This is a genomic window from Rothia similimucilaginosa (assembly GCF_029850985.2).
GTDB lineage: Bacteria > Actinomycetota > Actinomycetes > Actinomycetales > Micrococcaceae > Rothia.
In genome coordinates, this window is record NZ_CM138149.1 from 346,029 (window position 1) to 403,268 (window position 57,240).

Sequence of the window (57,240 nt, forward strand, 5' to 3'; positions counted from 1 at the left end):
ATGCCGCCGACCTCACCGAGTCGGCTGATGTTGAGGTCTTCCTGCGCGATGAGTTTAGTGCGCAGACCCATTTTGCGGCCGATAGCCAGCGCGAGTAGGGAGGTGATGGTCAGCGTGCCCAGGCCACCCACTTGGCAGGCGAGAAGAATTATTGCCTGACCGAAGGTTGACCACTGATCTGCTGTGGAGACCGTGGTCAGACCGGTCACGGTGACCGCGCTGGTTGAGGTGAAGACTGCGTGGTGTAGCGCGATGCGCTGCCCGTCTGCCGAAGAAATTGGCAGGGACAGCATGATGGTGAAGAAGCTGATGACCAGGATGAAGGCGCTGATTGCGGTGCGCGAGGGGGACGCCAGAACAGAGGAGTCGATGAAGTCGCGGAAGCGTTCGAGGGTTTTCCGGTCGAGCTCTAGCAGGTTGCGTTTGTGCTGAGCATCGGGACTCTCGTGGGTGTGGTCGCGCAGGGCGGGCATGCGGTCGAGCTTAATGCCGGGTACGCTGTTGAGGATACTGAGGTTTTCAGCTTCGAGACGGTCGCGGCGGCTTTGGCGAGTCTGCTGCTTTTGGGGCTCGGAGGTGGTGCCGCTGAGGGTATCCCAGCGGCGGTTGAGCTGGCCCTGGGGGTGGTGGTGTCGGCGCCGGGTGCGGCGGATGATGCGTCCCATGCGCCTCCTTCAGCGGTGTCTGGGTATTGGTACGTTGGGTGGCGGTTTGAGCCTGTGTTTAACGCCTTCTAGTGTATCGCGCTGGGTGCCTGCTGAGGGGGTTGAGGCTTTGGTGGTTTGGGGCTAAATATGTGAGCTTGGAGAAGGCGTGTGACTGGTTTTGTGGGTGGAACCACGAAAACTATATATTCTGCATTAGCTATATAAGTATTGAGAGGCTGGTTGGTTCGCATATGCCTGGGATGAGATACAGGAAATCAACATTAGATGTGATAGGCACTTCATGCTTTTCTCCCTTTCAGAACTTCATGTTGGGCTAGTGCTCAGGGGCTATTCAGAATTTTTGAAGGTAATTTCTGTATCAGCCTCATTCTAAGCTTGAGACGCCACTTTATATGTCATAATCGCTATATGCATTCTGATGTTTTTTCTGTCATCGCAGATTCGACTCGCCGCCGAATTGTGCGTATTCTCGCTGAGCAAACCCACACAGTGGGTGCAGTGGTTGAAAAGCTGGGTATGAGCCAGCCGACCATTTCGAAGCACCTGAAAGTCCTTCGTGATGCAGATGTGGTCTCCGTGACCGTGGAAGGGCAGCGTCGCCTCTACTCCCTGAACCCGGATGTATTCGCCACCGTGACCGAGTGGATTAATGAGACCGTTCAGATTGCGCGCCAGTCCAATGAGGCGCACGTACCCGTGGCACTGCCCGGTGGCGTAACTGCGTCTGCCTCCGATAAGGCGACGGCTGAGAACGCAGGCGAGAAGCCGGTCGAGAATACCTCTGAAAAGAATGCTCCGAAGCCCGAAGTTGAAGAACCCACTCAGAAGCTTGCACCCGCCGCAACTGTACCAGCTACAACTGCACCTGCTGCATCCGAGAAGAACGCAACCGCGGAGACCGACTCTGAGACTTTCGCTGTTGAGGCACCCACCCCCGAGGAAATCGAGCAGGCTCATATTCAGCGCGTCCGCGCACAGCACCTGACCCCCAGTGCGCGTATCTACTCGCGCCCTGCGGAGCAGACTGCTGATAGTGCCGCTTCCGAACCTGTCGTTGAGAAGGCAGGAGCTGCTGAGCCCACCTCGCAGGAAGAGGTAGTGGATAGCACCCCGATGCGCCCCTTCACTCCCGCATCCTACGGGTATGACGCTGGGGTGACCCCCGCGGCGCCTGCTGAGACTAAGCCCGTGGTAGCGGAGAATCCGGTGGTAATCGCTCAGTCTGCGGCTGCGGTGTCCTATGGTGTCGACCCCTCCACGGTTGTGGGTGGTTCGATTCAGCCTATTGCTGCCACCCCCGAGGCTGCTGCGTCTGAAAAGGTCGCCGACGAAAAGGTTGCTGCTGAGAAGCCTGTTGCACCCGCTGAATCCGTCAGGGAAGAGACAACACGCAAGGAATGTGCAGCTGAGGAATCTGCAATTAAGGATTCTGCAACTGAAAAGTCTGTGATTGAGAAGAACGTAGTGGATGAAGCCGCGGCAGAAGAGCCCATGAATGCTGAACCTGTGAAGGCTGAATCTGCTGAGGAAGTAGCTTGGCCGGTAGAAGCTAATGAGAAGGCTGAGCTCGGTAAGGTCGAGCCTGCCAATGATGAGTCTGTCGAGGGTGAGCCTGCTAAGGCTGAAACCTCTGCTGAGGAGCCCGAGTATCAGACCATGCCCTCCTATGATTCTGTGTACCGCCCCAACACTGAGGCGAACAGTGCTGAGGCGAAGGACAACCAACGCGGTGGCCTGTTCGGCTTCCTGCGTGGCCGCCGCCGCTAAGACAGGCGGCTGGGGACTGCCCCGCCAATCACTTCCGATATTAACTCTCTGTAAAACGCACACACTTTCACTCACTTTTTGACCGAAAGATGCATTCACGTGGCTATTCATCGTAAAATTCTGCGCTGGCTCGAGAACGAACTGTTCGAGGGCAACATTCAGCTGGGCCAGGACCTGCCTAGTGATAGTGAAATTGCGCGCGCTATTGGTGTGAATCGTTCCCGTACCCGCGAGGCTCTACGCACCTTGGAAGATATGGATTTGGTGCAGCTGTACAACGGTCGCGGTAAGGAAATTCTTGTGCATTTGAGTGAGGAGCCGGCTTCCGCGGCGAGTGCTGCTCTACGCCTGCACATGTCCAGCTCGCGTTACCCGACTCGCGATCTGGTGCAGACCCGTATTTTGCTGGAAAGCTGGGCGATTGCGCGTATTGACCCGAAGACCGCCTCCTTCGCGGAGATGGACGAGGTCCTGGCGCAGATGGAAGATTTCGACCTGTCGATTCGTGATTTCCTGGAGCTTCTGCTGACTTTCCACCACCAGGTGATGCGTTGTGCGGGGAATGAACTGCTGGTGGGTATGCTCGCGTCGGTGCGTCAACCGAGCTTTGAGTCGATGCTATCGCTGGTGGGTCGCATGCCGCTGTGGAGTAGTGCTGTGGAACGTCTGCGTGCTGAGAGCCGCGCTATTGCGGAGGCTATGAAGGCTGGCGATTCGGCGACGGCTCGTGCCATGGTGATTGCTCAGTTGCGCGGCATGTATTCCGATGCCGGTATTGATTTGGAGCAGGAGGCGACCTCTGCGAACGGTCTGCCGGGTGAGCCGGTTGCTTCTGAATTTGCGCCGGTTGATGTGGATGAGTTTACCACCGATGACTTTGATGATTTGATGCAGGACGATGTGTCCTTCGCCGATGTGGGGGCATTGCCTGCCCCGCATGCTCCTGTTGCGGCATCTGCTGAGCCGACTCAGGTTTCTGCTGCGGTGTCTGAGCAGTCTGAACACGAGGTTGCCCATGGCGATGAGGCGGTGTCTGAGGTTCCCTCCGAGCCGACTGATACTACAACTGGTGCGGATATTTATACTTTTGACAAGGTGGAACGCTCCAGTCCCGCTGCGTCTCAGGCCGCACCTGCTGCGGCTTCTGCAGCCCCCGCACCGCCTGCCGCTCATTCGGTGAGCCCGGATGTGCCGCTGAGCTTTGGCACCCCGCGCCGTAGCACCGCCCCCGTTGCTTCTGCAGCTTCGGTATCTGGTGCCCAGACACCCGCCGCCCAGGCTCCTGTCTCGCGGACTCTCAGCTCGCGGACTCTCAACGGTCAGTTGCCGAGCGTCTCTGCCGCGTACGCGCAGGAAGAGGCTGAGGGCCCCGCAAAGGTTCTGCGTGCTTCTACGGCGGCTCCGCGTCGTCGTAGCGGCCAGATCATTTCTCCGGTGCGTGCGACCATCATTAAGCCGGTGGATCGTAGCAAGATGCTGACTGCGCCTGCCCGTACCGCGCGTCCTGCGGCTGTTGTGACTGCCGCGGCTCCTGCGGAGACTGAGCCGGAGAATGTTATGCGTGCTCCGGCGCGCCAGGAGGCGCCCGCCGTTCAGCCTGCTGAGCCTACCCGTCTTGAGGCGGCAGCGACCATCCACGACACCTATGAGAAGCTTCCGCATGATGAGCCGGTGCAGGAGTACCGCGGCATCTTCTCCAAGATGAAGCGTTTCTTCGGTGTGGATGTCTACGAGCCTGAGGTTGAGGATAGTACTGAGAAGGCTCAACCCGAGGCTAACACCGAGGCGAAGCCTGAGAAGTCCGCTGTGGGTGTGGGGGCGTTGGCTCGTGCCGAGGCTGAGCGCGTTGAGCGTTTGAAGGCGTTGCACGTGGCGGCTGAGGAAGAAGCCGCAGCGGAAAGCTCTGCTGAGGAGGGTTCTGTAGAAGAGCCGGTTGAAGAACCTGCTGAGGAATATAACCCCGCGCAGGAATCGGCTGAGGAGCCGGTAGAGGTCGACTCCCAGACTGAGGAGAGCATATCTGAGGGCACTGCTGTAGCTTCTTCCGGTTCGGTGCTGTCTCATGGCCGCGCTAAGGGCTCGAAGAAGTCTAAGAAGAAGCGTCGTTAGGGCTGCCGAATCCCCAATTTGACCCGCATATACCCTCGACATACCCGTGGGAAAAGCGGAAATTCAGGGAAAAACTCCTGAAAAGCCGCTCTCGAATGGTGAAAATGGGGGTAAACCTAGTACTCTAGGTAGGTAGCGCTCTAAAACGCAAGGGTATTTCTGTGCCTAAAATGCGTTTTGGATCGGTTATACCGGTATAAATATCCCCGGGTAGCTACCGAGTCGAATGGCTCGGCCGGGTACGAGTAAAGTGAGGAAATCCTATGGGTTCCGTTATCAAGAAGCGCCGCAAGCGTATGTCCAAGAAGAAGCACCGCAAGCTGCTTCGCAAGACCCGCCACCAGCGCCGCAACAAGAAGTAAAAAGACTTCTTTTGCCCCGCCCTCCGTATGGAGAGGCGGGGTTTTTATGTTCCTGCGGTTTTGCGGGCTGGGTTTTATGTCGTGTTTTTGTATTTGTAGAGCGTATGTGCGGGTCACCTGTTTGGGGTGGGGCGCGCTATTTGAGAGACTGGGATTATGACTGAAACTTCCACCATTAAAGTTCACCTCATGCGTCACGGCGAGGTGCACAACCCCGAGCGTATCGTGTACGGCCGTTTGCCCGGCTACCGTCTGTCCGATAAGGGCCAGCAGATGGTGCGTCTGAGCGCTGAGGAGTTTGCGGCTCGTGCTGAGCGCGGCACCCGTTTCGTGCATCTAGTCTGCTCGCCGTTGCAGCGTACCCGTGAGTCTGCTGCCCCGGTTGAAAAGCTGCTGGGCCTGACTGCGCAGCCGGATGAGCGCGTCATTGAGGCGGATAACTACTTTGAGGGTCTGCACGTGAACTCGCAGGAGCTGCTGAGGAACCCGCGTCACTGGACTAAGCTGTACAACCCGGCGCGCCCCTCCTGGGGTGAGTCGTACATGGACCAGATTCGCCGTATGGCTGCGGCTGTTCAGGATGCGGCACGTACCGCCTATGAGCGTGGCGGTGAGGGTGCGGAGGCGATTATTGTGTCGCACCAGCTGCCGATTTGGATTACTCGCCTGGGTGTTGAGGGTCGCATGCTTCAACATGACCCGCGTGCCCGTGAATGTAACCTGGCGTCGATTACGACTTTGGCGTTTAGCACCACTGATTTTGAGCATGAGATGCCGCATTTTGTGGAGTATTCGGAGCCTGCTGCGCCTCTGTACGGTGGTGTGATTCAGCTGCCCGGCAGCTAACAAACCCGGTAGCTAGTTCCTGAAGCTGTTTTTGAGCGTAGTAAGAGGCTGTGAGCATATCCGTTACGGATATGCTCACAGCCTCTTACTGTAAACCTTGAGGGGCACAGGAGCTACAAATCTAGCTGTCTTAACTAGTTCTGCCCGTTACCCTGAGTCGGGGTGCCGTCCCCAGGATCTCTAAGCTCAGGATCCTTAAGCTCGGGGTCATTAGGTTCGGAATCCTTATAATCAGAACCCTGCTTGTTGTTCGATTCTGCTTGGCGGCTGCGGCGTTCGCGTTCTGCTTTTGCCTTGAGCCAGCGCAGGTACTCTTCATCGTCGTCGGGGGAAGATACCGGGGGCACCGGGGTGTTGCGTCGCTGACTGAAGCTGGGGCGAGGAGCGCCTGCTGCGGGCTGTGCCTTGGGGCGGCCCAGGATGAGCCACATGATCGGGCCCACCATGGGGAAGAACAGGGTGACGAGAATCCACAGCCACTTGGGCAGGGTTCGCGCCTCGTGTGCGGGGGTGCGGACGGCATCCAAGAAGGTGTATAGGGTCAGCCCCACGATGAGGGCGGCGCCGCCAATAATCAGCATGGCTCGAATCATAAGCACTACTATGACATACCGCCGCGTTATTGCGGAACTATGAACCGGGTGCCCGCTAGCGGCGTAACAGCGCGGTAATCCGGTGCAGATTCGTGCGTCGGCTTAGTATCCGGTGAACACCTGAATTTCGTGGCTAATAATATCCAGCGAACCCAGCCATACGGCGAGGGCAAGAATCACGGAGTACACGAGCGCCACAATACCCGCCTGTTTGAGGACCGGAATCAGCTCGCGGCCGCCGCGTGTCCACACGGTCAAGCAGGAGTGGATGGTCGGGCCGACCAGCAGGAAAATTAGCAGGAACCAGGGGTTCTCATCGAGCAGAAGCACTACCAGACCCAGTGCCAGGGCCATCTCCACAATGTAGGTGATGCGCGACCAGCGTTCGCCCAGGCGGACCGCCAAGGTCAGCTTGCCCGCCTCAATGTCGGTGGGAATGTCACGCACATTATTAGCCATCAGCAAGGCACAAGAAATCAGACCAACGCCGATAGCGCCAACCCAGCCGAGCAGGGTCAGGGTGTGCGCCTGAGTGTAGAGAGTGCCCAGGGTGGCGACTAGACCAAAGTAGACGAAGACGAACACGTCGCCCAGGCCCATGTAGCCGTAGGGGTGCTTGCCGCCGGTGTAGCCCCACGCCGCAAAGACGCTGGAGGCGCCAATCGCCAGGAACCACCACTGGTTCGCCAGTGCCACCAGGGCAAGACCCGCAAGCATCGCTAGACCGAAGCAGGCGAAGGCGGCGAACTTGACGGAGCGGGGGCTTGCCGCGCCGGAACCGACGAGGCGTAGCGGACCCACGCGGTCTTCGTCGGTGCCCTTGATGCCGTCGGAGTAGTCGTTGGCGTAGTTCACGCCGACCTGCAGGAAGAACGCTACGAGGAATGCCAAGAACGCGTAGAGTGGCTTGAACTCTTTGATCTCGTAGGCGGCAGCTGAGCCGGCAATAATGGGGGCGACGGCGAGCGGCAGGGTGCGCAGGCGAGCGCCTTCAATCCATTGGGCGGCAGTTGCCACGGGGGTTCCTTCCGGGTCTAAGTGCGTATGATGCGTGGGTGTTGTGACGGTGACGGTTAGGGCGTGCGGGCGGTTGCGTGTACGGGGTGAAAACCCGCGGATGAGCCTGCTTTAGCCCTGACGATAGTCTCTGTCCAGGATACTGTATATTTTTGCGCGATCCGGCTTGCCGGTGCTGGTAAGAGGGAAATCCGGCAGGATGCTCAGCTGCTTGGGTGCGGCGGGGGCGCCGAGCTTTTCAGTGCAGCGGGCACGTAGCAGGGTGCAGAGTTCTTCGTTTAGGGCGGGGCTATTCTCGGTAGAGGCAGCTACGGTATCGATAGAGGGTACCAGCGTGACCGCGGCGGCAATGGCGGTACCCCAGCGGGCATCGGGTAGGCCGACTACGCAGGCTTCGCGTACGGCAGGATGCTCTTCGAGGACGGTTGCCACGGCGCGGGCGGAGATTTTTATGCCTCCGCTGATGAGCACGTCGTCGCTACGGCCGAGCACCTGCAGGCGCTGCTCGCTACAGTTCTTGTTGCTGTCGGGAGCCAACCGACCGTAGTCGTCGGTGCGGTACCAGCGGGTGCCGTTAGCGGCGGTGAAGAAGTGCTCGGCGGTGCGGGCGGCATCGCCAATGTAGCCGCTGGCGAGGTGCGTGCCGCTGATCCAAATACGACCAACCTGTGCGGGCTTCCCCTCAATATCCGGCACGGCGGGCATACCTTCTTCGGGCACGAGCTCCACCCGCATACCGGGCAGAACAGAGCCGGAATAGACACAACCGCCGGCGGTTTCGGCACTACCGTAGGTGGTCACCGTGGTCAGACCCAGCGTGGTGGAGACGGCGAGCAGGTCAGCGCTGGCGGGGGCGCCTCCGAGCAGGATTCCGGTGAAGGAGCCGAGTGCCTCGTGAATCTCAGAGCCCAGGTGCGGGTCGGCGTCCGCGCTTTCAAGGAGCTTATGGAGCTGGGTGGGCACCAGGGAGATAAACCGGCGTGCTGAGTTCATCTGCTGAACCGCCTGCAGGAAAACTTCGGGGCTAAAGTGCACCGATTCGGTCACGGAGCGGGCAATGACTGGGGCGGTACCGGCAAGTACGGAGCGGGCGAGCACCTGTGCACCGGCAATATAGTGCGCCGGAAGGGCCAGGAGCCATTGCGAGGCAGCATCGGAGTTTGAGCCGAAGAAGTTCTCGGTGGCTGCCGCACTGGCGGCAAGAGCTCGCGCGGTCAGTGCGGTGCGTTTGGGGGTTCCGGTGGATCCGGAGGTGCCCACCACCAGGGCAATAGGGTCCACAGCCTCTACGCCCTCGGAGCCCGCGCTTTCCGCCTCTGCACTCTCCGTACCAGCACCCGCCGCGTACCCACCCAGCAGCTGCTCAAAGGCTCCTAGCATGGCGTGAGGGTCGGCGGGCTGATTGGCACGCACCTGTACCGCCTGCGGGTGCAGGGTAGCCTCCTGCGGGGCGGGGGAAGGCACGAGCCCGGGTACGGGGGTGTTCATCATAAGAGATCCTTGAGTGGTTGTGTGCGCCGGGGGGCTATGCCGGGTTGGGGAGGCATCAAATGCGCCGGAGCCGGATTCTTAGCTGAAGGTATCAGGGGTTGAATCCGGCTCCGAGCCTATGCATCTGAAATTACTTCTGCGGAAAGGGGCTGCCTCTTAGAAGTAGTAGGGGTAGTTGGACCAGTCCGGGTCACGCTTCTGCAAGAACGCGTCGCGACCCTCCACAGCCTCGTCGGTCATGTACGCCATGCGGGTTGCCTCACCGGCGAAGACCTGCTGGCCGAGCATGCCGTCATCAGGCAGGTTGAAGGCGTACTTGAGCATGCGAATTGCCTGCGGGGACTGGCGGGCAATGTGCGCCGCGTATTCCAGGCCCTTATTCTCAAGCTCTGCGTGGGGGACTACGTCGTTGACTGCGCCCATTTCGTACATGCGCTGTGCGTCGTATTCCTTGGCGAGGAAGAAGATTTCGCGGGCGAACTTCTGACCCACCTGGCGTGCAAGCAGCGCCGAACCGTAGCCTGCGTCGAAGGAGCCGACGGTTGCGTCGGTCTGCTTGAACTTGCCGTACTCTTCGGAAGCGATGGTCAGGTCGGCTACCACGTGCAGGGAGTGGCCGCCGCCTGCAGCCCAGCCGGAGACGAGGGCGATAACGACCTTGGGCATGGTGCGGATGAGGCGCTGCACTTCTAGGATGTGCAGTCGACCTGCGCGTGCCGGGTCGATGCTTTCTGCGGTGTCGCCGCTGGCGTAGTGGTAGCCGTCGCGGCCGCGGATGCGCTGGTCGCCGCCGGAGCAGAATGCCCAGCCGCCGTCCTTGGCGGAGGGGCCGTTGCCGGTGAGTAGTACGGTGCCTACGTTGGAGGTCATGCGGGCATGGTCGAGGGCGCGGTAGAGTTCGTCCACGGTGTGCGGGCGGAATGCGTTGCGGACCTCGGGGCGGTCGAATGCGATGCGCACGGTGGGCAGATCGCGGAGGATTTCTCCGTTTTCGTCGCGCTCAACCTGGCGGTGGTAGGTGATGTCGGTGAAGTCTTCGAAGCCTTCGACGATGCGCCAGTTGGCGGGGTTGAAGATGTCCGAGACCTTTTCGGGAAGTTGTGCAGTCATAGACCCTATTTTACGTTGCCCGGGCATTGCCTGAGGTTGTGGCATGGGGTGCCCGCATATAAGAAGGCCCGGACCGCGTGTGTGCGGCCCGGGCCTTAGAAGTTGGGTAAGGAACCTTACCCTGCCTCAGTTATTTGTAGGTTACTCGACCTTTGCGAGCTCTACTGCGCGGTCGAACTCTTCCTCAATGACCTGGTTCTTCTTGTAGGTGATCAGGGAGACAATGATTGCGACCAGCATCGCCGAAGCAAAGCCGGGAACCATTTCGTAGAGTACGGACTTCATCGGGCTCTGACCCCATGCGAACGCCACAACGGCACCGGTAATCATGGAGGCAAGTGCGCCCTGGGTGGTTAGCTTACGCCAGTAGAGGGAAAGCAGAACGGTCGGGCCGAATGCCGAACCGAAGCCAGCCCAAGCGAATGCGACCAGCTGCAGAATGGAGCTGTTGGGGTTCCATGCCAGGGCACCGGCGACCAGTGCCACGATTGCCACGCCTGCACGGCCGAGCCACAGGGACTTGGCGGCGCTGAGCTTCTTTGAGGAGAAGATACCGTAGAGGTCCTCCACCAGAGCGGAGGAGCACACGATCAGCTGTGAGGAGAGGGTGGACATAATTGCCGCCAGAACCGCAGCCAAGATGAGACCTGCAATAAAGGGGTGGAAGAGAATCTGCGAGAGGTCCAGGAAGACCGACTCCGCGGTTTCGGGGTTGGTGAGGGATGCCTCGGGGTGGCGTGCAAAGTAGGCGATACCCATGAATGCACCGCTGAGCGCACCGAACACGGTCAGGACCATCCAGCTGATGCCGATGCGGCGGCCGGACTTTGCGTCTTCGGGGGTGCGCATTGCCATGAAGCGCACGATAATGTGAGGCTGGCCGAAGTATCCCAAACCCCATGCGAGGGATGAAACAATGCCGGCGAAAGTGGTGCCTGCGAAGATGCTGAGTGCGTCGGGGCGAACCTGGCTGATGGATTCAACCACCGGGTCCACACCGCCAAGATCGATGATGGTGATAATCGGCACGGCAATGAGTGCTGCAAGCATGAGCAGACCCTGAACCATGTCGGTGTAGGAGGCGCCCATGAAGCCGCCGAAAAGGGTGTAGAACACGGTAATGCCTGCCAGCAGGAGCATGCCGGTGTGGTATTCCTGGCCGAAGGAGGACTTGAAGAACAGACCACCGGACACCATACCGGAGGAGACGTAGAAGGTGAAGAACACCAGAATCACGATGCCGGAGACGATGCGCAGCACGCGCTTGGTGTCATGGAGGCGGTTGCTCAGGAAGACGGGGACGGTCACGGCGTCGCCTGCTACTTCGGTGTAGCTACGCAGTCTCGGTGCCACGAACTTCCAGTTGCACCATGCGCCAATGGTCAGACCGACGGCGAGCCATGCCTGGGAGAGACCGCTGAGGTAGACGGCGCCGGGCAGACCCATGAGGAGCCAACCGGACATATCGGAGGCGCCTGCTGAGAGAGCGGCGACCGTGGGGGAGAGCTGCCGCCCGCCCAGCACGTAGTCGTCGAGGCTGTTGTTTTTGCTATTTGCCCATAGGCCGATTGCGATCATGGCAACAAAATAAATCGCCAGCGCGATGACCTGGTATGTACTCGCGGCCATAATGTTCCTTCTCTCCTGGTGATAATACGTGTCTGTGTGTATTTATGCACTACGCCATAACTTTATGAGTGGCATAGGATACAGTCTAGGCTTTGAAAGGCTGAAAATAAAGTCTATTTGACGGTTAGAGATGAGAAGTTGTGGAATAAATATGTATTTGCTGTGTAAATTTTATGGTCGTACAGGTGGGGGCTGTGGGAGCATGTGCGAAAAAGTGCCCTAAAAATCCCTGAATTTCAGGGTTTCGGGCACTTGAGTCAAAGATATGTACTTGAAAAGCAACGCAAACGCTCAATGGCATATGCATATAAAACGGATTAAACGAAAAATTTAAAAGCCGTTCAGAGTGTTGAACTGTCGTAAAACAATGTCACAGAAGCTTAGAAATCCTTCACGACCCACGGCTCAGAAGCCATACGAGCCGGGTCAAAACGCTCCAAAATTGCCGCGGCATTGGGCACCGGAGCATCCGCCGAATGGACAGAGCCATCGACGTTATATACCGGAATAGAAGCGGCAATCCACCCCAAAATCGTCGGGATTTCAATGCCCGCCTCACGTAGCTGCGGCAGGGTCACCGCACCATCACGCTTTGCCAGACGCTTACCTTCCTCGTTGAGTGCCAGTGGTACGTGAGCGTAACGCGGCTGTGCCAAACCCAAAAGCTGCGCCAAATACGACTGGCGAGGCGCAGAAGGGAGTAGATCATCACCGCGCACAATCTGCTCAACCCCCACAAAGGCATCATCCACCACGGAAGTCAGGTTATAGGCGTAGGTGCCGTCATTGCGTACCAGCACAAAATCATCCACCAGCCCCGTGTAGGCACCGTAAAAATCATCCTGCACCGTGTAGCTCGTGTGCTCAGCGCGCAGGCGCAGAGCTGGCGGACGCTGAACGCCACGCTCCTTCCGTTGTGCTTCTGTCAGCCCACGGCAGGTACCCGGGTATGCGCCCGGCGCGCCGTGCGGGGCACTTGAGGCCTCCTGAATTTCGCGGCGAGTACAGAAACACTCATAGACGAGTCCCGCCTCGCGTAGCAGTTGAACCGCCTGCGCGTAGGCGGCAATGCGCGTGCTCTGGTACAGTACGCCTGCTTCCTTGCCCTCGGTGCTTTCGCTGCCCTCAATACGCCCTGTCGGGGCGCCGGGGCTCGCATCCCAATCCAAACCCAGAGCCGCCAAATCAGCAATCTGACGCTCCGCAGCACCCGGGTGCACGCGATCCAAATCCTCCACACGCAGATAGAAGGGCTTGCCACCGCGGCGCGCCATCGCCCACGCTAAAATAGCGGTACGCAAATTACCCAGATGCAAATCCCCCGAAGGGGAAGGAGCGTAGCGTCCGGTGCCGCTGGGGAAAGGCTGAGCTGAGGGGTTAGAAAATAGGGTAGGGGAAGAAGTCATACTCCTATCCTATAGGGGTGTTAGATGCGGGTTTAACCGTACGCACAACTCTAGATTGAGTGGCATCGTGGCATAAATATTGCGTCTATGGATGCACGCCGGACTCTTTGAGGAGCTCCTTTGGCGATGCTGCGCTGTTGAAACAATCCGGAGAGGTTGATAATGCTCACCACGTTCCTGTTGCTAAAGATAAGTTTGTGCAAAATAATGCACTTTCATTGCTTTGAATCGTTAACGAACAGTAAATTTCTGTTCTCTGAAGCCTGAATAACCCCTCAGACGCTAAAAATTCCAGTAGGGTTGTATTTATGGCTCGTACTATTGAACTCGCAGACGGTGTGTACCGCATTGCGACCGATAACTACCGACTGAACACCGGATTGGTCCTCGGGCTGGAACGTGCACTAGTCGTAGATACCGGCGCTGGTCCCCGTCAGGCAACCGAAATTTATGATGAGGTTCGCCGTCTCACGCGCCTTCCTATTACCGTCGTAAACACTCACGGTCACTATGAGCGTTTCTTCGGCAACGATGTTTTCGCGGCAATGGGTGCCGAAGAATTCTGGGCGCATCCTCGCACCGCGCGTGCAATCCGTAAATACGGTGAGGCACAGCGTCCCTATGTCGAGACGCTGGAACCGGAAATGGCACATAACCAGGGTGCCGCCACTAATATTGTTATTCCCAACCGCTTGGTCGCCAATAGGGGCGACGGCATCACTTTCACCCCCATCGACCTGGGTGAGCGTAGCGCGACCCTGATGTACATGGGACCCGGTCACACCGATGGTGACATTATGGTCGGTGTTGAAGATGTGCTGTTCATGGGTGGTCTGATTGAAGAGGGTACCGACCCCTACTTTGAGGATTCTTTCCCCGATCGTTGGATTGATACTCTCGGTGCGGTGCTCGAATTTGATCGCTACCGCGTGTTTGTGCCCGGTAACGGTGAGCCGGTGGACCGCACCTTCGTGGAGCGTGAACGGAACACCATGGTGACCGCTATTGAGTCGATTCGTTCCTCCACTTTAGATCGTGATGACGAGGCGACGACCGCAGCAATGTATAAGCTGCCGTATGCGCCGGGTGCTACTCGCTTCCTGCTGGATCGTTTGGCTCAGCTTGAAGACGCACCGGTAGCGGCGTACCTCGAAGCGGATCACCCGGATACCAGTGGCTTCACCGGTCCGATTACTCTGGGTCAGGCTTTGCACTAAACCTCTATATGCAATATGCATAATGGAGCATAAATACAGGTGAAGACTGGTTTCTATGACGGAAACCAGTCCTCACCTTTTATATGCCCATAACCTTAGGGTACGTATTTAGCGCTGAACGTACTGGGTGCGCATTGCCTCGCAATCAGTCGCCAAGGAAGCGGGGATATCGCCCATTGCCTTGCAGAGCTGCATAAAACGGTGACGCCAATCTAGATGCTGCAGAGCCTGACGAATCTGATGTTCACCCTGCGCGGGGGTCCAGCGGGAGGTGGCTTCGACAACCTGCGTAAGGCCGGCGCGTGCATCCGCGTGATCAATGTCGATGGTCGCGCCGTCCCAAAGGATTTCACGTACGGTGGTGGTGTTCGGGACCTTGCCGACAACGGTCACGCCCGAAGCCAGAGCATCGGTCCAACGGCCGGTGATGTACTCCTTGGTCGGGTGAGTGTAGGATGCCGGGCTGACCGAAGTGGAGAATGCCAGCAGGAACTTCGCACGGTTTAGAGAATCCTGCAGGTGCTGAGCCGATTCGCGGTCGTTTGCACCGAAGGGCGGGCGGCCCTCAAAACTCAGACTCAGCTCCGTGGCGAGGGCGGCAGTTGCCTTGTCATCTTCGTATGCGGCGGGCTGACGACCCACACGCAACAGATCGGTGCTCTTCGACTCCAGCGAAGCCAGACGGTCACTGAACTTGCTCCAAACATCCGCGCCCCAGGGCAGAACGCCGGGAGTCTTCACACCCGCAGCGGTCCAGGGCTGAACGTCATCAACGTCGGCAACGAAAATACGGTCGTAGGTGGAGGACTTAGCCACCGCGGGAATACGGTCATCCCAGAAGCTATCAATCACCCAGCCGTAGATAGCGCCGTAGCGGCGGAAAACGAAGGAACGCTGCGAAATGGCGTACAGCTGACCGGGATCAGAAGCAATCACCACGCATCGATTGGAACCGCCCTTGAGGCGGGGCAGACGTGCCAGAAGCTTCGTTTCCTTGCTGAGGGATGCGCCCACATCCACGGTGTGTACAGTACCGCCGGTGTAGCGAGCGAGAAGCTCCGCCATAGCGTGTACGGGAACCCAACCGGCTCCGGAGGGGACAGCGACAATAATATCGAGTGAGCTCATGAGAATCCTTGGGAGCAACGCCCGCCGCATACACCGGGCTCACCGGGGTAAAACCTCGGGTTGTGTGCGGTGTGCATCAGCGGCGAGAGCGTGAATGTCAATAAAAGATAGATAAGGTGCCTTGCATCAGCAGGCGCGCAGAAAAACGCGAATGTAGCGGCGAGTGAAACCGCTACGACCGGCTAGATTCAGCCACGGAAGGCTACGGCACAGGTAGTTTTCAGTATATCGGTCAACTCTGCGGATGGGGCTTACCTGCAACCTTTAGAAACGGCTTTAGGGTGTGTGAATGCACACCTCAATGCCTGATTCGGTACCAAAACCGGCAGCCATGCGCGCCAGATCAGTATTCGGGGCGGCAGCCACCGTAAAGAAACGATCCACAGCGGCGGTGAACTGCTTCTGACGAGCTATATCGCCGTGTTCAAGGGTCGTGAAAATACCGCCGCCGGCATCGTCAAAGACCTCAACGCGTAGTTCGGGCAGAAGCTCAGTATTTGGCAGGTTCAGCGAGGACACATCGTGCTGGAAGGTTAGGTCACCGCACAGCAGAGTCACCGGCAGCGCGGCGCCGCCAATGACCGGGCGGGAATTCTCATCCATGCCGGCAGGGTAATAGCCCGACAGGGACACGCCAATAGCGGTCGCAATGGTGCCGTCAATACCGGCAAGACCGCGATTAGCAAATACGCGCGTGGGGGCGGGCTCGCCCAGGGCGGGGGCTGCCGCATCCAAATCACGCACCAGGTTTGAGGATCCCAGAACCATGAGGCGGCGCTGAGTCACCGCATCCTGCCAGACACGGCGGGCGTAGGAGCGGCCAGCTGTGCGGTTGCGGTAATTAGTGTAGTCAACCGAACTTTTAGCATCGGGGTGTTCGTAGGCGGCAATGGCGCGCAGGCATTTCTCCTGTAGCTTGCGTGCCGGGGTAACCCACTGCTCCAGCCAGCTCAGCTCGTCAACCTGCTCATTAGCGGCAACAGAGGATGCGCACGCAAACTCAGCAAGCTCGTGCGGGGTCGACAACTCCACGAAGGAGCGAACCCCCGGCTCGTACCAGCTGGCGCGGCGCGGGGCGTAGAACGCGCACTGAATATCTTCGCGTTCCAATAGCGCCGTAATCGGGCGCGAGAGCGTAGGGTGTCCGAAGAGCACCACATGCTCAATCTGCGCGGCGGGGGCGAACGAACCATCAGCGAGTAGCTGCGGGTAGTGAGGAATGGAGGTCACGCCGTGGCGTGCCTCGGAGGAAGGCTCCGCAAATAGCGGCAGGTTCAGCACGCGCGCGAACTCCGCCGCAAACTCGCCGGCACCGTCAGCGGCAACCACCACGGTGCGATGCGTCGGAGTTAACTCCGCCAGGTCCGCCTGAGACTCCAAAGAATCCAGAAGCCAACGCTGCTCAGCGCTGGAGAGCCCGGGACTCTCAGCGCGGGCGGCGCGGGCGCGGCCCTCAGCCTGCGGGTCGTAATCCTCCAGTAGGCTCAGCGCCCACTGCGGAAGCATCTGCGCAAAACGACCCGAGGGGGTCAGCGGCGTATCGAAACAAATATTCAGGTGCACAGGGCCAATCGGCTCCGTCGAGTGCTTGCGCCAGTGCTCGGCGCTACGACCGGTCAGCGCATTCAGACAGGCGGCAAAAGCCTGAGTCTGCTCACCCTCCACCTGCTCGGGGTAGGAAGTCAAATCAGCTTCAGCGCGCACAAAAGGATGGAAGAAACTTGCCTGACGGGTCGTCTGATTCACGCCGCTACCGCGCAGATGCTCCGGGCGGTCCGCGCTCAGCACCGCCAGGGGCACGCCAGCGTGGTACGCCTCCATGACGGCGGGTACGTACTCGCCCAGTGCCGTACCGGAGGTGCACACCAGGCCGACGGGCTGACCGGATGCCTTGGCAATACCCAGGGCGGTAAAGGCTGCACTTCGCTCGTCCACGCGCACATGCGCAATGAGCGCGCCGGCTTCAGCGGCGGCGGCAATAGCGTAGGCAAGAGGTGCACTACGGGACCCCGGAGACACAACAACATGCCGCATACCGGCACGAATCAGCGAGTCGAGTACGGATACTGCGGTGAGCATGGCGGGGGTTGAGCGGTTCTCAGTCACCGTACCATTCTAAAGCCGTAAGGTCTTTCATTCAGTTATGGTTACCCTTCACAGGTGCGACCTTGACAACTAACAGTCTTCATAGCCCGGCGGCGCGTTCCAGCACCCGGTAGCAGTCGGTGACGCGGTTTACCCACCACTGGCGGGTCTGTTCATCGGTGGCAAGACGCTCCAGACGCTGCGGGCTGGGGGTGATGGCACGCAGGTCCATAAACCCGTCGCAGGCGATGAGCGGCTCATCGGTGACGTCTTCAGCCATGAGGGAGACCGTGCCCAGGCCGCACCCGTACCTCAAAGTCGGTAGGGAAGCTGCCAGGGAGGCACCGGTGGCAATGCCCACCGAAGACTCCAGCGCAGAAGAAACCACTGCCGGAAGCTGCGCCTGCTTCACCAGTACGAGCGCACGACGTACACCGCCCAGCGGCGCCGCCTTAACAACCATCAGGTCCGCGGCGTTCGCACGGGCCACCTTCAGCGGGTCTTCCGCCTTACGAATCGACTCGTCTGCGGCAATTCGGACGGGCAGCCCCTCCTTAGCAATGGCAAAGCGGAGTGCAGCCATGTCCTCAATGGATGCCACCGGCTGCTCGGCGTAAATAATGCCGTAGTTGCAGAGCTTGTGCAGTGCCTCAAGGGCGCCACCGAAGGTGTAGCCCATGTTCGCGTCCACCTTCAGACGGGCATTCGGGAGAGCATCTCGTGCTGCCGCCACACGCGCAATATCGTCGGCGAGGCTCTGACCCTTCTCAGCCACCTTGATTTTGAGTTCCTGAATCTCACCCTCGTACTTGGTGAGCACCTGCGGAACACGCTCCGCCGCTACCGCCGGCAGGGTCGCGTTCAGCGGGATGCGCGTACGCACCGGCTCCGGTGCGGGTAACCATGCTGCCTCCAGAGCGCAGGCAAGCCATGCGGCAGACTCCTGCACGCCGTACTCGAGGAAGGGTGCGAACTCGCCCCAACCGTGCGGGCCGCGGATCAGTGCGCTCTGGCGGCTATTGACCCCGCGGAAGGTCACGGTCATCGGAATTTCGACCGTGAACAGGTTCTCCAGGACTTCCCGCAGGGGCGGCAGGGGAATGTTTGTGAGGCGAAAACCGTAGCCGAGAGGTGGCACGCTCATACTGGTGTTCAAGGTATCTGCCCTTCTTTGATGCGCTATGAGCTCACCATAGCATTCTGGGGGGTGGGCGCGCTCGCACCCTATCACGCATTCTCTGGAAACTCTCAGGTTATGGTCGAAAAAACTTTAGTTTTTCATAGCTTAACCTGGAATAGTAGGTAGTTATTCGCCCGAAAGAACAGGCGCTGTGGTACATGAAATCGGTGGCTTGGGGGCTACCGCCCAAACAGTGGGTACCGGCAGGGTGAATACCGCTAATAGATATGAGGGCCAGAAGGTACGGAGAGGTTATGAAGAAGACATCAAAAGAGCAAGCAACAGGTGCGGGGAATCCCGGTTGGGGTGATTCGGAGAACCTGGATGCTACTCGCGCTCTTCACCCTTCTGATAACGCGCCTACCACGGCTTTTAGCTCTGATGCGGCTGCAGTGCTCTCTGACTATCAGGACCCTACCCAGGTGCTTAGAGCCCACGAAACGGCCACCCCTGCTGCAAGGCACAGTGATGACCGTACGAAAGTTCTGAAGGATTACGGTTTATCGCTGGCTCACGAAGCTGCGTCTGTAGGTCCCACAAATGAGGGTTCCGCGAACGCTGAATCCGCGAATACCGAAGTTATTTCTTTGCACCCCGAACTTTCAGAGGTTATAGGTGCAACCCGTCCTCTGCCGCGCGCCTACCGCGCCCCCATCAAGATTCCTGAGACGATTCCCTCGCTACAGGAACGTGATTCCCAGCGCAACTACAGTGCGGATGAGCCGATGCAGGCTACTCGCCGTCTCAATCCACCGAAGCCTCCGGTGAGCGGTTTTCCGCTAAACAATCAGACGGGTGCCTCCCCAATGGGTGCGCGCCAGATGGGTGTGCCTCAGATGGGCGCGCAGCAGCCTGTTCCTCCGCAGATGCCCCCGCAGGCGCCTCCGCAGCCGGTGGCTTATCCGCCCGAGGCGTATCCTGCAGCTGCCTACCCGAACGGTGCGTATGTTCAGACCGGTCAGGTCCCCGTGGATGCTTCGGGCCGCCCGGTGGATCGTCCCGGCGAAGAGCAAGGGCACCATCTTCCGAGTAGCGGTATTCTGATACGTCACGTGATGGCGTTGCTGTTCTTGGGACTGTTGCTCTACGGTGTGTTCGCGTTCTTCATTTACACGACGACCGGCCAGCAGGTTGATGAGCAGGCGTACACCGAGTATGCAAACCAGTTCAAGAGCTACAGCGGTCCGACCCTGACCGCGCTGGATTCTCTCCCCGCGGTTGTCGGCATGATTGCCGTCTTGGGTCTGGTCGCGGTGCTGATTTGGAAGCATCGGTTCCTGCCCTTGCTGATTGGTGTGTTGGTCGGGGTTGCCGCGGTGACGAGTACGTATCTGCTCAAGCACTATCTGATTGTGAAGCCTGATCTGGGCGTTCAGGAGGCACTGATCAACTCGGCACCCAGCGGCCACACGACCTTCGCGGCAGCAGCGGGTGCGGCTCTGTTCTTGGCGGCACCTCGTTTTTTGCGGCCTACGGTAGCGCTGTGTGCGGCGTTGGCGACCTGTCTGACGGGTGCCTCCACCATTATTAACGGGTGGCATCGCCCGGCGGATGTTGTGACCGCTATTCTGGTTACCGCCATCTGGACGGTTGTGGGTATGGGTGTGCTGCGTTATGTGCGTCCAGCAGATTTTGCGGTTCCGGCGCGTGGTGGTTTGGTGCTGGTGCCGTTGATGACGATTGCAACGCTGTTCCTGTCGTTCTGCGCGGTCATCCTGTATCTGATTGCGATTTTTGCGCCGATTCCCGGTGGTGCATTTACCGCGGCAACCTGCATGATTACTGCGGTGAGCTTTGGTACGACGGCGATGTTGGTGAGCCTGTTGCGTCCGCGTAATAGTAATCGCTCCGCCTATTCTAAGGTGTGGAGTTACCAGTAAATATTGTTCCCCTTCCTGCGCGGGTGTTTCAGTTTGATGTGAGCTGAGGCATTGTTTCGTTGCTAGCAGGGGAATACAATAATAAATAATTTAGTATTTTCTATACCAAATATAGGGAGGGGATTGTGTTCCCCCTTTCGCTCACCCCTGAAGAGAAAGGTGCGTACCATGGCAGGTACCCATGAAGGCCGCGTCCTCGTATTTCCCCAGCTCACCGAAGCGCTGACCCCCTTTGACGATAAACCCCAGGCACGCAAGATCGTTGATGCCGACGGCGGTAACCTGACCCTCATGGAACTGGCTGCAGGCCAGTCCTGGCACGAGCACCATAGCGTACACCCCATCTTCGTGCAGGTGCTCAAGGGCGAGGTCCTCTTCCACGTGAAGGACCGCGATATTACCCTGGTGCCCGGCAAGCCCATCCACGTGACTGCCAAGCTGCTGCACTCCCTGCGCGCCGTTCAGGACTCCACCCTGCTGGTGACTATGCTGACCGGCGAATCGCACCCCGAACCCAAGGTCAATATTGACGTCGAAGAGGTCTAAACCCCGGTCTCTAAACCCCTGACCCCAAAACATTAGCTCGCCGCCGCATCTGCACAGGATGCCGCGGCGAGCTTTTTGTATGCCTTCATGCCCTTACGTATGCCGGTGAGAATACCCTCACGCTACACCCCGAGCTCTCTGCATGCTTATACACCGCGTGTAGCGTACCCTGAGAAGTACACTCCCGCTAATACTGCAGAGGACAACCCGAAAGGATACGCAATGCCCAAATCAGTACAACGCCCCGTCGTTCTTCTCACCGGCGCCAGCTCCGGTATTGGATACGACGTGGCGCCGCTACTGGTGCGCTACGGCTACACCGTATACGGTGCCGCCCGCCGCGTTGAGAAGATTGAAGAGCTCGCCTCCGAGGGTGTGAAAGCGCTGAGCCTGGACGTTACCGATGAGGCATCCATGGAAGCCGCCGTACAGCAGATCATTGACGCAGAAGGCCGCATTGACGTGCTCATCAACAACGCGGGCTACGGATTTTACGGCGCTATTGAAGACGTCCCCATCAACGAGGCACGTCGCCAGTTCGAGGTGAATCTCTTCGGCCTGGCGCGCCTCACCCAGCTGGTGTTGCCGCATATGCGCGCACGGGGTCGCGGGCGCATCCTGAACCTCTCCTCGATGGCGGGGCGTATTACCATGCCCCTCGGAGCCTGGTACCACGCCACCAAGTACGCCCTCGAAGCGTTCAGCGATGCATTGCGCATGGAAGTTGAAGAGTTCGGTATTGACGTGGTCATTATCGAGCCCGGCGGTATTAAGACCCCTTGGGGCCTCATCGCGGCAGACCACCTGGAGGAATCTTCCCGAAACGGTGTCTACGCTGAGCAGGCGCAGCGTGTTGCTGCAAATATGCGTAGGCTCTACTCGCCGTCCTCCAACCTCTCAGAGCCCAAAGTGATCTCTAGGACTATTCTGCGAGCCCTGGAGGCGCGCCGACCCAAGACCCGCTACCTGGTGGGTTTCGGTGCTAAGCCCTCCGTGTTCCTGCATACCGTGCTGCCGGACCGTCTCTTTGACAAGGTGGCGCGCCGTATCTTCTAGAACCGAAATAGCCGCGAACTAGAGCATTAAAAAGCGGGCGGTGCTGCGCGAAACAGAATGTTTCGTACAGCACCGCCCGCTATGTTTTTCAAGAGCTAGTACTAGTCTACTACGGTGTGGGTCGGATCGAGCACGCGCGCCAAGAAAGCCTGAGTACGTTCGTGCTGGGGGTTGCCAATCACCTGATCGGCGGGGCCCTCCTCCACGACCACGCCGTCGGCCATGAAGACGACCTTATCGGCGACCTCGCGGGCGAATGCCATCTCGTGAGTCACCACGATCATGGTCATGCCCTCGTTAGCAAGGTTGCGCATAATACTCAGAACCTCGCCGACCATCTCCGGGTCGAGCGCACTGGTCGGCTCGTCAAAGAGCATTAGGTCCGGGTTCATGGACAGCGCGCGTGCAATAGCCACACGCTGCTGCTGACCACCGGACAGCTGAGCCGGGAAACGGTCTTCCTTGCCTTCCAGACCCACCTTGGCGAGCTGCTCGAGGGCAACCGCCTCCGCCTCCGCCGTGGAACGGCCCAGAACCTTAATCTGAGCGATCGTGCAGTTATCAAGAATGTTCAGGTGACCGAACAGGTTGAACTGCTGGAACACCATACCCATGTGGGTACGCACGCGGTTAATGTCTACGTCCGGGTCGGTGACCTCGGTATCGCCCACCATGATGGTGCCGTCGTTCGGCTCCTCCAGCAGGTTCACGCAACGCAGCAGGGTGGACTTACCGGAACCCGAAGGGCCGATAAGGCACACGACCTCGCCCGGCTCGATCTGCATGTCAATGCCCTTAAGAACCTGAACCTTGCCGTAGGACTTGTGCAGGTTGGAGATGCGCACCGAGGAGGCGGCCATGGATGAAGTTGAAGCAGTCATAGTATCTTCCGTAATCCGTATCTGTCGTTGCGCTTACTTGCGACCCGCAAGCTGGGTGCGGCGCTCAAAATATGCGGAGAGCTGGCCCAGCGGAACAGTGATAATCAGGTAGCACAGACCCGCAACCACCAGGGGAGTCAGACCCGCGTTAGCGGCGGTCAGGCCCTCACGGCCGAACTTTGCCAGCTCGTACTGAGAAACCGTCACGCCCAGCAGGTACACGAGGGAGGAGTCCTTGGTTAGCAGGATAACCTCGTTGGTCAGCGGGGGCAGAACCACGCGGAACGCCTGCGGAATAATGATCGAAATCATTGCACGAGTGTGGGACATACCCAGGGAACGTGCCGCCTCCATCTGGCCCTTCGGAATCGCCTGCAGACCCGCACGCAGAACCTCACTAATGTAAGCTGCCGAAACCATACCCAGGGACAGGGTCACCGGAATCAGGTTATCCACGAAGCGGATCTTGAACGCCAGGGGAATACCGTAACCGAAGGCGAAGAAGACCAGCAGCGCCGGGATACCGCGGAAAAGCTCCACGTACAGGGTCGCAATCCAACGGTAGGGGGCGATGGAAGAAATACGCATGAGCGCCAGCAGCAGACCGCCGGAGAGGCCCACGATAAAGCCCAAGGTGGTGTACAGCAGGGTGTTCTTCAATGCCACGGTGATGACGTCGGGGAACTGCTGAGCCGCAACATCAAGGTTGAATACCTGCTGGCTGAGGGTCTTCCAGTCAGCCAGCAGAATGGCCGTCAGGGCGATAACTGACAGAAGGGCGTACTGTGCGTAGCTGAAGAGCTTCTGCTTCTGGCGGGGTGAGAGTTTAGAGGACATGCGCTTTCTTATCCGTGTGCTATTCGGTCAAGAGCGTTTTATACGCTCACAAGGGTAAAGGCCGGAGAATCCCCCAACCCAAAAGTAGTAAGGGTACTCCTGAATTGGGGGAGAAGCTAACCGGCTAGACGCTTAGGAAGCGGAGGAAGAGGCGCTCGTGGAGGTGACACCAACCCACTTGGCTTTCATCTTGTCGAGCTCGCCGTTTTCCTTGAGCTTGGTAATGGTGGCGTTTGCCTTGGTCAGCAGGGCTTTGTTGTTGGAGGAAACTGCTGCGGCAATCTGCTCGGTGTTATCGGAATCCTGGTAGGCGATCTTGAAGGAGTCCGGGTTGTTGGTCAGTGCCTCGGAAACCACGGAGAGGTTCGCTGCGACTGCCTTGACCTGACCGGTCTTCAGAGCGGAGAACATGAGGGAGGTGTCTTCGTACTGGATGACCTCTGCACCGTTTTCCTTGGCGTAGGATTCGCCGCTGGTTGCCTGCTGTGCACCAACGCTGACACCCTTTAGGTCTGCTGCGGAGGTGATGGAGGAACCCTTGGGGACCAGGATTGCCAGGTTGTCGTCAAAGTAGACGGTGGTGAATTCCATCTTGCTCTTACGTTCATCGGTTACTCCGATACCCGCCAGAGCGATATCGCACTGACCGGTGACAAGGCCGGTACCGGAGTCCAGACCCTCGAAGCTGATGGAGGTCAGCTGAGCCTTCACACCCAGGTCGGAGGCGATAGCGTTGGCGATGTCTGCATCCAGACCGACGATGGTGCCGTTTTCTTCGTATTCGAAGGGTTTGTAGGGGGTGTTGGTGCAGACGCTGAGGGTGCCGGACTTTACGAGGCTGACCTCGCCGTTAGGGTCGGTGTTCTCATTGGCGGTGGAGACGCAGCCGGTCAGTGCCAGGGGGAGCACTGCCAGCAGTGCGAGGGGTTTGAGGGATACCTTGTTGAAGATTGCGGTGTTCATTGGGATGCTCCTGTGTGAGGTGTGTTCTATGAACTCTAGGCTCCATTGTGCGCCCCTATGTTAAAAAATGCAAGAATATACATAAATATTCATAAATTTTGCTGAATGCGCATAAATCCCATCGAAAAAACTGAATAAAACCCCGAATTGGCGACTCAAAAATAACTTCAGAACGCACCTTAACACACCGTACGACACTACTACGGGTTACCCAACTATTGAATCTAGTAACCTCCATGCCACAATTGAGAGCGTGAACGCAGAGAAGAACACCCGCGCAACCCGCGCAACCCTAGACAAGAAAACCAGCGATATCGCCGCCATGTTTGATACCGTCGCTGAACGCTACGACCTCATGAACGGCATCCTCTCGCTTGGTCAGCACATCTACTGGCGCAAACAGGCCGTCGCCGCCGTCGACGCGCGCCCCGGCCAGAAAGTACTGGACGTAGCCGCAGGTACCGGCGTCTCCTCCGAACCCTTCGCCGACGCCGGCGTGGATGTCATCGCAGCAGACCTCTCCGAAGGCATGCTCGACGTGGGCCGCCGCCGTCGTCCCGACATGACCTTCGTGCAGGCAGACGTCACCGCCCTGCCCTTCGAAGATGAAACCTTCGACGCAGTCACGATGTCCTACGGCCTGCGCAATGTCGCTGACTACCCCAAAGCACTGAGCGAAATCTACCGCGTGCTCAAGCCCGGCGGCCGCATCGTTATCCTCGAGTTCTCCACCCCAACCTTCGCCCCCTTCGGCGCGGTCTACAAGAACTACATTATGAAGGCAATCCCGCCGATCGCCCGCGCAATCTCCTCCAACCCCGAATCCTACGAATACCTCGCCGAGTCCATCATCACATGGCCCAACCAGCAGGAACTGGGGCAGAAGTTCAAGGAAGCGGGCTTCACCTCCGTGCAGTACCGCAACCTTACCGGCGGCATCGTCGCCATTCACCGCGGTTTCAAGCCTGGAGCCCATAACGCATAGACACCGCCTTCACACTCTACCGAAGATACCAACACCAAGAAGATGGAAGACACCGTGAGCAACGCAGAGCAACCCATTGCCGCAACCGACCTGCTGGGAGATCTCGACCTGAAGCTTCCCGCAGGCTTCGAACTCATCGCCGCAGACCCCAAGCTGGGTCCGCAAATTCTCTCCTCTCTCGCACGTATTGAGGAGCGCCTGGCAGAAGCCATTGAACAGACCGACCACCTGGCAGACGTCGCATCCCGTCACCTGCTTTCGGCGGGCGGCAAGCGCGTGCGCCCACTGCTGGCACTGCTCTGCGCAGCGGTCGACGGCGAAATCAACGATGACGTCATAGAAGCTGCTGTGGTCGTTGAACTGACCCACCTGGCAACCCTCTACCACGATGACGTGATGGATGATGCGCCCAAGCGCCGCGGCGTGGACAGCGCCCAGATGATTTGGGGTAACTCCGTCGCGATTCTGACCGGCGATCTGATCTTCTCCCGTGCATCCCTACTGGTGTCCGAGCTGGGCACCCGCCCCATGAAGATTCAGTCCCAGACTTTTGAGCGTCTGGTGCTCGGCCAGCTCTTCGAAACCACCGGTCCGCGCGAGGGTCAGGACCTACTCGACCACTACATTGCTGTCATTGAGGGCAAGACCGGCTCCCTAATTGCCGCAGCCGGTGAGTACGGCTCCCTGCTTTCGGGTGCTTCCGAAGACGTTATCTCTATGGTCAAGGCGTACGGCGAGCTGGTAGGCGTGGCTTTCCAGCTGGCCGACGATGTGATTGACATTGTCAGTGACGGCAAGACCAGCGGTAAGACCCGCGGCACCGACCTGCGCGAGGGTGTGCCCACCCTGCCGACCATCCTGCTGGACCGTGCGGTAGCTGCCAACAAAGAATCCGCTATTGCTGTTCGCGCCCTGCTGGATGCCGATTTGAGCTCCGATGAGGCCTTGGAGACTGCAGTGGAGGCGCTCGCCGCCCACCCGGTCACCCAGGAAGCATGGCAGATTGCCTACGACTGGGCGGACCGCGCGATTGCCGCGATTGCTCCGCTGCCCGAGTCTACAGCAAAGGCTGCACTGGAGTCTTTTGCTCACGCTGTGGTTCACCGCGAAGGCTAAAACCTGCCGTTTAGCGTGTGCCCGAGTCTAACGACTCCGGGCGTCTCACACTTCAAAACCCCCGCTAAATCTGTCTGGATTTGGCGGGGGTTTTCTGTCTTTTGGCTAATCCGCCCCGATTTATGGGATATCTAGGGGTATGTGCTTTACACCAAGAAGTTCCGCATGCTGGGGCCTTTTTGACCAGCTCTCCGCCTTTAAGGTAAACCTTATGGAATGTCCGAGGTGCACATCCACCCCTCAGAAGCCTGACGGCTCCCACACCCAACCCGTGTTGGAGAGCCGTTTACTATTTCTGGACGCGAGTAGAACCCAACCACTCCAACGGGTTATTCTCGCACCAACCATCCGCGTCCCCACACATTCGAGGTTTACAACTATGGGAGCATCTACCCCTAAGGCGCCCACGAAGCGCGAAGGCTTCTCTAGCCGTCGCGTCTTTATCTTTGCCGCCATCGGTTCTGCTGTTGGTCTGGGCAATATTTGGCGTTTCCCCTACATCGCATTTGATAATGGCGGCGGCGCCTTCATGATTCCCTACATTGTCGCCCTGCTGACCGCCGGTCTGACTTTCCTTTTCTTTGACTACGCTATCGGTCACCGTGCGCGTGCGTCGTCCCCGCTAGCTTTCCGCCGTCTGAACCGTAAGACCGAGTTCATCGGCTGGTGGCACATGGGTATTAATTTCGTCATCGCTATCTACTACGCCGCTATTGTGGCGTGGTCGCTGCGTTACATGGTTTTCTCCTTCACCAATGAGTGGGGCGACAATCCGAAGGCGTTCTTCCAGGGGGAGTTCCTGAAGGTTGCAGACACTCCCGGTGTCTCCCTGGACTTCAACATGAACGTCCTGATTCCCATGGTTCTTGTGTGGGGCGTCCTGCTTGCTGTGATGGCTCTGGGCGTTCAGAAGGGTGTGGGTGCAGCCAACATCATCTTTATCCCGCTGCTGCTGGTCATGTTTGTTGGTCTGGTGATTTACTCGCTGACCCTGCCCGGTGCTGCTGATGGTCTGAATGCTCTGTTCACTCCCAGCTGGGACTCCCTGGCTAACCCCGATGTGTGGGTTGCAGCTTATGGACAGATTTTCTACTCCCTGTCTATCGGCTTCGGCATTATGATTACCTACTCCTCCTACCTGAAGCCTAAGACTGACCTGACCGGTTCCGGTGCTGTGGTTGGTTTCGCAAACTCCGGTTTTGAGCTTCTTGCGGGTATCGGTGTGTTCGCTGCTCTGGGTTTCATGGCTCAGGCTGCTGGCACCCAGGTGAGCGAGGTTGCAACCAGCGGTATTGGTCTGGCGTTCATCGCGTTCCCGACCATTATTTCTCAGGCGCCCGGCGGCGTGCTGATTGGTATCCTTTTCTTCGGCTCCCTGCTCTTTGCTGGTTTCACCTCCCTCATCTCGATTCTTGAGGTGATTATTGCCGGTATTCAGGACAAGTTCGCGACGTCCCGCCTGGCATCTACCATTCTGGTGGTTGTTCCGATGGCTCTGATTTCGCTACTGCTGATGCCGACCACCACCGGTCTGTACGTGCTTGATATTCTCGATAACTTCGTGAACCTCTTCGGTATTCTGGCAGCTGGCTTGTGCGCCATTATCGTGGTTGCATACGTGGTGCGTGCACTGCCGGCTCTGGCTGAGCACCTGAACCGCTACTCCTCCATCAAGGCTGGCAAGATTTGGATGATTCTGCTGGCTGTCGTGACCCCGCTGATTCTGGGCTACTCCCTGATTCAGAGCGTCATTAAGCTTGTGGCAACCCCCTATGAGGGTTACCCGGCAGATATGCTGGCTATTTTCGGTTGGGGTATGAGTGCACTCCTGCTGGTTGGCGCGATTGTTGTTTCTCTCTTGCCCTGGTCGAAGAAGTCTCGTGCTGCTGAAGAGCCTCCGGCGCCTCCGGTGATTGCCGGTCAGGTGGAGCACGGCCACGTTGATTCGACCATTACCCGTTAGGAGCCCTCATGTCTATCTCCGCAATTGTGATGCTCATTGTGGCAATCCTGATTATCTGGGGTGGCCTGGGTTTGGCTCTGCTGAACCTGCACCGTCAGCCGGATCTGGATGCTCTCGATGATGCTGCTGAAGCTCAGGGTTCTGAGCTTTAGAGTGTGAACGCGATACACAGTGATGCCCCGCAGGCTAACGCCTGCGGGGCATCACTGTGTTTTATGCGGGACTGCGTTTTGCGCGGGGTAGGGAGAGCTACTTACTCTGTACGTCTTCAGCCTGCACGAGCGGGATCATGCCGGTTTCCGGGTCGGACAGCGCGGAGACGCGGTAGGCACGGGAGGCACGCAACGCATCCACAGTGAAAATGACGAGAGCGACCCAGATGAGGCTCAGACCCAGCACCTTATCGGCGCTCATCTGCTCGTGCAGAACGGTCAGTGCCAGAACGAACTGGATGGTCGGGCCCAGGTACTGCACCATGCCGATGACGGAAAGCGGAAGAGCTTTGGTGGCCGCAGCAAAGAGCATGAGCGGCACAACGGTGACCACACCCGTGGAGGCGAGAAGCCAGAAGTGTCCGGGACCCTCACTGAGGAGAGTCATCTGTCCCTGCGCGTTGAGCACCAAGAGGGCGGCAACACCGAAGGGCGCCAGGATGAAAGTCTCTAGAGACAGCGAAATAATGGGGCTGACATCGTGGGCGATGCGTGCCTTCAGCAGACCGTAGATGCCGAAGGTGAACGCCACGCCCAGACCCGTCCAGGGCACCTGGCCGTAGATGAGGCTCATGATCAGCACCGCAATACAGGAAATCGCCACAGATACCCACTGTGCCGGGCGTAGGCGCTCATGCAGGAAGATGACGCCCAGCACCACGGAGACCAGTGGGTTAATGAAATATCCCAGGGACACGTCAATGGTGTGGCCGCTGGTTGTCGCCATCACGTAGATAAGCCAGTTCGCACAGATGAGGAATGATGCCGCCGTCAGCACCAGCATGATGCGGCGGTCCCGTAGCGCACGGCGGAAGTCTGCAGTTACCCTCAAAATCGGTAGCAGCAGGGCGCAGAAGATGAGGGAGAAGACCACACGCGCCACGACAATCTCAATAGGGCCTGCCGGCGCCATCATCACAAAATACAGGGGGAGCAGACCCCAAATAATGTAGGTGCCGATGATGGCGATGAACCCGTTGCGGGTGGTGTGCTTCTGTGTTTCTGACATGGTTTCTTCTTCTGAACTAAGTTCTCGGTTACGTTCTTCTAATGCTAGTCCTCGGGATGCGCCAGCGGGGGCTTTGAATCGCACTGGGGGTACTCTACCTGCCGGGCACGCCTCAGGCGCGGTACCACGAGGATACCGCGCCTGAGGAATGTTGCGTATTCGGTTTAGAGGCCGAAGAAGCGGGAGAAGAAGCCCTTCTTCTTGGGCTGCGCTGCCTTGTGGCGTGCAGATTCTTCCTGCTCGCGGCGGGCTGCCTCTTCGTGCTCTGCCTGCAGGTCGGGAGTTGCACCAGAGCTGCGGATGGGCTCCACGTGCTGCTCCTCGTACTCTGCTTCCTTCTGCTCAACCTCGACGGGCTGCTCAGCAACAGGTTCAGCTGCGACCGGCTCCTTAACATTAACGTACTCGCCAGAAGCCTCAACGGTCTTGTGCTCGGGCTGCTCGGTACCGATGGATTCGTCGGTGTAGACGCGAGCCTGCTCGGTCTCTTCTGCTTCGTACTCGCCAGGCAGGGTCTCCACGGTAACCAGGCCGGGCTCTGCGTGCTCTGCCGGGTCCTGATCGAAGGGAGCATCGTCTGCGGGGTAGAGGTTCTCGGTGCTCTCGACGCCGGCAACCTCGGTCTCTGCGACCGGTGCGTGCTCGGCAATTTCGACGGCGCGCTCAGCTTCAGCCTCGGCACGTGCAGCGGCGCGTTCTGCCGCCTCCTGCTCGCGCTGTGCGTTCTGAGCCGCTGCCTCAGCAGCTGCCACGCGCTCAATCTCGGCCCGAAGTGCTGCAAGGGATTCGCGACGCTGTGCGGCAGCGGCTGCGCACTGCTCCAGAACTTCGGGGCCAACCTGAGGTTCAGCCTGCTCGATGCCACTGATTCGGCCCTCGTCGAACCACAGGCGCAGGGCGCCGTCGGTTGCAGTCAGCACTGCGGTTGCTTCGGTATCCCAGGCAATGTGGAAGCCACGCTGCTGAGCGTAGGAGTCCACCGCCAGAACCTGGTTGTGTACCTCTTCGCTCTGCAGGGTCTTAGCAATGACGCGGCCAATACCCTTGTAGGTCGGTGCCTCGAGGGTCAGCTCAGCGCCCTCTAGCAAGGTCCATGCGCGCACACCAGCACCTGCGGGCAGCGGGTAGTGTGCGTACAGGCCGCTAATAGTCTTGGTCGCCAGGGTCAGACGGCGTGCCAGAGACTCGGAGAGGGGCAGCTCGTCGGTGGTCAGCTCAACCAAGCCGTCACGCTCACCTGTTTCACGAGCCTGAATAGCGGCAGAAACAACGGAGTCGGGGAAGTAGCCCAGCTGCTGCCAAGACCAAATCCAAGTACCGCGGTTCTCAGATTCAGTGCCCAGTAGATGCGGCTTGAGCGAGAGCGGGGGAGTGGAGTCAAAATCTAGAGACTGGGAGGTGAAATCCACATTCCACTCGGAGGTACCCACGAGCTCGGCGAGTCGAGCCTGGTACTCGGTGGAGATAAAAATCGATGCGTCGATAAGGTCCTGCAGAGAATTCGTCATGCTTCAAGATTATCAACCTTTTAGCGTTCACCATGCCGTGTATCCCCGGTTTTAATGTGCGCTTTAGGCGTATTGGGCTATAAGGTGCCTGATTGAGCCGTATCCAAGAGCTCTGAAGGAGAGGTAGAGCATATATCTTCCGGCGTAAACTATCTGCGTGGAGTGCCCGTGTTCGTTAGAATCGAAGGGACGGCTTCTTCCGGCACCCTGTAAGCCGACACTACGACCGGACACGGATGCTTCCAGCCGCGCCGTAATCACACTCAAGGATATATGAACTATGACTGAACCCCGCCTCGCCGAGACGAGTAGCCGTGCCGCGCGCATCCAGGACGCGCTGAACAACATTGGAAGCTGGCTGCTGGATGTCGTTAGTGCTGACCCCGGCTGGAGCGAAATGGTGCTGGACGTCAAACCTCTGGTAGGTCAGATTTTCGTGCGCGTGCGTGAATTCCGCAACGGTGAAGAGTTCATCGGTACCATCGGCCCGCTCAAGGACGGATCACCCATTATTGCTGAGGTCCGCAAGCTGCAGCGCGCTGCCTACGACGGTAACCGCGGCACCTGGTTTACCGCCTCCATCGTGGTTGCGGCTACTGACTGGCCCAACCCGCAGTTCAGCGTGGGTGCCTCCTACAACCGTGACGACGAGCCTGCTAGCTGGAAGAATGAAGGCACCCTAACCGCAACCGACGTGCGTGAGCACTTGGCTGAGTTCCCACGTGATGCTTCGCTTGTCCCCGCATGGGCTCGTGAGCGTATGGAGGGCCGTGCCCGCCACTCTGCCGTAGCTGCGCTGTCTTCGAACGAGCATGAGATTCCGAACCCGTACTTGGTCTCCGCTCTGGAAACCTTCCGTAACGACGTGCAGGAGCGAACCCTCATTAACGTGGTTCGTACAATGCTCGGTGGTGACGTTCTGCTCGACGCGACCGGTTCCCTGCTGATTCCTTCCGAGACGGACGCAATGGGCCCCGAATCGGTGCTGGCCCACCAGGTCATTCGGATGCCAGAGACCAGCATGCAGGCGCTGTGCGTGTTCTCCTCCTCCGAGCACATTGGCAAGAGCTACGTGCGTCAGGAATCCGAGGGGGATGAGCTGATTCTGCGTGAACCGGCGATGAAGGTCTTCATTGACTTCCTCAGCAATGAGGCGCTGGACTTGATCGTGGTTGACCCCGGTACTGACCATGAGTGCTACATTGAGCGCGCTCAGGTGCACTGGATTGTCACTTCTCCCCGCAATGACGGTGCAAAAATGGCGCTTGTGCAGGACAACATGCAGATGCTGCTCGGCTCACTGGCGTCCCCGGCGTCCGTGCTGCTGGTGGGTGTTGACCCGGCCGACCCGTCTGGTACCTCCTTCGTGTTTGACCCGGATGAGAATGGCAACCCGCAGAGCCTACTGGTGTTCACCTCGCCCATTGAGATTGCGGCACTGGACCCGCATGTTGAGGCGCGTTCGGCAAATGCCTTGGATATTCTGCGTTACGCCCTGGATATTGGCGCACCGAGCGTGAAGGTGAACGCAATTAACCCTTCCACTGTGTTGAGCGCGGCGCAGATTCGCGAGCTCCTCGATATTGTGCGTGGACAGGAAGCGGTCTTCGGCGCTTCTCCCGCTGGTGCTAGTGCATCCGCATAGTTCGTAAAACCCGTCACGTAAAATCGCCCGGAAGAAACACCCACACGGTGTTGTCTCTTCCGGGCGATTTTTGTGATTGGAGAGGGTTGTAATCCTGCAAACGGGTTTAAAATATGGGGCCGGTGACTCAACCTCACTGAAAGTCACCGACCCCATAGTAGTAGCCAGCTGTGCGTCATGTTCTCGAATCTACAGGAGAACAGACGCTGCCGTATCTTATGAACCAGATGCGGCGGCTGCCACGGCCTCGCGAACGCGAGAACCGAGCTCAGGGTGAACGCTATCCCAGTATTGGAACGCGCGTTCACGAATCTCGTCGGAACGAACAGCGCCTACGTGACCGGAGATGTTGCTGATCAGGCGTTCGCGTTCTTCGTCGTTCATGGTTACCTCGTAGAGGGTGCGAGCCTGCGAGAAATCATCATCATCCGGGCGCAGGGTGTAGGCGGTGCGTACCAGCTCGCCATCAGACTCCCAGCTACCTTCGCCAGCGCGTTCCGCATCCGCATGCGGTCCACCCAGACTATTCGGCGCGTAGGTCGGAACGGAGGGGTCGTTGAAGTTATAACGCATCGAACCGTCATGCGAATAGTTGTTCACCGGCGCTGCGTGTGGTGCGTTCACGGGCAGCTGTGCGAAGTTGGTGCCGATGCGGTAGCGATGCGCATCCGGGTAGGAGAAGATACGACCGAGCAGCATCTTATCGGGCGAAGCCGCGATACCGGGCACAAAATTCGAGGGGGAGAAGGCTGCCTGCTCGATTTCAGCGAAGAAATTCTGCGGGTTGCGATCCAGCACCATGCGGCCCACCTTGATCAGCGGGTAATCCGAGTGTGGCCACACCTTCGTCAGATCGAAGGGGTTAATACGGTAGGTCTTCGCGCTCTCATAGGGCATGATCTGCACATAGAGCGTCCAGGCGGGGTAGTTGCCACGCTCGATAGCCTCGCGCAGGTCGCGGCGGTGGAAGTCAGCATCCTTACCCGCCATTTCATCGGCCTGAGCCTGGGTGAAGAACTCGTTGCCCTGCTCGGTCTTGAAGTGGTACTTAACCCAGAAGCGCTCGCCCTCGGCGTTAATCCACTGGTAGGTGTGAGAGCCGAAGCCGTCCATGTGGCGCAGGGTGCGGGGCAGGCCGCGGTCGCCCATCAGCCAGGTTACCTGGTGCGCCGATGCCGGATTGAGGCTCCAGAAATCCCACTGCATATCGTGATCGCGCAGACCCGAACCGGGCATACGCTTCTGCGAGTGGATGAAGTCGGGGAACTTAATGGCATCGCGAATGAAGAAGATAGGAGTGTTGTTGCCTACCAGGTCGTAGTTGCCTTCGGTGGTGTAGAATTTCACCGCGAAACCGCGTGGGTCACGCCAGGTATCGGGGGAGCCGGATTCGCCCGCCACGGTTGAGAAACGAATCAGCAGCTCGGTTTTAACGCCGGGCTGAAAGAGCGCCGCACGGGTGTACTGCGAAACGTCTTCGGTGGTTTCAAAGTAGCCGTATGCGCCGGTTCCCTTCGCGTGCACCACACGCTCGGGCACACGCTCACGGTTGAACTGAGCGAGCTTTTCAACAGCGTAAGCATCGTGCAGAACGATGGGACCATCGGCGCCCACGGTGAGCGAATGATCATCTGAAGCCACCGGCGTGCCAGTGCTCGTGGTGGTGTAAGAACCGGGATGAATGGGGTTCTGCGGGGTCTGATACATATTTGCTTCTCCTTGTGTTTTTGGTGATGCTATGTGGTTTTCGACGAGCATTCTTCCTGTTTTAGGGTGCAACTAACGAACACCGAGGGGCTGTTTTCACGCCCGGAGTAAGGTGTGGGAATGTGGTTCGTTAGTGCTGAACGCTCGCTGCGGCTTGCATCTGGCTCTTCGCCAGTTCTGCTTCTGCCTCAGTTTGACAGCCTGCGCAGACGCCTCGATACAGTACATCTGCGCTAAAGAGCGCCATGCCATGAAAATTACTGGGAGTCAGGCAAGGCGCGGAACCGACCGCACAGTCCACGTCTTCGACCTTGCCGCAACGTACGCAGAAGGCGTGGTGGTGGTTGTCGCCCGTTCGGGTTTCGTAGAGGGCGGGGGTTCCCGGCGGCTCAAACTTGCGCAGCAGGTCGATATCGGTCAGATCGGCAAGAATCACGTAGACCGACTGAACAGTGATGGCGGGGATGCGCTCGCGGACTGCCTGCACAATGGTGTCGGCGGTGGAGTGCGGGTGATCCTGTACTGCATGGAGTACGGCGAGGCGCTGCTTGGTGACGCGGCGGCCCTTGGCGCGCAGGCCGGTGGTCCATGCTTCTTCGAGCTGTTCGGGGCTCATTGCGGGGAGTAGAGGTAGGCCGGTGGTGTGGGCACAGCCAGTATTGTGGTGTTCTGGATGCTGGGTCTTCTTCGTATCGGAGGTTGTCTTTGCGTCGGTCATAGGTATAAGTCTACACATTATTATGAGAAGTTCATAATTATCTTATGAAAAACTCATAATAAGCCGGTGAAGTGTCCTTTTCATCCACTCTGTGGTGCCCCTCCGCCCCCCTCTGCTTCGGGTGTAAAAAGATGCCGTACAATCAAAGAACCTAGAGTAACCCGCACCGGCGATTACCATCAAGGAGGATAGGGGCATGGTATACGACTTCACAAATCCCATTTACATTCTGCTGATGGTTTTGCTCTTTGGTGTACCCATCGTGACCCCCGTAATTTACGGTCAATACCGCAGTACTACCACCGGTTTTGATCTGGAGGGGCAGCTGATGCTTGGTCTGCTCTTCACCCTTTTCCTGGGTGCTTACGGCACGATTCTGCTGCTCGGTATTTTCCCGACTGCTACGGCTCAGGTAATGGAGCAGGTGCCCCTGGTGAATATCCCGGGTGCCATTCCCTAACACCTTCCGCATAGTTCGGTGCGCCGGTGACGCTCTGGGTGAATCCGCGTGCCATAAGGTGCGCTGGCGGGTGCTTACACGTACTCTATAGAGTCAAGTACACGCTGACCTATTTGCTCAGGAGGATACCCATGCACAGTCATAACAATGGATTTAAAACTGCCCTGCTGATGGGCTCCATGGTGGGCATGATGTTGCTCATTGGCGGTCTGCTCTCGGTGAGCTTCCGCTCCTCCATTTTCATCTGGATTATGGGTTTGTTCGGTTTGGCTTCGGTCGCGTACACCTACTGGAATTCCGATAAGCTCGCCCTGCGTTCCATGGATGCATACCCGGTTAGTCGTGAAGAGGTTCCGGTGCTTTACGACATTGTGGAGGAGCTGTCCTCCCGCGCGGGTCAGCCCATGCCTGCCCTCTACGTGGCGCCGACTATGACCCCGAATGCGTTCGCAACCGGTCGTAACCCGCAGAATGCGGCGGTGTGCTGCACCGAGGGTATTCTGCAGCTGCTGGATGAGCGCGAGATGCGCGGCGTGCTCGGCCACGAGCTGATGCACGTGTACAACCGCGATATCCTCACCTCCTCCGTTGCGGCGGGTATCGCCTCTATCATCGGTACTGTGGCTCAGTTCCTCTCGTTTGGGGCGATGTTCGGTGGATCCAATCGCGATGGTGAACGCACCAACCCCCTCGCCATGTTCGTGGTTGCCATGCTGGCTCCCATTGCTACGCAGGTCATTCAGATGGCTATTAGTCGCACCCGTGAATTTGACGCCGACGAGGACGGCGCACGTCTGACCGGCGACCCGCTGGCTCTGGCCTCGGCGCTGCACAAGCTGGAGAGCGGTGTGTCCATGTATCCGATGGATCCGAACAACCGCAATACCGAGGCGGCAAGCGCTATGATGATTGCGAATCCCTTCGGTTCGTTGAAGAATATGCTCTCTACTCACCCGCCGATGGATCAGCGTATTGCGCGTCTGCAGCAGCAGGCTCGTGAGATGGGTCAGTACTAAGTCTTTTCTCGCCCTCGTCTCCGGGCTTGAATGTGACGCTCTATGAATATGGCGTTGCATGAATATGACCCGGGGTGACGATTGTGACCCGCGATGACGGGTCGGCAGACAAAAAATCCTCGGGGTGGCTACTGTGGAAGTAGTTACCCCGAGGTTTTTTATGTATTGGTCTCTAACCGTGCTCCCTCGCGGGGGAGTGCATGAGCTTAGCGGTAGTTGGTGAACTGCAGGTCAACCTCAAGGTCGGCGGACTTGAGCATTGCAATGACTTCCTGCAGGTCATCGCGGGACTTGGAGGAGACGCGCAGCTCATCGCCCTGGATGTTCGCCTTCACGCCCTTGGGGCCCTCTTCGCGAATCATCTTGGAGATTTTCTTTGCCTGATCCTGTGCGATGCCTTCCTTGATGGAGCACTCGATGCGGGTTTCCTTGCCGGATGCGTAGGGTTTGCCGGAGTCCAGGGACTTCAGGGAGATGCCGCGCTTGACCAGTTTGGACTGGAAAACATCCAGCACTGCCAGTGCGCGCTCTTCGGCGTTTGCCTTGATGAGGATTTTGTCGCCGGAGTAATCGATTTCTGCGCCAACGCCGCGGAAGTCGTAACGCTGGGAGATCTCCTTCTGCGCTTGGTGCAGTGCGTTGGAAACTTCCTGCTTGTCCACCTTGGACACAATGTCGAATGACGATTCGCTAGCCATGGGCTTTCCTTTCGTGAATGAGGTGCTTCTGGCACCGGTTAGTACTAGCCTACCGGGTTGGGGCTCTTGTTCACAGCTAACTAACAGAAATACGGGCCTGTTTTACAGGTGTTACCAACCTAAAAAGAGGACAATGGAGATATGACCATTCATAATCTGTCTGTAACGGACGCACACACGAGCGAGGAAGCTCGCGATCTGCAAACCCTGCTCTTCATTGACTTACATACCTCTCTGGGTGCTGAGCCCGAAGATATTCCTGAGGCTGAGCGCCTCAGCGAGTCTGACCACAACGATATTCACCTTGACCCACATTCGGAAGAATCTAAGGATTCTCCCTTTGAAGGCATTGGTATTACTCTGACTGAGCCTTCACTGGTGGCACGTTTCCGTGGTGTTCGCCGTGATCTGGAACGTGAGATTGCCGGTGACATGTGTACTGTGGAGCAGGCGCGCCGCTACCTGGAGCACCTGGAGATTGTGCTTCTGCTTGAACAGGATGGCGATATTCCTTCCCGTTCCTTCTAAAACTGCTGTAGGTGATGGCTTTATTCACGGCTTTATTCATAAGGTGAGAGCACGCGCGCTGCAATAGATGTGTGCGATAGATATGGGTGCGCGGTGAGCGTGTGATGATGCTCTTGCGTGATGAAAAGACGATAAATGCAACCAGATATATAACCTTCGTCACAAAACCCTATGTGAAGTGTACAAGTCTCTAAAACTGCTGTAGAGTAGTCTCTGTTCGCTTGAGCGAGCAACTAGCACTTAGCTAGGCGGCAGGTTACCCGAGCGGCCAAAGGGGGCTGACTGTAAATCAGCTGGCACTGCCTACGGGGGTTCGAATCCCTCACCTGCCACAAATAGCCCGGTTACAAAAGTAACCGGGTTTTTGTGTATCTAAAACTAGTTTCAGGGTGGATCCCGTAGCCGCTTTCTAGCCAAGCCGCTTTCCACTGCGAAGATCTTCTACCATAGTGGTCTTCCACGGTTGAGCCCGTATTTTCTTGGTGCCCACATTGGGGGCTTTCCCCAGGACGCTGTAGGGGATAACCAAGGGGCTTCGCCTGCCGAGTCGGGCGCCTCCATTATTCGGCTATGAGGGCATTCGCCAGAGTATTCGCGGCACGCCCGTAAACCGGCTGAAACAGCCGCGAAAAGTACTTACTATGACCGCAATTTGTCATATCTTTCACAATGTTTGAATCCCAGGGCGAACAATTAGCGATTGGGGTCTTGAGGGTGTAGCTTTATCTCATGGCTACTATTGAAATTACTCAGCAGAACCTGACTGCTACCGTCGAGAGCAACGACATCGTCTTCCTGGACTTCTGGGCAGATTGGTGCGGTCCCTGCAAGCAGTTCTCTCCCGTCTACGAGGCGGCTTCGGAGAAGCACAGTGACATTGTTTTCGGCAAGGTCGACACCGAGGACCAGGGCCAGCTTGCTCAGGCAGCAGGCATCACCTCCATTCCCACCATCATGGGCTTCCGTGGCGGTATCCTGGTTTACCAGCAGGCTGGCGCACTGCGCGAAGACCAGCTGGAGACCGTAATCGGTTCGATCCGCGAGCTCGACATGGACAAGGTCCGTGCAGAGATCGCAGCAGCAGAGGGCTCTGCAGAGAAGAAGTAAGGCTCAACACTACAAAAGAGCTTGAACGGGGTGTACCCGCCGGCACAACCGGCAGGGGCGCCCCGTCCCCTTTAACCTCGTGAGGGTGCAGGAGCATTAGCGGTCGCGGTGATCCTCAATGGTCATGCGCGCCCCGTAGCGCTGCTTCGAAAAGCCTGAAGCATGCATGAGCCGCACCAGACGCTGCCGATGCGGGCTAAAGGGCGCCAGCAGAGTGAGCATTCCCGCATCATCGGTGCGCTGACCGGTGAACAGCTCACCGACCGCGTGCGCCAGATGGTAGTCGCCCACGCTGATGGCGTCAGGGTGCCCGCACACCCGTTGCAGGGCCTCGGAAATACTCCACGGGCCCACACCGCGCACAGTGTGCAGGCTTCGCGCCAGTAGCGCGATGTCGCCTTCTGCCGCAATGTTTTTTAGAGATTCTGCGGAACGAGCGTAAGCGTACACAGCGTCGTAGCGGCTTTTATCAACGCCGGCCCGATGCCAATCCCAGGTAGGAATCATCGCCAGGGTCCGGGCGCTTGGGTAGACGCGCATTCCTTCCGGCTGATGCCCCAACCCGGTTAAAGGGGCGGGGGAACCGTACTTTCGCAGAACCCAGCCCAGGGCTCTGAACGCTTCGGTCTGGGTGATGCGCTGCTCCACAATGGCGTTGAGCATCTGCCGGTCCAGCTGCCCCGAGGCGCTGAGGCGGAGCCCCGGATTCTGCCGCCAGGCCTGCTGAACACGGGACGGAAGAGACTCAAAAGAAGACAGCGCGCCGAACTGCTCAGCGGGGTCGTGCAACCCCAGCCAGTACGTCATTTCCTGCGCTAACGCCTGAAGGTCGGCTCGCGCCTGCATCTGCTGATTAGCGGCACTATAAGAAACCCAGATGCGAATACGCATCGGGCGCATCAGCAGGCGATGTAGGGAGGGGAGGGCCTCGGGAAGCTTAGCGGGCTGCCCCAATCGTTCGGCGTACAGCACCGCCGGGAACTCATGAAACGGCGTGCGAGCCGTCAACCAAATCCTTTCGGCACCATCCGTGCGGCTCAGCGCACGATACGAAAGATCCTGGGCACCGCGGCGTAGCGACCCCAACGTCTGAACCAACTGCACCGGAACGTGCGGCTCAATCACAACCTCGCACACCTCCGGGCTCAGAACGCCCGGAAGAGACGAAACAGCGGGGGAGAGAGTACGAATCTGAATGCGTGGTTCGTAAAGAGCATCCGCAAGCGCCGGTGCATAGGGTACACCAGCTGCCGCCAAAGGATGCCGGGTGTGCCGTGCATCCGCTTCGGAGCGGCCATGCGGAGAAACAGGAGGAATCGTACTCACCCCACCAGTCTATTCCCTCATTGACGATGCCCAACCAATATACGCCCCTCAGCTAAAGTGACAGAAATACCCGGCAGAGCAGTCACACCGCTAATGCGATACCCTAAAAGATAGAGCAGAAATGAACGCAAACACCGCCACCGGCACTATATAGGCTATGCGTTCTGCCCGTTCACAAGGGCGCCTACAGCCCGGACATGCACCCCGAGAGAAGGACGCCTATGGCAGCGGAAGCACAAGAAGCATCCTCGAATACTGACGCACCTGAACAGAAGAACAGTACCGCCACCAGCGCGGGCCGTACTCAGCGCGCCAAGAAACAGTCGCGTCAGTCCCTTACCGAGCGCGTCAAGAGCATCCGCCCCCTAGAACTACTACCCGGTCTGTTGCTATCCGCCGCCGTTATGGCGTTGTACACCTACTATTCGCTGCAACAGATGAAGCACTGGATTACCCCCTCTTGGGATCTAGCGATTTTTACCCAGATGGCACAGGCGTACTCGCACTTCTCTGTACCCATCGTGCCTATTAAGGGGCCCAATTTTAACCTCTGGGGTGATCACTTCCACCCGATTCTGGTACTCCTGGGACCTGTCTATGCGTTGTTCCCCTCACCGACCACGCTACTGGTGGTGCAGAACGCCCTGGTTGCCTTCGCAAGCTTTGCCATTGTGCGCTTCACTCAGCGTGCCTTCGCGCTCGCCCAGAAAACTGAAGATACGCAGAAAACTGAAGATGCGCAGAAGAGCGAACCGACGCAGAACGTTCAATCCGCAAAACTTCAGGGCGGTATCCCGACCATCACCGGTCTGCTACTCGGCGCCGGATTCGCCCTCAGCTTTGGCGTTCAGCAAGCTATCGCCGCCCAATTCCACGAAGTAGCCTTCGCCGTGCCGCTGCTCGCCATGAGCCTCGGTTACCTGGTGCTCGCCTCTCGCGTGAGCGGCACCGAACGCGCACGCTACCTCGCCTATGCTTGCTGGTGGGCTCTACCCATTGCCTTCGTCAAAGAAGATATGGGCATTACTGTCGCAGCCATCGGCCTCATTATCTTTATCCGCACCGGCTGGCTGAGCACCGCCGTAGACATTCTGATGCCGCGCCTCTCTGTGGGCACCCCGGCCCCGATGCGAATCCGCGTGCATCAGCTCTACTCCTCCTGGGCTCGTACCCCCGCCGTCGCCGAATCGACCATGGTCATGATTTGGGGCGTATTCTGGTCGGCCGTTGCCATCTACGTGATTCTGCCCTACTTCAACAGTGGGGGACACTTCGACTATGCAGACAAGGTGAATTTCTCTGCGGCTCTGGGCGACCCCTTCGGCTCGGCACTGCAGATGCTCAGCAACAACACCAAGCTGGCAACCCTCAGCCTGCTGCTCATTACCGGGGCAGTCCTCTGGGTGATTTCTCCGCTCGCGGCAATAGTTCTACCGACCCTTGCGTGGCGTCTGCTCTCCGCCATGGAGTCCTACTGGGCAAGCACCTGGCACTACTCGCTCGTGCTCATGCCCATCGTCTTCCTCGCCCTGCTTGACGCCGTCATGCGGATACGCTACGGCGTGGTTCCCGCAGTGGTTCCGATACGCTCGGCTACGCGCGCAATCGATAGCGCCTCCGCACAGAAACCTCAGACCAACACCCATCCCAGCCGCCTCACCGTCACGGTACGCCGCATGCCCGTGTGGGCTCTACCCGCCGCGGCGCTCTTCCTTGCTGCATCCGCGATTTTTATGCCCGGCTCCCAGCAGCCCCTCGCATCCCTGGGTAATGTGCAGTTCACCGCCTCCGCGCTGACTAGGACTGACCAGATGAAGCAGGACGCCGTCCAGAAGGTACCCGAAGGGGTATCGGTCGCATCTGACCTGTCGATTCTGACTCAGCTGATTCCTGGTCGTACCGTCTACTGGATTGGACATGATGGTGAGCCTGCCCCCGACTACGTGGTCATCGACCGCATGAGCAACTCCTGGGGTGGCAACCCGCCGACCAACGCCGCACAGTATGCGGCTGACCGCTACCGCCACTCCTACGCGAAGTACGCGACCGTTGGCACGATTGATATTGTGCGGCGCGTAGATTAATCCGAGGACTACATAGGCATGATGCGTGCCTGAAAAAGCGCCCGCCCTCCGGCTGTGAGGGTGGGTGCTCGCCGTTAAGAGATGAGGTTTTAAGCACCTTTTGAGGTCAGATAGGTGCCGCTACGGTACACTAGGTAGAACACGGGAACCCCCGATGAAGGTCTTGTGCGCACCCAGCACCCAAGGTGGTGCTGGAATTGTAGGTGCGCCGTACTCACCATCACCGATTGATACGCCCCATAAACTTGCGGTTTACACCGTACACGCGGGCTTCTCTTAACGATCTCTGGTCCAGCGTCTTTGCTACGTCTGCTGTAACAGACACACCACCGCCGTAGAGCGAGAAGGCGAACCACCAGGAATACGTGATATTACATGTGAGCATTACCCACCCTGTACACCCCTGTATCACAGGGACTACTGTGCGCCGAGCGTAGAGTATGAGTAGACGTGCGGATAATGTGCAGAGAAATTCAAGACCACCCCCAGCAAAAGCCGCTACCCGTAGCATCCGCAGAATACCTCTGCAGAATGTGCCGGTAACGGAGGCTCCCTGGACGTTCTACTCCCCAGGGGATGATGTGTGGCTGGGCCGTGAAGGGGACACCCGGTAAGCGCCGAAAAGCGTGCGCTTCCACCCCTACCGTATAGAGGAAAAATTGACTGAGAATACTGCTACCCCGGCCGAACTGAATGCCGAGGCAGAGGCCGTTGTGACCACCGAGAATACCCTTGAGAGCACTGCTGTAGAAGCAGAAGAAACCACCGTAGAAACTACTGCAGAAGCACCCGCCGCAGAAGAAACCGCCGAAAAGGCTGAAGAAGAAGGCGTACGCTTCACCGACCTGGGCCTGGATGGCCGCGTCCTGGCTGCCCTGGAAGAGGTTGGCTACGAGAAGCCGTCCCCCATCCAGGAACAGACTATCCCCCTGCTGCTTGAGAGCCACGACGTGGTTGGTCTGGCACAGACTGGTACCGGTAAGACCGCAGCATTCGCGTTGCCGGCACTGTCCCGCATGGCTGAACTCGCCGACATCAACGGCGTCTCCCGCGACACCCAGGTTCTGGTTCTGGCACCCACCCGTGAGCTGGCTCTGCAGGTTGCAGAAGCCTTCTCCTCCTACGCAACCCACATGGCGGACTTCACCGTTCTGCCTATCTACGGTGGCTCCCCCTATGGCCCGCAGCTGGCCGGTCTGCGCCGCGGCGCACAGGTCGTTGTCGGTACCCCTGGCCGCGTGATTGACCACCTGGAAAAGGGCTCCCTGGACCTGTCCAACCTGCAGTACCTGGTGCTGGATGAGGCAGACGAAATGCTGCGCATGGGCTTCGCCGAAGACGTGGAAAAGATCCTCGAAGGCACCCCCGACACCAAGCAGGTTGCACTCTTCTCCGCAACCATGCCCAACTCGATCCGCAAGATCGCTCAGCAGTACCTGAATGATCCCACTGAGATTCGTGTCAAAGCTAAGACCACCACTAGCGCAAATATTACTCAGCGCTACATGCAGGTCATGCACTCCCACAAGCTGGATGCAATGACCCGCGTGCTCGAGGTCGAAAACTACGACGGCATTATCGTCTTCGTGCGCACCAAGAAGGAAACCGAGGAAGTTGCCGACAAGCTGAAGGCACGTGGTTTCGCGGCAGCAGCGATTAACGGTGACATCCCCCAGCAGCTGCGTGAGCGCACCGTTGACGCCCTGCGTGACGGCCGCATCGACATCCTCGTTGCAACCGATGTAGCGGCACGCGGTCTGGATGTTGAACGCATCTCCCTGGTCGTCAACTACGACATCCCCCACGACACCGAGTCCTACGTGCACCGTATCGGTCGTACCGGCCGTGCAGGTCGCGAGGGTGCAGCAATCCTCTTTGTCACCCCGCGCGAGAAGTACATGCTGCGTCAGATCGAGAAGGCAACCCGCCAGAAGGTCGAGCCGATGCATATGCCCACCGCAGAGGCAGTGAATGAGACCCGTAAGCAGCGCTTCGCTCAGCAGATTACCGAGACCATCGAGTCTGAGGACCTGAGCTTCTTCCGCCAGATTATCGAGGACTATGAGAACGAGCACGACACCACCGCTGAGGACATTGCAGCCGCACTGGCTATTATCGCTCAGCAGGGTCGCCCCTTCTTCCTGGATGAGGAGGAAGATATTGCCCGTAACTCTCGCCCCTTCTCTGACGATGATTCGGACCGCGGCGGACGTAAGGCAAAGCGCGCGCACAACGACGAGGGTATGGTCAACTACAAACTGAACGTTGGCCGTTCCTCCCGCGTGACCGCAGGTGCTATTGTGGGTGCGCTGGCTAACGAGGGTGGCATTAAGGGCTCCCAGATTGGCTCCATCGACATTCGCCAGCACTTCACCATTGTTGGCCTGCCCGAGGACCTGCCCCGCGACTTCTTCGATCGCCTGCGCGACACCAAGATTGCTGGCGAGTTCATCAACATCCGCAAGGACAACGGTCCCAGGGGTGGCGGCCGCAGCTTCGGTGGTGGTCGTCGTGAGGGCGGTTTCCGCGACTTTGATCGTCGTGAGGGTGGCCGTCGTGAAGGTGGCTACCGCGGTAACCGTGACGGTGGCCGTGACTTCGGCGGCGACCGCGATTTCAAGCGTCGTGACTTCGGTGGCAAGCGCAATGACCGTGACTTCGGTGATCGCGACTTCGGTGGCCGTGATAACCGCCGCGATGGCGGCTACCGCGGTAACCGTGATGGTGGCCGTGACTTCGGTGGCCGTGATAATCGTCGTGAGGGTGGCTACCGTGGCAACCATGACGGTGGCCGTAACTTTGGCGGCCGCGGTAAGCGCTACTAAGATTTCGGCTAAGCTTGAATCTGCGGTATGAGGGCTTGCTGAGGCTATCGGTTAGTAGCCTTGTCATCCGCATATGATTCAAGACCGGCAGGGGAGTGATGAGCTCTCCTGCCGGTCTTTATGTATTTGTGTGTTGATGTGTTTCCAGCAGCTGTTGCGGTGGCATCTGGTCAATGCTGGGCTCCTGGTCTTCACTGGGCTCTCATGCGGCAATGTGGAGAACAATCAAGCATAAAATGTGGCGTATGCCATAGCTTTTCCGCTTGCGAGCATTCGTGAAGACCTGTATAGTTTTACCTGTTGCCCCGATAGCTCAGTGGTAGAGCGCCATCTTGGTAAGATGGAGGTCCCGGGATCGATTCCCGGTCGGGGCTCTCTCATTAATTCATGCGAGAGCACGTATTAATGATGTGGCGGTGTAGCTCAGCTGGTTAGAGCGCACGACTCATAATCGTGAGGTCGACGGATCGAGCCCGTCCACCGCTACGCCCCGATAGCTCAGTGGTAGAGCGCCATCTTGGTAAGATGGAGGTCCCGGGATCGATTCCCGGTCGGGGCTCAGATAAGCCTGTCTCTTCGGAGGCAGGCTTTTTTGTTTACCCATTTTATTTGCCGAAAGCCCGGTCTGCAGGCGCTCAGCGCATGGCTCGATGCCGGGTATAGTAAAGCCCCCGAGAAAAACTCGGGGGCTTCATCTTTATGCTCTAATCTAAGCGTTAGGAGGTGCGGCGCACAACCGGCAGCTGGGACAGCAGCTCGTAGGAGCGCAGACGGTCCTCGTGCTCCCACGCCTCGGTCATGACGATAAGCTCATCAGCACCCGTGCGCGCCACCAGGTCCTCAATACGAGCCTGCGCGGTGGTGGGAGAGCCTACGATTGCTTCGGCGGTCATACGTTCAATGTGCATCTTCTCCGCATCGGTCCAGACGGCGTCCATATCTTCCACGGGAGGCGCGAAAGACAGATTGCCGCGCACCACACCCAGGAAATGCTGCTGCTGGGTCGTGTACAGGTAGCGTGCTTGCTCATCGGTATCGGCGAGCATCGCGGTTGCACCCACCATGATGTAGGGCTGTTCCAGGTGCTCCGAGGGCTTGAAGTTCGCACGGTAGGTGTCCACCGCCTCCTGTAGCATCGCGGGTGCAAAATGCGAAGCGAACGCGTAGGGTAGACCCAGCTGCGCGGCAAGCTGCGCACCGAACAGGGAAGAACCCAGAATGTACAGGGGCACATTCGAGCCCTGACCAGGAATGGCGTGCACACGGTGCATGGGGGAGGGCTCACCCAGGAAACGCTGCAGCTGCTGTACTTCGGAGGGGAAGCTCATGGCGGCAGAATCGTCGCGGCGCAGAGCGGCGGCGGTCATCGGGTCAGTGCCGGGCGCACGGCCCACACCCAGATCAATACGACCGGGGTGGAACGCGTTGAGGGTACCGAACTGTTCAGCCACCACGTAGGGTGCATGGTTGGGAAGCATAATGCCGCCCGAACCCACGCGAATACGCTCGGTTGCGGCGGCAATCTCCGCCATGACCACGACGGTTGCAGAGGACAGCAGGGAGCCGGCATTGTGGTGCTCGGCGACCCAGAAACGCTCGTAGCCGTAGGATTCAGCCGCGCGGGCGGCATCGATGGTATTGAGCATGGTCTGGTGCTGACGCTGATCGGGGCGGTGCGGCATCAGGTCAAGCACCGAAATTTTTATGTTGGAAGACATAATTTTTCCTTCTTGATTGATTGCGGGTACCCGTTCAGCATACGCTTGCTCAGGCTGTAGGGGTAGGGGTGTGCCGGGCGCCTTCGCTAGTAGGTAAAAATGCGACGAAATACTGCACGCCTACATTCTGGCTGCCTGCATACCGGTTATCTGCACAGTGGTCTGTCCACTCTGTGCATTTGAGCTGAACACTGTGCATAAGAACGGTAGACTGAAACCATGAGCATTAACCCTGAGATTGTAGGCAGGGTCTACCCGTCCGAGAACACCTACGTTGTCGGCCGTGAAAAGATCCGCGAATTTGCCCGAGCAGTTCACGCAGAAAACCCCCTCCACCACGACGTTGAGGCAGCCCGCGCGGCAGGGTACGCAGATGTGATTGCCCCGCCGACCTTCGCCATTATCCTGGCGCAGGCAGCTGACGCGGCACTCATCAACGATGATTCCGCCGGTATTGATTTCTCTCGCGTGGTGCACGCCGACCAGCGCTTCACCCACCACCGCCCCATCGTTGCCGGTGATGAGCTGCGCACCGAAGTTCACGTGGACTCCGTACGCGTCATGGGTGCTGGCGCAATGCTGACCACCCGCGAAGAAATCGTTGACGCGCAGGGCGAGCCGGTCACCACCTGCATCTCTTCCCTGCTGGTTCGTGCTGAGGAGGAAAACTAATGGTGCGTTTTGAAGATCTTGAAAAGGGCCAGGACATCGGTTCGCGTACCGTGGAGATCTCCCGCGCTTCGCTGGTGCGTTATGCTGGCGCATCCGGTGACTTCAACCCGATTCACTGGAACGAGCGTTTCGCTCAGTCTGTGGGACTGTCCGGCGTGATTGCTCACGGCATGCTGACCATGGGTACCGCAGTGCAGCTCGTGAGTGACTGGGTGGGTGATCCCGGCGCGATTGTGGACTACCAGACTCGATTCACCAAGCCCGTTCCCGTGGCGGATGCACCTGGCGGTGAAAACCCCGACACCCCCACGAACGCCCTGACCATCAGCGGTAAGGTGGGTGCCCTGAATGAGGAAGAGTGTACCGCCCGCATTGACCTGACAGTCACCGCTCGTGATGAGGAAGGCAAGGAGCAGAAGGTTCTGATGAAGAGCCAGGCTGTGGTTCGTCTCTCGGCATAGAGTTTCTGCGCTTGCAGATAGCCGTGTGAAAGCAACCCTGTAAAAGCAACAGTGTGAAAGCCCCTGCGCTACCCCGATGCGGTAGTGCCGGGGCTTTTGTGCGTTCGGCTGCGCACTCGCCGGCGGGTGGTAGCACTTCTTTTTTGTGGGAGGCGCGCCGGAAAATGAAGATAAAATCATCATAAGGTTTTCGTGACTTTAACGTGTGGTGGGTGCTGACCCCGCACAACGGCCGGTATTCTTAAGTTATGACTGAAAAGCTGTTGAGCGAACTGACCACCGCCCAGGTAGGTGGCCCCGCCAAGACCTACGTCCGCGCCACCTCCGAAGCAGAAATTATCGAAGCAGTCTCCGCTGCAGATGCCGCAGGCGAACCCGTCCTCATCGTGGGTGGCGGCTCCAACCTGCTGGTTTCCGACGAAGGCTTCAACGGAACCGTCGTGCACATCGCCTCAGAAGGCGTAGAGGTGCTGCCCATCCCCGCATGCGGCGGCGCGAACGTGCGCGTGCAGGCGGGCACCATCTGGGACGACTTCGTGAAGCTCAGCATCGATAATGAATGGGTTGGCCCTGCGGCTCTCTCCGGCATCCCCGGTACCGTGGGTGCAACCCCCGTGCAGAACGTCGGTGCATACGGCGTTGAGGTGGGCGAGTTCATTGCCTCCGTACGTACCTGGGACCGCGAAAAGAATACTCAGAAGACCTTCGCGAGCGCAGATTTGCGCTTCGGCTACCGCGACTCGGTACTCAAGCGCGCAACCGTCAATGGCTCGCCCCGCTACGTGGTGCTGACCGTTGATTTCCAGTTCACCCTCGGTAGCCTGTCCTCCCCGATTCGTTACGCTGAGCTGGCGAGGAGCCTGGGCGTTGAGCCCGGTCAGCGTGCCGAATCCGCTCTGGTGCGCCAGAAGGTGCTGGAGCTGCGTGGCTCCAAGGGCATGGTGCTCAACCCCGAGGACCGTGACACCTTCTCCACCGGTTCCTTCTTCACCAACCCGATCGTTCCGCGCTCCACCCTGGAGTCCCTGCCCGAGGGTGCCCCGAACTTCCCGGTGGTCGTGAAGACTTCCCCGTTTACCGCGGGTATCGAGGACCCCGATCACGTGAAGCTCTCGGCCGCTTGGCTGATTCAGCACGCAGGCTTCGATAAGGGCTTCGGCCTGGAGGGCGAGTCCCGCGAGATCGCTCAGGGCCGTGCAAGCCTGTCGACCAAGCACACCTTGGCAATTACGAACCGCGGCGGCGCATCCGCTGAGGATATCTTCGCTATTGCCCGTGCTGTGCGCGACGGCGTGCGTGAACGTTTTGGTGTGACCCTGGTTCCTGAGCCTGTCGTGGTCAATGGCGAAATCTAAACGCTTAACTTCTCGCCTCTCATGGCGCGAGGACACATAGAATAAACGCTTCGGGCGGTCTCTTTATTGGAGACCGCCCGAAGCGTAGTATTGACCGCTGAGCTAATGGCGAGGGGAAGAGATACGCACCTGCCCCGGCAGGTAGGGCCTGCGCTTGGGCGCTGTGCGCGTTGCCGCCAGGGGTGCGGCAGGAAGGTGCTCCATCAGCACCTGAACCGCGAGGGGAAGCTTCTGTGGCGGGCTGGGGGCGTGGAAAATCGGCTTATGGCGCGTGGGGCGGTACGGGTAGTATTCCGCGTCCTCGCTGTGGGACCAGACAAGGTTGCCGAACTCGCCGGGAACGGGAGAGAGTACGTTGGCGTAGTAGGCGCGCGTCTGCAGGTCGGTACGCTCGGAGGTGCCGGTATATACGCCGCTGGGTACACGGTCCTGCTCAATGACGAGGGCGCGGACCATGCCGCCTACGGTGCTCACCGCGTTGACGTGCAGAGCGAGGAATTCCCCGTCCTTGTGGTTGATGTGTACTTCTCCGTCTGCGAGGATTCGGGTGCCCATCATGATGCTGCTGGCGATTCCTTCGCAGAGGGCGTGGATGAGCGTCATGCGTGCCGGGTAGAGGTCGGCGATATCCCAGCCGATGAGTGCAGGCACAGCGGAATTGCCTGCGTATTCCCCGCAGGATTCATAGGAGGCGACGTCCACGTAACCGCGGGCGATGGGTTCGCGCTCATAGGGTCGGCCGTCGCGCTGCTCCCAGAAGCTGAGGGTGGTTACAGTAAAAATTGCTTGGCCATCGCGCACGGCAACGCTGAGTATGAAGTCCTGCGGGTAGCCATTCTTGGTGCGGGGGCGTAGAGGAATTGCTCGGGTGTATTCGTTGAATTCCTCGGGCCAATCCAAGTAGTAGCTCATGGTTGCCCCATCGTTGCGGTACACAGTGAGTTCGCCGGGTAGCAGTATGGCTTCAGGCACGCCTGCGGCACGTTCTGCAGCGTAGTGCTCGCTCACAGGCCAGGGGCTGAACTCTGTGCGGTAGGGGTTTGAGAGGAAGGAATCGAGCATAGAACGTATCCTCTCATAGTTTAAGGTTGTGGTGCACGGTTAGAGGGGCTTAAATGACAAATGAGCTGTCCCCTTCTGATTGCTCGGAAAGAGCGTTCAGGAGGGACAGCTCATCGTGTAGGGGGGGGCAGCTCGTTAGAGGGATTTGCCGCGGCGTTCAGGGAGGAAGAACACGGTGGTCGCCGCTACCAGGAACGCGGTGGAGAAGAGCGTGAAAAGTAGCGGAGTTCCACCGAACGCGACCAGCGGCGGCACAATGAGCGGTGCCGTGATGGAAGCGATACGGCCAATACCGGCGGCGGCACCGGTGCCGGTTCCGCGCAGGTGGGTCGGGAAGATTTCCGGGCTCAGGGCGTAGAGAGCACCCCATGCACCCAGGTTGAAGAAGGAGAGCATGCATCCGGCGAGGATAATGAATACCTCGGTGTGCGCCATGCCGTAACCAGCCGCCGCCAGTGCGGAGCCAAGCAGGAAGGTCGCCAGAGTTGCGCGTCGACCCCACTTTTCGATGAGATAGGCGGCGACCGCGTAGCCGGGTAGCTGGGCGAGGGTCATGATGAGCGTGAACGTGAAGGACTTTACGAGGCTGAATCCCTGGGCGTTCAGCAACGCCGGAATCCAAATGAACGCGCCGTAGTAGGAGAGGTTGATGCAGAACCAGATGACGCACAGGGCGATGGTCTTGCGGCGCTGGCCGGTAGCCCAGATGGAGTGAATCTTCGCGGATTCTGCATTGTCGGCGCTTTCAGACGCGCCGTGTACGGAAGTGTCTTCGGTCTGATTCTTACCGGTTTGGGAGAAGAGAGCGGGGGAAGCCTCGAAACGTTCAACAATCTGGCGAGCCTGATCGTGCTTGCCGACCGACTCGAGGAAGCGCACCGACTCGGGGGTTCCCATACGGATTACGAGCGAGTAGATGGCGGGAATCAGGCCGATGGCAAGCGCCCAGCGCCAGCCGTTCGCTTGCGGAACGATGAAGGTGCCGATGAGAGCGGCGAGAATCCAACCGAGAGCCCAGAAAGCCTCCAGAGCAACCACGACGCGGCCACGAATAGCGCGCGGTGAGAACTCAGAAATTAGGGTGGATGCCACGGGAAGCTCCGCGCCCAGACCCAGTCCGACCAGGAAACGGAAGACGAGCAGCACGCCCAAGGAGGTTGCCAGGGCGGAGGCGCCGGTCGCCAGACCGTATACCAGCAGGGTGAGGGCGAAGATGTAGCGGCGGCCGAGCTTATCGGCGAGTAGACCGCCGAAGGTTGCACCGAGCGCCATGCCGACGAATCCGATAGATCCGAGCCAGGAGGCCTCGGTGGGGCTGAGCTGCCATTCCTTGATGAGTGCCGCCATGACGAAGGAGATGAGGCCGACGTCCATGGCGTCCAGTGCCCAGCCGAGACCCGAGATGCCCAGGAGCTTGCCGTGGGCGCGGGTGAAGGGCAGGTTTTCGAGGCGTTCGTTGAGGGTCGGTGCGGCGTTGCGTTCAGTGGCGGGCGCAGAGGTACCAGCGGGTGCAACAGCGTTGGTGCGGGGTGAGTCCGTTGATACGGGACGTGAGGAGGACACGGTATTGGGTCGCTTCCATAGTGTTTAGGCGTAGTGCCGGGTGAATTGTTCCCTTACAGTATATAAAGGTATTTTCGACTTGAACGCCGCTAAATGAAAAACTTTGAAGATGACGAAAAATCTCATACATGACGAAATCTTTCACAGCCGCTATACAGCAGTGAATGCTATTCTCTAACCACCGCCGCCTGGTGAAAGCCACCTACGGCATGTTTGGAAGGACCACCCCTGAAAACCATTGAAGATGAAGTCAAGGAAAGCGAAACCAGTCGCTTTCACCGCTGGCTTGAAGCCCGCAAGGAGCGCATGCACGCGCATCCGGTTATGCGTCATCTCTACAAGCCACTCGTCATCGGCATAGGCACCTTCTGCTTTATCGCCGGGCTGATTATGCTCGTCACCCCCGGCCCCGGCTGGCTGTTCATCTTTATCGGCCTGGGCATTTGGGGTACTGAATTCACCTGGGCACACCGCGCCAATATTTTCATGAAGCACGTGGTGCTCACCGCCTGGTACCGCTACCGCGCCTGGCGACAGCAGCGTAAGGAACGCAAAGCCGTACGTCAGGCAGAACGTAAGGCGGCCGCCACAAACCAGCGCTAACCTACTCACGCTAACCAGGCCCGCACTAACCCGGTCCGCGCAAGCTATACGCAGACACACAAAGCCCTCGCACCCATCCGATAAGAGAATGAGAGCGAGGGCTTTTCTATAGCTTGTCAGCGAGCTTTAGAGCTTGCCAATAGCAATCTGCAGCATACGGCGAATCGGCTCAGCAGCACCCCAGAGCAGCTGGTCACCCACGGTGAATGCGCTAATGTACTCGGGGCCCATAGCGAGCTTACGCACGCGACCAACCGGAATCTCCAGAGCACCCGAAGCTGCCACGGGGGTCAACTGCTCCATAGAAGCCTCACGCTCATTCGGCACGAAGCGGACCCAGGGGTTATCCTCAGCGATAATACGCTCAATCTCCTCCAACGGCAGGTCCTTCTTGAGCTTGATGGTCAGCGCCTGAGAGTGCGAGCGCATCGCAGCGATACGGACACACAGGCCGTCCATAGTGATCTTGTCATCGTCGGAACGGCCCAGAATCTTGTTGGTCTCGACCTCAGCCTTCCACTCTTCACGAGACTGGCCGTTACCCAAATCCGAGTCAATCCAAGGAATCAGGGAGCCGGAGAGCGGCACACCGAACTGGGTAGAATCCAGCTCACCGGAGCGCTGTTTCGCAAGAATCTTGCGGTCGATGTCCAGGATTGCGGATGCGGGGTCGTTCAGCTCCTCAGAGACCTCGTTGCCCAGGTCGCGGAACTGTGCGAGCACCTCGCGCATGTGGCGGGCGCCGCCGCCGGAAGCGGCCTGGTAGGTCATGGAGGTTGCCCACTCGACCAGGTCGTTCTTGAAGAGGCCGCCCAGACCCATCAGCAGGCAGGAGACGGTGCAGTTGCCGCCGATGTAGTCCTTCACGCCGGAGGCCAGGCCGCGGTCGATGACCTCGCGGTTGATGGGGTCGAGCACGATGATGGAGTCATCGTTCATGCGCAGGGTAGAGGCGGCGTCAATCCACAGGCCGTCCCAGCCGGCCGCACGCAGCTTCGGGTGCACGGCCTCGGTGTAGCCACCGCCCTGAGCGGTCACGATGATGGAGTGCTTGCGCAGCTCATCAATGTCGTAGGCGTCCTTCAGCTCGGACGGCTCGAGAACGCCGTCGAAGGTGGGCGCCTGGCCACCAACGTTAGAGGTGGTGAAGAAAACGGGGGTAATGCCCTCGAAGTCGCCTTCCTCAACCATGCGCTTCATGAGGACGGAGCCCACCATGCCGCGCCAGCCAACAAAACCTACAGAGTCACCGGGATTAAAGTTCATGGTTCCCAGTGTACTCTCAGGTTGGCGTATCCGGGATAACACCGTACAAAAAATCTGGTATTCGGAACGGAACATCTCGCGGAGGCGCGGAGCTTACCGCCGGGGCTTATCCTCGGGGCGCTCGGGGCGGGTTAAACGCTCAAGCCCGCGGCACTCCGGGTGAAGTATCCGCGGGCTTGAGCGATGTACCTAAAAGATGCGTTCGGGCCGGAGAAGCCGAGCCAACGCTAGAGACGTTCGAGCCTCTGGAAGGAGAAGTACATGGGGTTCTTCGTGCCCGACTCATCGAGCAGGTACCCCTTCTCGCTCTTCTCCCAGGCCGTCTCGGAGACCACGTGCCAGCATCCGTTTGGGGAGCCTGCCGCGCAGTTTCCGTGAGAGTCCGCGAGCTGCAGTTCGGGCGCTCGCGTATCGCCGGTAATCTCGTTGCCTTCCTGGCAGTAGAAGAACGTACGCTCCACCACTTCCACCCGACCGAAGGCGGGCAGGTCGTTGCGGGAGAGCGCCTCCGCGTAGACGGAGCCGCCGCCAAGAATCCAGGCATCAACCGCGGGGGTATCTGTAGCGGTATCTGCCGGGGTAGCTTCGACCGGTGCGCCCACGGCGTCGCGAGCCGCGTACAGTGCCGCATCCAGCGAGGGAACCCACAGGGCACCATCGCGTTCTTCAGCCTCAGAAACCGAACGGCTAATCACAATATTCGTGCGGCCCGGCAGGGGACGAAAACGCGGCGGGAAGGACTCCCACGTGCGGCGCCCCATGATGACCGGAGCCCCCAGGGTAACCGCCTTGAAATGCGCCAAATCCTCCGGGGCGCGCCAGGGCATATCCCCCGCGCGGCCAATGACTCCGGCATCGGTTTGAGCCCAGATAGCGCCCAGACAATACATCATGACTCCTCACACTTGCTAGACCGCAATCGGGGCGGCGATGCCCGGGTGGTGCTTGTAATCCACCAGCTCGAAGTCTTCGTACTCGTAATCGAAAATAGAAGGCTTCTTGGTTTTAATAACGAGCTTCGGGTACGGGTAGGGCTCGCGCGGCGGGTAGGGGTTGCCCTCCGGATCGGTGCCGTAGCCCAGCTGCTTCTTCACCTGCTCCAGGTGGTTCGAGTAGATGTGGCAGTCACCGCCGGTCCACACGAACTCGCCCGGAACCATGCCCACCTCTTCGGCAATCAGGTAGGTCAGCAGGGCGTAGGAGGCGATGTTAAAGGGCACGCCCAGGAACATGTCCGCGCTACGCTGGTACAGCTGGCAGGAGAGCTCCTTCACGCCGTCCGGGCGCTCGTGCACGTAGAACTGGAAGAGCGCGTGACAGGGCGGAAGCGCCATGTTGTCCACCTCGACCGGGTTCCACGCCGAAACGATGTGGCGGCGCGAGGCGGGGTTGTTCTTGAGCGAGTCGATGACCTTGGCAATCTGATCAATCGTGCCTCCGTCGGGGGTCGGCCACGAACGCCACTGCACGCCGTACACCGGACCCAAGTCACCGTTCTCGTCGGCCCATTCATCCCAAATGGTCACGCCGCGCTCCTGCAACCAGCGGACGTTCGAGGAACCGCGCAGGAACCACAGCAGCTCAATAGCAACCGACTTGAAGTGCACACGCTTGGTGGTAATCAGCGGGAAGGAATCCCGCAGGTCGAAGCGCATCTGGCGGCCAAACACGCCGAAGGTGCCGGTGCCGGTGCGGTCGGAACGCTGAGCGTCGGCGGCGATGGCGTCCTTGTTTTCCTCCAGGATGTCGCGCAGAAGATCTTCATAGGGAGTGGGGATTGCGTGAGTCATAAGAAAAACCTTGAATCCTGTCAGTAGACGTGAGAGACGGTCACAAATCAACCGCCCCTCTATTGTAAACCCTCGAATGGGCGCAGGTAGAGCAAACGCGCTGAGCATAAAGCCCAGCGCGCTCGCCGTTAGAAGATCAAAGTATATGGGTGTTAGTCCAGGGCCGCGCGTACACGCTCCACCGAGACAATACGCGGGTCATCGCCCTCAGTCACCTGCAGAACCAGGGCATCGCCGGGCTCCAGGTACGGGTCCTCAGTCGGAAGAACCTCCGCGGAACCCTCAAACAGGTACTCACGCAGAACATCCATCACCTGAGGCAGCACCGGGCGGTGAGTGCACAGCAGGGAGGAAGAATCCTTATCGAACAGCGACGCCACGGTGCGGGCAACACGCGCCGGGTGACGCTGAGCGCCAGCCTCAGACAGGGACTTCTTCTCCTTCACCGACACACCATAATCCACCGAGTACGGGGTCACGGTCTGAACGCAACGCAACCACGGGGAAGAAATAATACGGCTCGGAGCCCACGCCGCAAAGAGACGGCTAGAGGCCAACGCCTGACGCTTACCGGTCGCCGCGAGCGGACGGTCATCCTCAGCAGCAGCCCAGTTCGAACGCGGTTTAGCCTTCGCGTGGCGGGCAATGAGAATCGGGCGGGTACGCAGCGCATCCGCCTCAGCCAGAGCCTCCAGAGATTCCAGGGGTGCCAGGTCGTCCTCGTTGGTCAGCAGGGCGCGAGCAACCTCGGTGGATACCCAGCGCAGCTCATCCACTTCACCCTCATCCGCCAGGGCGCGGGCACCCTCGGGAAGCTCCGCAGCCCAGTAGAAAACATCCTTCGGACGGCCGCCCACCGGGTAGGAAGTCACCGCCAGGGGCACACCCAGAACAACCTGCAGACCGACCTCTTCGCGAATCTCACGAATAGCGGTCTCAGCCAGGGACTCGCCCGGATCCTGCTTGCCCTTAGGCCAGGACCAGTCATCGTAGCGGGGGCGGTGAATGATGAGGACCTCAAGCGCACCGTCGCGCATACGCCAAATCAGCGCGCCAGAAGCAACAATATCCG

49 protein-coding genes and 4 tRNA genes (2 of these 53 running past the window's edge) are annotated in these 57,240 nt (G+C 58.8%); 27 read left to right on the forward strand and 26 right to left on the reverse strand.

Annotation, left to right across the window (positions count from 1 at the left end; genetic code table 11):
• Nucleotides 1-665, reverse strand: the beginning of a protein-coding gene (locus QFX07_RS01480) for a TrkH family potassium uptake protein (protein WP_279754811.1). The gene continues 961 nt to the left of window position 1, outside the view; 665 of the gene's 1,626 nt are visible here — the first part of the coding sequence; the start codon lies at nt 663-665; the stop codon falls past the left edge of the window.
• 411 nt (nt 666-1,076) lie between these two features.
• Between QFX07_RS01480 and QFX07_RS01485 the strand changes: the two genes are divergently transcribed.
• The 4 genes from QFX07_RS01485 to QFX07_RS01500 all read left to right on the forward strand — a co-directional run bounded on the left by QFX07_RS01485 (nt 1,077) and on the right by QFX07_RS01500 (nt 5,752).
• The gene (locus tag QFX07_RS01485; protein WP_279754812.1) at nt 1,077-2,435 is read left to right on the forward strand and encodes a metalloregulator ArsR/SmtB family transcription factor; all 1,359 of its coding nucleotides are present in this window, start codon (nt 1,077-1,079) and stop codon (nt 2,433-2,435) included.
• Nucleotides 2,436-2,534: 99 nt separating this feature from the next.
• Entirely contained in the window at nt 2,535-4,544 is a 2,010-nt protein-coding gene (locus QFX07_RS01490) for a FadR/GntR family transcriptional regulator (protein WP_279754814.1), read from the forward strand.
• 263 nt (nt 4,545-4,807) lie between these two features.
• On the forward strand, nt 4,808-4,906 hold the full coding sequence (locus QFX07_RS01495) for a 30S ribosomal protein bS22 (protein ID WP_005504750.1): 99 nt from the start codon (nt 4,808-4,810) through the stop codon (nt 4,904-4,906).
• 156 nt (nt 4,907-5,062) lie between these two features.
• Nucleotides 5,063-5,752 (forward strand): histidine phosphatase family protein, encoded by a 690-nt coding sequence (locus tag QFX07_RS01500; RefSeq protein ID WP_279754815.1) that lies wholly within the window; start codon nt 5,063-5,065, stop codon nt 5,750-5,752.
• Nucleotides 5,753-5,886: 134 nt separating this feature from the next.
• Here QFX07_RS01500 and QFX07_RS01505 read toward each other — a convergent pair whose 3' ends face one another.
• The 6 genes from QFX07_RS01505 to gluQRS form a co-directional block, all read right to left on the reverse strand.
• Entirely contained in the window at nt 5,887-6,345 is a 459-nt protein-coding gene (locus tag QFX07_RS01505; protein ID WP_279740796.1) for a PLD nuclease N-terminal domain-containing protein, read from the reverse strand.
• A 102-nt stretch (nt 6,346-6,447) separates the two neighbouring features.
• Entirely contained in the window at nt 6,448-7,362 is a 915-nt protein-coding gene (locus QFX07_RS01510) for a 1,4-dihydroxy-2-naphthoate polyprenyltransferase (RefSeq protein WP_279754816.1), read from the reverse strand.
• Between the two features lie 111 nt (nt 7,363-7,473).
• Nucleotides 7,474-8,853: an AMP-binding protein gene (locus QFX07_RS01515; RefSeq protein WP_279754817.1), complete on the reverse strand. Its 1,380-nt coding sequence runs from the start codon at nt 8,851-8,853 to the stop codon at nt 7,474-7,476.
• Between the two features lie 156 nt (nt 8,854-9,009).
• The gene (locus QFX07_RS01520) at nt 9,010-9,963 is read right to left on the reverse strand and encodes a 1,4-dihydroxy-2-naphthoyl-CoA synthase (RefSeq protein ID WP_279740790.1); all 954 of its coding nucleotides are present in this window, start codon (nt 9,961-9,963) and stop codon (nt 9,010-9,012) included.
• Between the two features lie 141 nt (nt 9,964-10,104).
• Nucleotides 10,105-11,592 (reverse strand): sodium/proline symporter PutP, encoded by a 1,488-nt coding sequence (gene putP, locus QFX07_RS01525; RefSeq protein WP_279740789.1) that lies wholly within the window; start codon nt 11,590-11,592, stop codon nt 10,105-10,107.
• A 380-nt stretch (nt 11,593-11,972) separates the two neighbouring features.
• On the reverse strand, nt 11,973-12,998 hold the full coding sequence (gene gluQRS / locus QFX07_RS01530) for a tRNA glutamyl-Q(34) synthetase GluQRS (RefSeq protein ID WP_279754819.1): 1,026 nt from the start codon (nt 12,996-12,998) through the stop codon (nt 11,973-11,975).
• A gap of 308 nt (nt 12,999-13,306) precedes the next feature.
• On the opposite strand from gluQRS, the gene QFX07_RS01535 reads away from it, so the two are divergent.
• Nucleotides 13,307-14,215, forward strand: coding sequence for an MBL fold metallo-hydrolase (locus tag QFX07_RS01535; protein ID WP_279754820.1), 909 nt, complete (start codon nt 13,307-13,309; stop codon nt 14,213-14,215).
• A gap of 108 nt (nt 14,216-14,323) precedes the next feature.
• On the opposite strand, the gene QFX07_RS01540 is transcribed toward QFX07_RS01535, so the two are convergent.
• The 3 genes from QFX07_RS01540 to QFX07_RS01550 all read right to left on the reverse strand — a co-directional run bounded on the left by QFX07_RS01540 (nt 14,324) and on the right by QFX07_RS01550 (nt 18,572).
• Entirely contained in the window at nt 14,324-15,343 is a 1,020-nt protein-coding gene (locus QFX07_RS01540) for a glycosyltransferase (RefSeq protein WP_279754822.1), read from the reverse strand.
• A 276-nt stretch (nt 15,344-15,619) separates the two neighbouring features.
• Nucleotides 15,620-17,449, reverse strand: coding sequence for a 2-succinyl-5-enolpyruvyl-6-hydroxy-3-cyclohexene-1-carboxylic-acid synthase (gene menD / locus QFX07_RS01545; RefSeq protein ID WP_279754824.1), 1,830 nt, complete (start codon nt 17,447-17,449; stop codon nt 15,620-15,622).
• Between the two features lie 79 nt (nt 17,450-17,528).
• On the reverse strand, nt 17,529-18,572 hold the full coding sequence (locus tag QFX07_RS01550; protein ID WP_279754825.1) for an o-succinylbenzoate synthase: 1,044 nt from the start codon (nt 18,570-18,572) through the stop codon (nt 17,529-17,531).
• A 290-nt stretch (nt 18,573-18,862) separates the two neighbouring features.
• Between QFX07_RS01550 and QFX07_RS01555 the strand changes: the two genes are divergently transcribed.
• The 3 genes from QFX07_RS01555 (at nt 18,863) to QFX07_RS01565 (ending at nt 22,090) form a co-directional block, all read left to right on the forward strand.
• Nucleotides 18,863-20,488 carry a phosphatase PAP2 family protein gene (locus tag QFX07_RS01555; protein WP_279754826.1) on the forward strand — a complete coding sequence of 542 codons (1,626 nt, stop codon included), beginning with the start codon at nt 18,863-18,865 and terminating at the stop codon, nt 20,486-20,488.
• 168 nt (nt 20,489-20,656) lie between these two features.
• Nucleotides 20,657-21,034, forward strand: a complete 378-nt coding sequence (locus QFX07_RS01560; RefSeq protein WP_279754827.1) for a cupin domain-containing protein — start codon at nt 20,657-20,659, stop codon at nt 21,032-21,034.
• Between the two features lie 222 nt (nt 21,035-21,256).
• Complete coding sequence (locus QFX07_RS01565) at nt 21,257-22,090, forward strand: oxidoreductase (RefSeq protein ID WP_279740779.1); 834 nt, start codon at nt 21,257-21,259, stop codon at nt 22,088-22,090.
• A 101-nt stretch (nt 22,091-22,191) separates the two neighbouring features.
• Here the strand turns inward: QFX07_RS01565 and QFX07_RS01570 are convergent, their stop codons facing one another.
• The 3 genes from QFX07_RS01570 to QFX07_RS01580 all read right to left on the reverse strand — a co-directional run bounded on the left by QFX07_RS01570 (nt 22,192) and on the right by QFX07_RS01580 (nt 24,771).
• The gene (locus tag QFX07_RS01570) at nt 22,192-22,971 is read right to left on the reverse strand and encodes an amino acid ABC transporter ATP-binding protein (protein WP_279740778.1); all 780 of its coding nucleotides are present in this window, start codon (nt 22,969-22,971) and stop codon (nt 22,192-22,194) included.
• A 33-nt stretch (nt 22,972-23,004) separates the two neighbouring features.
• The gene (locus tag QFX07_RS01575; protein ID WP_279740777.1) at nt 23,005-23,808 is read right to left on the reverse strand and encodes an amino acid ABC transporter permease; all 804 of its coding nucleotides are present in this window, start codon (nt 23,806-23,808) and stop codon (nt 23,005-23,007) included.
• A gap of 132 nt (nt 23,809-23,940) precedes the next feature.
• Nucleotides 23,941-24,771 (reverse strand): ABC transporter substrate-binding protein, encoded by an 831-nt coding sequence (locus tag QFX07_RS01580; RefSeq protein WP_279754829.1) that lies wholly within the window; start codon nt 24,769-24,771, stop codon nt 23,941-23,943.
• A 253-nt stretch (nt 24,772-25,024) separates the two neighbouring features.
• Here QFX07_RS01580 and QFX07_RS01585 point away from each other — a divergent pair, with 253 nt between their 5' ends.
• The 4 genes from QFX07_RS01585 to QFX07_RS01600 all read left to right on the forward strand — a co-directional run bounded on the left by QFX07_RS01585 (nt 25,025) and on the right by QFX07_RS01600 (nt 28,987).
• Nucleotides 25,025-25,756: a demethylmenaquinone methyltransferase gene (locus QFX07_RS01585; protein ID WP_279754830.1), complete on the forward strand. Its 732-nt coding sequence runs from the start codon at nt 25,025-25,027 to the stop codon at nt 25,754-25,756.
• 54 nt (nt 25,757-25,810) lie between these two features.
• Complete coding sequence (locus QFX07_RS01590) at nt 25,811-26,872, forward strand: polyprenyl synthetase family protein (RefSeq protein WP_279740772.1); 1,062 nt, start codon at nt 25,811-25,813, stop codon at nt 26,870-26,872.
• Nucleotides 26,873-27,251: 379 nt separating this feature from the next.
• Nucleotides 27,252-28,835, forward strand: coding sequence for a sodium-dependent transporter (locus QFX07_RS01595; protein WP_279740771.1), 1,584 nt, complete (start codon nt 27,252-27,254; stop codon nt 28,833-28,835).
• Nucleotides 28,836-28,843: 8 nt separating this feature from the next.
• Nucleotides 28,844-28,987: a methionine/alanine import family NSS transporter small subunit gene (locus QFX07_RS01600; protein WP_083311170.1), complete on the forward strand. Its 144-nt coding sequence runs from the start codon at nt 28,844-28,846 to the stop codon at nt 28,985-28,987.
• Nucleotides 28,988-29,084: 97 nt separating this feature from the next.
• Here QFX07_RS01600 and rarD read toward each other — a convergent pair whose 3' ends face one another.
• Both rarD and QFX07_RS01610 read right to left on the reverse strand, forming a co-directional pair.
• Nucleotides 29,085-30,056 (reverse strand): EamA family transporter RarD, encoded by a 972-nt coding sequence (rarD, locus tag QFX07_RS01605; protein ID WP_070685765.1) that lies wholly within the window; start codon nt 30,054-30,056, stop codon nt 29,085-29,087.
• A 164-nt stretch (nt 30,057-30,220) separates the two neighbouring features.
• Nucleotides 30,221-31,564 carry a DUF6882 domain-containing protein gene (locus QFX07_RS01610; protein ID WP_279754831.1) on the reverse strand — a complete coding sequence of 448 codons (1,344 nt, stop codon included), beginning with the start codon at nt 31,562-31,564 and terminating at the stop codon, nt 30,221-30,223.
• 280 nt (nt 31,565-31,844) lie between these two features.
• Here QFX07_RS01610 and QFX07_RS01615 point away from each other — a divergent pair, with 280 nt between their 5' ends.
• A complete protein-coding gene (locus QFX07_RS01615) occupies nt 31,845-33,209 on the forward strand; it encodes an SseB family protein (RefSeq protein WP_279754832.1) in 1,365 nt (454 codons plus the stop codon).
• Between the two features lie 216 nt (nt 33,210-33,425).
• Here the strand turns inward: QFX07_RS01615 and QFX07_RS01620 are convergent, their stop codons facing one another.
• Together QFX07_RS01620 and QFX07_RS01625 are read right to left on the reverse strand one after the other, a co-directional pair.
• Entirely contained in the window at nt 33,426-34,916 is a 1,491-nt protein-coding gene (locus tag QFX07_RS01620; RefSeq protein WP_279754833.1) for a catalase, read from the reverse strand.
• A gap of 130 nt (nt 34,917-35,046) precedes the next feature.
• Nucleotides 35,047-35,634 carry a Fur family transcriptional regulator gene (locus QFX07_RS01625; protein WP_070685758.1) on the reverse strand — a complete coding sequence of 196 codons (588 nt, stop codon included), beginning with the start codon at nt 35,632-35,634 and terminating at the stop codon, nt 35,047-35,049.
• A 196-nt stretch (nt 35,635-35,830) separates the two neighbouring features.
• Here QFX07_RS01625 and QFX07_RS01630 point away from each other — a divergent pair, with 196 nt between their 5' ends.
• Entirely contained in the window at nt 35,831-36,094 is a 264-nt protein-coding gene (locus tag QFX07_RS01630; RefSeq protein ID WP_070685756.1) for a hypothetical protein, read from the forward strand.
• Between the two features lie 131 nt (nt 36,095-36,225).
• Nucleotides 36,226-37,110 carry a zinc metalloprotease HtpX gene (gene htpX / locus QFX07_RS01635; RefSeq protein ID WP_070685754.1) on the forward strand — a complete coding sequence of 295 codons (885 nt, stop codon included), beginning with the start codon at nt 36,226-36,228 and terminating at the stop codon, nt 37,108-37,110.
• Between the two features lie 206 nt (nt 37,111-37,316).
• Here htpX and QFX07_RS01640 read toward each other — a convergent pair whose 3' ends face one another.
• Entirely contained in the window at nt 37,317-37,808 is a 492-nt protein-coding gene (locus tag QFX07_RS01640) for a YajQ family cyclic di-GMP-binding protein (protein ID WP_070685752.1), read from the reverse strand.
• Between the two features lie 141 nt (nt 37,809-37,949).
• Here QFX07_RS01640 and QFX07_RS01645 point away from each other — a divergent pair, with 141 nt between their 5' ends.
• The 3 genes from QFX07_RS01645 to QFX07_RS01655 all read left to right on the forward strand — a co-directional run bounded on the left by QFX07_RS01645 (nt 37,950) and on the right by QFX07_RS01655 (nt 39,443).
• Complete coding sequence (locus QFX07_RS01645) at nt 37,950-38,336, forward strand: hypothetical protein (protein ID WP_070685751.1); 387 nt, start codon at nt 37,950-37,952, stop codon at nt 38,334-38,336.
• A gap of 250 nt (nt 38,337-38,586) precedes the next feature.
• Nucleotides 38,587-38,668, forward strand: a tRNA-Tyr gene (locus QFX07_RS01650).
• Between the two features lie 397 nt (nt 38,669-39,065).
• Nucleotides 39,066-39,443, forward strand: coding sequence for a thioredoxin family protein (locus tag QFX07_RS01655; RefSeq protein WP_005504813.1), 378 nt, complete (start codon nt 39,066-39,068; stop codon nt 39,441-39,443).
• 96 nt (nt 39,444-39,539) lie between these two features.
• On the opposite strand, the gene QFX07_RS01660 is transcribed toward QFX07_RS01655, so the two are convergent.
• Complete coding sequence (locus QFX07_RS01660) at nt 39,540-40,769, reverse strand: DNA-3-methyladenine glycosylase family protein (protein ID WP_279754835.1); 1,230 nt, start codon at nt 40,767-40,769, stop codon at nt 39,540-39,542.
• A 221-nt stretch (nt 40,770-40,990) separates the two neighbouring features.
• Here QFX07_RS01660 and QFX07_RS01665 point away from each other — a divergent pair, with 221 nt between their 5' ends.
• From QFX07_RS01665 to QFX07_RS01685, 5 genes are all read left to right on the forward strand, one after another.
• On the forward strand, nt 40,991-42,853 hold the full coding sequence (locus QFX07_RS01665) for a DUF2079 domain-containing protein (protein ID WP_279754837.1): 1,863 nt from the start codon (nt 40,991-40,993) through the stop codon (nt 42,851-42,853).
• A 659-nt stretch (nt 42,854-43,512) separates the two neighbouring features.
• The gene (locus QFX07_RS01670) at nt 43,513-45,678 is read left to right on the forward strand and encodes a DEAD/DEAH box helicase (RefSeq protein ID WP_279754839.1); all 2,166 of its coding nucleotides are present in this window, start codon (nt 43,513-43,515) and stop codon (nt 45,676-45,678) included.
• A gap of 302 nt (nt 45,679-45,980) precedes the next feature.
• Nucleotides 45,981-46,052 (forward strand) — tRNA-Thr (locus QFX07_RS01675).
• Nucleotides 46,053-46,090: 38 nt separating this feature from the next.
• A tRNA-Met gene (locus tag QFX07_RS01680) sits at nt 46,091-46,164 on the forward strand.
• A gap of 1 nt (nt 46,165) precedes the next feature.
• Nucleotides 46,166-46,237 (forward strand) — tRNA-Thr (locus QFX07_RS01685).
• 157 nt (nt 46,238-46,394) lie between these two features.
• On the opposite strand, the gene QFX07_RS01690 is transcribed toward QFX07_RS01685, so the two are convergent.
• Nucleotides 46,395-47,396 (reverse strand): LLM class flavin-dependent oxidoreductase, encoded by a 1,002-nt coding sequence (locus tag QFX07_RS01690; RefSeq protein ID WP_279754844.1) that lies wholly within the window; start codon nt 47,394-47,396, stop codon nt 46,395-46,397.
• Between the two features lie 219 nt (nt 47,397-47,615).
• Here QFX07_RS01690 and QFX07_RS01695 point away from each other — a divergent pair, with 219 nt between their 5' ends.
• From QFX07_RS01695 to QFX07_RS01705, 3 genes are all read left to right on the forward strand, one after another.
• Nucleotides 47,616-48,068 carry a MaoC family dehydratase N-terminal domain-containing protein gene (locus tag QFX07_RS01695; protein WP_005504824.1) on the forward strand — a complete coding sequence of 151 codons (453 nt, stop codon included), beginning with the start codon at nt 47,616-47,618 and terminating at the stop codon, nt 48,066-48,068.
• On the forward strand, nt 48,068-48,529 hold the full coding sequence (locus QFX07_RS01700) for a MaoC family dehydratase (RefSeq protein WP_279754845.1): 462 nt from the start codon (nt 48,068-48,070) through the stop codon (nt 48,527-48,529). Before QFX07_RS01695 ends, QFX07_RS01700 begins: the two co-directional genes overlap by 1 nt.
• A gap of 248 nt (nt 48,530-48,777) precedes the next feature.
• A complete protein-coding gene (locus tag QFX07_RS01705) occupies nt 48,778-49,884 on the forward strand; it encodes a UDP-N-acetylmuramate dehydrogenase (RefSeq protein WP_279754846.1) in 1,107 nt (368 codons plus the stop codon).
• Between the two features lie 102 nt (nt 49,885-49,986).
• Here the strand turns inward: QFX07_RS01705 and QFX07_RS01710 are convergent, their stop codons facing one another.
• Together QFX07_RS01710 and QFX07_RS01715 are read right to left on the reverse strand one after the other, a co-directional pair.
• Entirely contained in the window at nt 49,987-50,946 is a 960-nt protein-coding gene (locus QFX07_RS01710) for a histidine kinase (RefSeq protein WP_279754848.1), read from the reverse strand.
• A gap of 135 nt (nt 50,947-51,081) precedes the next feature.
• Complete coding sequence (locus QFX07_RS01715; RefSeq protein WP_279754849.1) at nt 51,082-52,509, reverse strand: MFS transporter; 1,428 nt, start codon at nt 52,507-52,509, stop codon at nt 51,082-51,084.
• A gap of 213 nt (nt 52,510-52,722) precedes the next feature.
• On the opposite strand from QFX07_RS01715, the gene QFX07_RS01720 reads away from it, so the two are divergent.
• Nucleotides 52,723-53,112 (forward strand): PGPGW domain-containing protein, encoded by a 390-nt coding sequence (locus tag QFX07_RS01720; protein WP_279741368.1) that lies wholly within the window; start codon nt 52,723-52,725, stop codon nt 53,110-53,112.
• A 126-nt stretch (nt 53,113-53,238) separates the two neighbouring features.
• On the opposite strand, the gene asd is transcribed toward QFX07_RS01720, so the two are convergent.
• The 4 genes from asd to QFX07_RS01740 all read right to left on the reverse strand — a co-directional run.
• On the reverse strand, nt 53,239-54,378 hold the full coding sequence (gene asd / locus QFX07_RS01725) for an aspartate-semialdehyde dehydrogenase (RefSeq protein ID WP_279754850.1): 1,140 nt from the start codon (nt 54,376-54,378) through the stop codon (nt 53,239-53,241).
• A 227-nt stretch (nt 54,379-54,605) separates the two neighbouring features.
• Nucleotides 54,606-55,271 carry a dihydrofolate reductase gene (locus QFX07_RS01730; protein WP_459741188.1) on the reverse strand — a complete coding sequence of 222 codons (666 nt, stop codon included), beginning with the start codon at nt 55,269-55,271 and terminating at the stop codon, nt 54,606-54,608.
• 15 nt (nt 55,272-55,286) lie between these two features.
• Nucleotides 55,287-56,168: a thymidylate synthase gene (locus tag QFX07_RS01735; RefSeq protein WP_279754852.1), complete on the reverse strand. Its 882-nt coding sequence runs from the start codon at nt 56,166-56,168 to the stop codon at nt 55,287-55,289.
• 152 nt (nt 56,169-56,320) lie between these two features.
• Nucleotides 56,321-57,240, reverse strand: the 3' portion of a protein-coding gene (locus tag QFX07_RS01740) for an NUDIX hydrolase (RefSeq protein WP_279754853.1). Its footprint extends 88 nt past the window's final position; only the last 920 of its 1,008 coding nucleotides appear in the window; its start codon lies beyond the right edge, outside the window; its stop codon occupies nt 56,321-56,323.

Bases quoted from the DNA above. Each gene is read 5' to 3' on its own strand.
- QFX07_RS01485 (WP_279754812.1), top strand. From the start codon at position 1,077: ATGCATTCTGATGTTTTTTCTGTCATCGCAGATTCGACTCGCCGCCGA.
- QFX07_RS01495 (WP_005504750.1), top strand. From the start codon at position 4,808: ATGGGTTCCGTTATCAAGAAGCGCCGCAAGCGTATGTCCAAGAAGAAG.
- QFX07_RS01500 (WP_279754815.1), top strand. From the start codon at position 5,063: ATGACTGAAACTTCCACCATTAAAGTTCACCTCATGCGTCACGGCGAG.
- QFX07_RS01505 (WP_279740796.1), bottom strand. From the start codon at position 6,345: ATGATTCGAGCCATGCTGATTATTGGCGGCGCCGCCCTCATCGTGGGG.
- QFX07_RS01515 (WP_279754817.1), bottom strand. From the start codon at position 8,853: ATGATGAACACCCCCGTACCCGGGCTCGTGCCTTCCCCCGCCCCGCAG.
- QFX07_RS01520 (WP_279740790.1), bottom strand. From the start codon at position 9,963: ATGACTGCACAACTTCCCGAAAAGGTCTCGGACATCTTCAACCCCGCC.
- putP (WP_279740789.1), bottom strand. From the start codon at position 11,592: ATGGCCGCGAGTACATACCAGGTCATCGCGCTGGCGATTTATTTTGTT.
- gluQRS (WP_279754819.1), bottom strand. From the start codon at position 12,998: ATGACTTCTTCCCCTACCCTATTTTCTAACCCCTCAGCTCAGCCTTTC.
- QFX07_RS01535 (WP_279754820.1), top strand. From the start codon at position 13,307: ATGGCTCGTACTATTGAACTCGCAGACGGTGTGTACCGCATTGCGACC.
- QFX07_RS01540 (WP_279754822.1), bottom strand. From the start codon at position 15,343: ATGAGCTCACTCGATATTATTGTCGCTGTCCCCTCCGGAGCCGGTTGG.
- QFX07_RS01550 (WP_279754825.1), bottom strand. From the start codon at position 18,572: ATGAGCGTGCCACCTCTCGGCTACGGTTTTCGCCTCACAAACATTCCC.
- QFX07_RS01555 (WP_279754826.1), top strand. From the start codon at position 18,863: ATGAAGAAGACATCAAAAGAGCAAGCAACAGGTGCGGGGAATCCCGGT.
- QFX07_RS01560 (WP_279754827.1), top strand. From the start codon at position 20,657: ATGGCAGGTACCCATGAAGGCCGCGTCCTCGTATTTCCCCAGCTCACC.
- QFX07_RS01565 (WP_279740779.1), top strand. From the start codon at position 21,257: ATGCCCAAATCAGTACAACGCCCCGTCGTTCTTCTCACCGGCGCCAGC.
- QFX07_RS01570 (WP_279740778.1), bottom strand. From the start codon at position 22,971: ATGACTGCTTCAACTTCATCCATGGCCGCCTCCTCGGTGCGCATCTCC.
- QFX07_RS01575 (WP_279740777.1), bottom strand. From the start codon at position 23,808: ATGTCCTCTAAACTCTCACCCCGCCAGAAGCAGAAGCTCTTCAGCTAC.
- QFX07_RS01580 (WP_279754829.1), bottom strand. From the start codon at position 24,771: ATGAACACCGCAATCTTCAACAAGGTATCCCTCAAACCCCTCGCACTG.
- QFX07_RS01595 (WP_279740771.1), top strand. From the start codon at position 27,252: ATGGGAGCATCTACCCCTAAGGCGCCCACGAAGCGCGAAGGCTTCTCT.
- QFX07_RS01600 (WP_083311170.1), top strand. From the start codon at position 28,844: ATGTCTATCTCCGCAATTGTGATGCTCATTGTGGCAATCCTGATTATC.
- rarD (WP_070685765.1), bottom strand. From the start codon at position 30,056: ATGTCAGAAACACAGAAGCACACCACCCGCAACGGGTTCATCGCCATC.
- QFX07_RS01610 (WP_279754831.1), bottom strand. From the start codon at position 31,564: ATGACGAATTCTCTGCAGGACCTTATCGACGCATCGATTTTTATCTCC.
- QFX07_RS01615 (WP_279754832.1), top strand. From the start codon at position 31,845: ATGACTGAACCCCGCCTCGCCGAGACGAGTAGCCGTGCCGCGCGCATC.
- QFX07_RS01620 (WP_279754833.1), bottom strand. From the start codon at position 34,916: ATGTATCAGACCCCGCAGAACCCCATTCATCCCGGTTCTTACACCACC.
- QFX07_RS01625 (WP_070685758.1), bottom strand. From the start codon at position 35,634: ATGACCGACGCAAAGACAACCTCCGATACGAAGAAGACCCAGCATCCA.
- QFX07_RS01630 (WP_070685756.1), top strand. From the start codon at position 35,831: ATGGTATACGACTTCACAAATCCCATTTACATTCTGCTGATGGTTTTG.
- htpX (WP_070685754.1), top strand. From the start codon at position 36,226: ATGCACAGTCATAACAATGGATTTAAAACTGCCCTGCTGATGGGCTCC.
- QFX07_RS01640 (WP_070685752.1), bottom strand. From the start codon at position 37,808: ATGGCTAGCGAATCGTCATTCGACATTGTGTCCAAGGTGGACAAGCAG.
- QFX07_RS01645 (WP_070685751.1), top strand. From the start codon at position 37,950: ATGACCATTCATAATCTGTCTGTAACGGACGCACACACGAGCGAGGAA.
- QFX07_RS01655 (WP_005504813.1), top strand. From the start codon at position 39,066: ATGGCTACTATTGAAATTACTCAGCAGAACCTGACTGCTACCGTCGAG.
- QFX07_RS01665 (WP_279754837.1), top strand. From the start codon at position 40,991: ATGGCAGCGGAAGCACAAGAAGCATCCTCGAATACTGACGCACCTGAA.
- QFX07_RS01690 (WP_279754844.1), bottom strand. From the start codon at position 47,396: ATGTCTTCCAACATAAAAATTTCGGTGCTTGACCTGATGCCGCACCGC.
- QFX07_RS01695 (WP_005504824.1), top strand. From the start codon at position 47,616: ATGAGCATTAACCCTGAGATTGTAGGCAGGGTCTACCCGTCCGAGAAC.
- QFX07_RS01700 (WP_279754845.1), top strand. From the start codon at position 48,068: ATGGTGCGTTTTGAAGATCTTGAAAAGGGCCAGGACATCGGTTCGCGT.
- QFX07_RS01705 (WP_279754846.1), top strand. From the start codon at position 48,778: ATGACTGAAAAGCTGTTGAGCGAACTGACCACCGCCCAGGTAGGTGGC.
- QFX07_RS01710 (WP_279754848.1), bottom strand. From the start codon at position 50,946: ATGCTCGATTCCTTCCTCTCAAACCCCTACCGCACAGAGTTCAGCCCC.
- asd (WP_279754850.1), bottom strand. From the start codon at position 54,378: ATGAACTTTAATCCCGGTGACTCTGTAGGTTTTGTTGGCTGGCGCGGC.
- QFX07_RS01730 (WP_459741188.1), bottom strand. From the start codon at position 55,271: ATGATGTATTGTCTGGGCGCTATCTGGGCTCAAACCGATGCCGGAGTC.
- QFX07_RS01735 (WP_279754852.1), bottom strand. From the start codon at position 56,168: ATGACTCACGCAATCCCCACTCCCTATGAAGATCTTCTGCGCGACATC.